The organism is Allobacillus saliphilus, assembly GCF_018138385.1.
Classification (GTDB): Bacteria; Bacillota; Bacilli; order Bacillales; family Alkalibacillaceae; genus Allobacillus; species Allobacillus saliphilus.
Map to the genome: position 1 here is coordinate 1 of NZ_JAGSIE010000023.1, position 56,842 is coordinate 56,842.

The 56,842-nt window shown below is 40.6% G+C and carries 75 protein-coding genes (1 of these 75 cut by a window edge); 64 read left to right on the plus strand and 11 right to left on the minus strand.

Annotation, left to right across the window (positions count from 1 at the left end; genetic code table 11):
* Both KC820_RS07895 and KC820_RS07900 read left to right on the plus strand, forming a co-directional pair.
* The coding region (locus tag KC820_RS07895) for a transposase (protein ID WP_212370093.1) at positions 1-459 on the plus strand (459 nt) is incomplete at its 5' end.
* A 339-nt stretch (positions 460-798) separates the two neighbouring features.
* On the plus strand, positions 799-1,350 hold the full coding sequence (locus KC820_RS07900; RefSeq protein ID WP_212370095.1) for a guanylate kinase: 552 nt from the start codon (positions 799-801) through the stop codon (positions 1,348-1,350).
* A 153-nt stretch (positions 1,351-1,503) separates the two neighbouring features.
* Here the strand turns inward: KC820_RS07900 and KC820_RS07905 are convergent, their stop codons facing one another.
* The gene (locus tag KC820_RS07905) at positions 1,504-2,517 is read right to left on the minus strand and encodes an ABC transporter permease (protein WP_212370097.1); all 1,014 of its coding nucleotides are present in this window, start codon (positions 2,515-2,517) and stop codon (positions 1,504-1,506) included.
* A 336-nt stretch (positions 2,518-2,853) separates the two neighbouring features.
* On the opposite strand from KC820_RS07905, the gene rpoE reads away from it, so the two are divergent.
* The 26 genes from rpoE to KC820_RS08025 all read left to right on the plus strand — a co-directional run bounded on the left by rpoE (position 2,854) and on the right by KC820_RS08025 (position 22,051).
* On the plus strand, positions 2,854-3,375 hold the full coding sequence (rpoE, locus tag KC820_RS07910) for a DNA-directed RNA polymerase subunit delta (protein WP_212370099.1): 522 nt from the start codon (positions 2,854-2,856) through the stop codon (positions 3,373-3,375).
* 185 nt (positions 3,376-3,560) lie between these two features.
* Entirely contained in the window at positions 3,561-5,165 is a 1,605-nt protein-coding gene (locus KC820_RS07915) for a CTP synthase (RefSeq protein ID WP_212370101.1), read from the plus strand.
* A 107-nt stretch (positions 5,166-5,272) separates the two neighbouring features.
* A complete protein-coding gene (locus KC820_RS07920; RefSeq protein ID WP_212370103.1) occupies positions 5,273-5,656 on the plus strand; it encodes a response regulator in 384 nt (127 codons plus the stop codon).
* Between the two features lie 348 nt (positions 5,657-6,004).
* Positions 6,005-6,655, plus strand: coding sequence for a fructose-6-phosphate aldolase (gene fsa / locus KC820_RS07925; RefSeq protein ID WP_144089056.1), 651 nt, complete (start codon positions 6,005-6,007; stop codon positions 6,653-6,655).
* A gap of 55 nt (positions 6,656-6,710) precedes the next feature.
* Positions 6,711-7,997, plus strand: coding sequence for a UDP-N-acetylglucosamine 1-carboxyvinyltransferase (locus KC820_RS07930; protein WP_212370105.1), 1,287 nt, complete (start codon positions 6,711-6,713; stop codon positions 7,995-7,997).
* 45 nt (positions 7,998-8,042) lie between these two features.
* Entirely contained in the window at positions 8,043-9,014 is a 972-nt protein-coding gene (gene glpX / locus KC820_RS07935) for a class II fructose-bisphosphatase (RefSeq protein WP_212370107.1), read from the plus strand.
* 79 nt (positions 9,015-9,093) lie between these two features.
* Entirely contained in the window at positions 9,094-9,267 is a 174-nt protein-coding gene (locus KC820_RS07940; RefSeq protein ID WP_212370109.1) for a hypothetical protein, read from the plus strand.
* A gap of 88 nt (positions 9,268-9,355) precedes the next feature.
* Positions 9,356-10,378, plus strand: coding sequence for a nuclease-related domain-containing protein (locus KC820_RS07945; RefSeq protein ID WP_212370111.1), 1,023 nt, complete (start codon positions 9,356-9,358; stop codon positions 10,376-10,378).
* Positions 10,379-10,751: 373 nt separating this feature from the next.
* Positions 10,752-11,135 (plus strand): GntR family transcriptional regulator, encoded by a 384-nt coding sequence (locus KC820_RS07950; protein WP_212370112.1) that lies wholly within the window; start codon positions 10,752-10,754, stop codon positions 11,133-11,135.
* Positions 11,125-11,994, plus strand: coding sequence for an ATP-binding cassette domain-containing protein (locus KC820_RS07955; RefSeq protein ID WP_212370113.1), 870 nt, complete (start codon positions 11,125-11,127; stop codon positions 11,992-11,994). The genes KC820_RS07950 and KC820_RS07955 overlap by 11 nt, the downstream gene beginning before the upstream one ends.
* Complete coding sequence (locus KC820_RS07960) at positions 11,994-12,698, plus strand: hypothetical protein (protein WP_212370114.1); 705 nt, start codon at positions 11,994-11,996, stop codon at positions 12,696-12,698. Before KC820_RS07955 ends, KC820_RS07960 begins: the two co-directional genes overlap by 1 nt.
* A gap of 223 nt (positions 12,699-12,921) precedes the next feature.
* Complete coding sequence (gene rho / locus KC820_RS07965) at positions 12,922-14,196, plus strand: transcription termination factor Rho (RefSeq protein ID WP_212370115.1); 1,275 nt, start codon at positions 12,922-12,924, stop codon at positions 14,194-14,196.
* Positions 14,197-14,327: 131 nt separating this feature from the next.
* Positions 14,328-14,573 (plus strand): type B 50S ribosomal protein L31, encoded by a 246-nt coding sequence (locus KC820_RS07970; protein WP_212370116.1) that lies wholly within the window; start codon positions 14,328-14,330, stop codon positions 14,571-14,573.
* Between the two features lie 4 nt (positions 14,574-14,577).
* Positions 14,578-14,940 carry a hypothetical protein gene (locus KC820_RS07975; protein WP_212370117.1) on the plus strand — a complete coding sequence of 121 codons (363 nt, stop codon included), beginning with the start codon at positions 14,578-14,580 and terminating at the stop codon, positions 14,938-14,940.
* 161 nt (positions 14,941-15,101) lie between these two features.
* On the plus strand, positions 15,102-15,719 hold the full coding sequence (locus tag KC820_RS07980; protein ID WP_144089072.1) for a thymidine kinase: 618 nt from the start codon (positions 15,102-15,104) through the stop codon (positions 15,717-15,719).
* Between the two features lie 102 nt (positions 15,720-15,821).
* A complete protein-coding gene (prfA, locus tag KC820_RS07985) occupies positions 15,822-16,892 on the plus strand; it encodes a peptide chain release factor 1 (RefSeq protein WP_144089046.1) in 1,071 nt (356 codons plus the stop codon).
* Between the two features lie 21 nt (positions 16,893-16,913).
* On the plus strand, positions 16,914-17,750 hold the full coding sequence (gene prmC, locus KC820_RS07990) for a peptide chain release factor N(5)-glutamine methyltransferase (protein WP_212370118.1): 837 nt from the start codon (positions 16,914-16,916) through the stop codon (positions 17,748-17,750).
* Between the two features lie 163 nt (positions 17,751-17,913).
* Positions 17,914-18,210 (plus strand): DUF2089 family protein, encoded by a 297-nt coding sequence (locus KC820_RS07995; RefSeq protein WP_212370120.1) that lies wholly within the window; start codon positions 17,914-17,916, stop codon positions 18,208-18,210.
* Positions 18,211-18,212: 2 nt separating this feature from the next.
* A complete protein-coding gene (locus tag KC820_RS08000; RefSeq protein ID WP_212370122.1) occupies positions 18,213-18,500 on the plus strand; it encodes a hypothetical protein in 288 nt (95 codons plus the stop codon).
* Between the two features lie 25 nt (positions 18,501-18,525).
* Positions 18,526-18,765, plus strand: coding sequence for a hypothetical protein (locus KC820_RS13210; RefSeq protein WP_236782575.1), 240 nt, complete (start codon positions 18,526-18,528; stop codon positions 18,763-18,765).
* Positions 18,762-19,223, plus strand: coding sequence for a hypothetical protein (locus tag KC820_RS08005; RefSeq protein WP_236782576.1), 462 nt, complete (start codon positions 18,762-18,764; stop codon positions 19,221-19,223). Before KC820_RS13210 ends, KC820_RS08005 begins: the two co-directional genes overlap by 4 nt.
* Positions 19,224-19,225: 2 nt before the next feature.
* Entirely contained in the window at positions 19,226-19,762 is a 537-nt protein-coding gene (locus tag KC820_RS13215) for an ABC transporter ATP-binding protein (RefSeq protein WP_236782577.1), read from the plus strand.
* Positions 19,763-19,849: 87 nt separating this feature from the next.
* Complete coding sequence (locus KC820_RS13220) at positions 19,850-20,137, plus strand: ATP-binding protein DrrA1-3 family domain-containing protein (protein WP_336511037.1); 288 nt, start codon at positions 19,850-19,852, stop codon at positions 20,135-20,137.
* A gap of 64 nt (positions 20,138-20,201) precedes the next feature.
* A complete protein-coding gene (locus KC820_RS08015; RefSeq protein ID WP_212370124.1) occupies positions 20,202-20,465 on the plus strand; it encodes a hypothetical protein in 264 nt (87 codons plus the stop codon).
* Positions 20,466-20,915: 450 nt separating this feature from the next.
* The gene (locus KC820_RS08020) at positions 20,916-21,173 is read left to right on the plus strand and encodes a hypothetical protein (protein WP_144161487.1); all 258 of its coding nucleotides are present in this window, start codon (positions 20,916-20,918) and stop codon (positions 21,171-21,173) included.
* 551 nt (positions 21,174-21,724) lie between these two features.
* Positions 21,725-22,051, plus strand: coding sequence for a hypothetical protein (locus tag KC820_RS08025; protein WP_212370126.1), 327 nt, complete (start codon positions 21,725-21,727; stop codon positions 22,049-22,051).
* Positions 22,052-22,247: 196 nt separating this feature from the next.
* On the opposite strand, the gene KC820_RS08030 is transcribed toward KC820_RS08025, so the two are convergent.
* Positions 22,248-22,430: a hypothetical protein gene (locus KC820_RS08030; RefSeq protein ID WP_212370128.1), complete on the minus strand. Its 183-nt coding sequence runs from the start codon at positions 22,428-22,430 to the stop codon at positions 22,248-22,250.
* A 98-nt stretch (positions 22,431-22,528) separates the two neighbouring features.
* Between KC820_RS08030 and KC820_RS08035 the strand changes: the two genes are divergently transcribed.
* The 3 genes from KC820_RS08035 to KC820_RS08045 all read left to right on the plus strand — a co-directional run bounded on the left by KC820_RS08035 (position 22,529) and on the right by KC820_RS08045 (position 23,417).
* Positions 22,529-22,855: a hypothetical protein gene (locus tag KC820_RS08035; protein ID WP_336511036.1), complete on the plus strand. Its 327-nt coding sequence runs from the start codon at positions 22,529-22,531 to the stop codon at positions 22,853-22,855.
* Positions 22,845-23,033 (plus strand): helix-turn-helix transcriptional regulator, encoded by a 189-nt coding sequence (locus KC820_RS08040; protein ID WP_144161496.1) that lies wholly within the window; start codon positions 22,845-22,847, stop codon positions 23,031-23,033. The genes KC820_RS08035 and KC820_RS08040 overlap by 11 nt, the downstream gene beginning before the upstream one ends.
* Before the next feature lie 108 nt (positions 23,034-23,141).
* The gene (locus KC820_RS08045; protein ID WP_144161498.1) at positions 23,142-23,417 is read left to right on the plus strand and encodes a hypothetical protein; all 276 of its coding nucleotides are present in this window, start codon (positions 23,142-23,144) and stop codon (positions 23,415-23,417) included.
* 113 nt (positions 23,418-23,530) lie between these two features.
* Here the strand turns inward: KC820_RS08045 and KC820_RS08050 are convergent, their stop codons facing one another.
* Positions 23,531-24,049, minus strand: a complete 519-nt coding sequence (locus KC820_RS08050) for a GNAT family N-acetyltransferase (RefSeq protein WP_212370132.1) — start codon at positions 24,047-24,049, stop codon at positions 23,531-23,533.
* On the minus strand, positions 24,033-24,593 hold the full coding sequence (locus KC820_RS08055; RefSeq protein WP_212370134.1) for a GNAT family N-acetyltransferase: 561 nt from the start codon (positions 24,591-24,593) through the stop codon (positions 24,033-24,035). The genes KC820_RS08050 and KC820_RS08055 overlap by 17 nt, the downstream gene beginning before the upstream one ends.
* Before the next feature lie 130 nt (positions 24,594-24,723).
* Between KC820_RS08055 and spoIIR the strand changes: the two genes are divergently transcribed.
* The 6 genes from spoIIR (at position 24,724) to rpiB (ending at position 28,766) form a co-directional block, all read left to right on the plus strand.
* The gene (gene spoIIR, locus KC820_RS08060; RefSeq protein ID WP_212370136.1) at positions 24,724-25,299 is read left to right on the plus strand and encodes a stage II sporulation protein R; all 576 of its coding nucleotides are present in this window, start codon (positions 24,724-24,726) and stop codon (positions 25,297-25,299) included.
* Positions 25,300-25,386: 87 nt separating this feature from the next.
* Positions 25,387-25,818 (plus strand): hypothetical protein, encoded by a 432-nt coding sequence (locus tag KC820_RS08065; RefSeq protein ID WP_212370138.1) that lies wholly within the window; start codon positions 25,387-25,389, stop codon positions 25,816-25,818.
* A gap of 59 nt (positions 25,819-25,877) precedes the next feature.
* Positions 25,878-26,900 carry an L-threonylcarbamoyladenylate synthase gene (locus tag KC820_RS08070; RefSeq protein WP_212370139.1) on the plus strand — a complete coding sequence of 341 codons (1,023 nt, stop codon included), beginning with the start codon at positions 25,878-25,880 and terminating at the stop codon, positions 26,898-26,900.
* 288 nt (positions 26,901-27,188) lie between these two features.
* Complete coding sequence (locus KC820_RS08075; RefSeq protein ID WP_236782579.1) at positions 27,189-27,743, plus strand: manganese efflux pump MntP; 555 nt, start codon at positions 27,189-27,191, stop codon at positions 27,741-27,743.
* Positions 27,744-27,869: 126 nt separating this feature from the next.
* Complete coding sequence (locus KC820_RS08080; RefSeq protein ID WP_212370140.1) at positions 27,870-28,304, plus strand: low molecular weight protein arginine phosphatase; 435 nt, start codon at positions 27,870-27,872, stop codon at positions 28,302-28,304.
* 21 nt (positions 28,305-28,325) lie between these two features.
* Complete coding sequence (gene rpiB / locus KC820_RS08085; protein WP_212370141.1) at positions 28,326-28,766, plus strand: ribose 5-phosphate isomerase B; 441 nt, start codon at positions 28,326-28,328, stop codon at positions 28,764-28,766.
* A gap of 39 nt (positions 28,767-28,805) precedes the next feature.
* On the opposite strand, the gene KC820_RS08090 is transcribed toward rpiB, so the two are convergent.
* Positions 28,806-29,315, minus strand: a complete 510-nt coding sequence (locus KC820_RS08090) for a hypothetical protein (protein ID WP_212370142.1) — start codon at positions 29,313-29,315, stop codon at positions 28,806-28,808.
* A 141-nt stretch (positions 29,316-29,456) separates the two neighbouring features.
* On the opposite strand from KC820_RS08090, the gene KC820_RS08095 reads away from it, so the two are divergent.
* A complete protein-coding gene (locus KC820_RS08095; protein WP_212370186.1) occupies positions 29,457-29,996 on the plus strand; it encodes a TIGR01440 family protein in 540 nt (179 codons plus the stop codon).
* Between the two features lie 47 nt (positions 29,997-30,043).
* Positions 30,044-31,291 carry a serine hydroxymethyltransferase gene (glyA, locus tag KC820_RS08100; RefSeq protein ID WP_212370143.1) on the plus strand — a complete coding sequence of 416 codons (1,248 nt, stop codon included), beginning with the start codon at positions 30,044-30,046 and terminating at the stop codon, positions 31,289-31,291.
* 37 nt (positions 31,292-31,328) lie between these two features.
* Here glyA and KC820_RS08105 read toward each other — a convergent pair whose 3' ends face one another.
* Positions 31,329-31,628 carry a hypothetical protein gene (locus KC820_RS08105; protein WP_212370144.1) on the minus strand — a complete coding sequence of 100 codons (300 nt, stop codon included), beginning with the start codon at positions 31,626-31,628 and terminating at the stop codon, positions 31,329-31,331.
* Positions 31,629-31,859: 231 nt separating this feature from the next.
* Between KC820_RS08105 and murB the strand changes: the two genes are divergently transcribed.
* From murB to KC820_RS08175, 14 genes are all read left to right on the plus strand, one after another.
* Positions 31,860-32,777, plus strand: a complete 918-nt coding sequence (murB, locus tag KC820_RS08110; protein WP_289037829.1) for a UDP-N-acetylmuramate dehydrogenase — start codon at positions 31,860-31,862, stop codon at positions 32,775-32,777.
* 202 nt (positions 32,778-32,979) lie between these two features.
* Entirely contained in the window at positions 32,980-33,609 is a 630-nt protein-coding gene (gene upp / locus KC820_RS08115; RefSeq protein ID WP_144089020.1) for a uracil phosphoribosyltransferase, read from the plus strand.
* 97 nt (positions 33,610-33,706) lie between these two features.
* The gene (locus KC820_RS08120; RefSeq protein ID WP_212370147.1) at positions 33,707-34,435 is read left to right on the plus strand and encodes a tubby C-terminal domain-like protein; all 729 of its coding nucleotides are present in this window, start codon (positions 33,707-33,709) and stop codon (positions 34,433-34,435) included.
* 65 nt (positions 34,436-34,500) lie between these two features.
* Entirely contained in the window at positions 34,501-36,615 is a 2,115-nt protein-coding gene (locus KC820_RS08125; protein WP_212370149.1) for a S8 family serine peptidase, read from the plus strand.
* A gap of 684 nt (positions 36,616-37,299) precedes the next feature.
* Positions 37,300-37,521 carry an AtpZ/AtpI family protein gene (locus KC820_RS08130; protein ID WP_377862700.1) on the plus strand — a complete coding sequence of 74 codons (222 nt, stop codon included), beginning with the start codon at positions 37,300-37,302 and terminating at the stop codon, positions 37,519-37,521.
* The gene (locus tag KC820_RS08135) at positions 37,514-37,903 is read left to right on the plus strand and encodes an ATP synthase subunit I (RefSeq protein WP_246065395.1); all 390 of its coding nucleotides are present in this window, start codon (positions 37,514-37,516) and stop codon (positions 37,901-37,903) included. Before KC820_RS08130 ends, KC820_RS08135 begins: the two co-directional genes overlap by 8 nt.
* A 2-nt stretch (positions 37,904-37,905) precedes the next feature.
* Positions 37,906-38,628 carry a F0F1 ATP synthase subunit A gene (gene atpB, locus KC820_RS08140; protein ID WP_144088529.1) on the plus strand — a complete coding sequence of 241 codons (723 nt, stop codon included), beginning with the start codon at positions 37,906-37,908 and terminating at the stop codon, positions 38,626-38,628.
* A gap of 46 nt (positions 38,629-38,674) precedes the next feature.
* The gene (atpE, locus tag KC820_RS08145; protein ID WP_144088528.1) at positions 38,675-38,884 is read left to right on the plus strand and encodes a F0F1 ATP synthase subunit C; all 210 of its coding nucleotides are present in this window, start codon (positions 38,675-38,677) and stop codon (positions 38,882-38,884) included.
* 158 nt (positions 38,885-39,042) lie between these two features.
* Positions 39,043-39,564, plus strand: coding sequence for a F0F1 ATP synthase subunit B (atpF, locus tag KC820_RS08150; RefSeq protein ID WP_144088527.1), 522 nt, complete (start codon positions 39,043-39,045; stop codon positions 39,562-39,564).
* Positions 39,557-40,102 (plus strand): F0F1 ATP synthase subunit delta, encoded by a 546-nt coding sequence (locus KC820_RS08155; RefSeq protein ID WP_144088526.1) that lies wholly within the window; start codon positions 39,557-39,559, stop codon positions 40,100-40,102. Before atpF ends, KC820_RS08155 begins: the two co-directional genes overlap by 8 nt.
* A gap of 17 nt (positions 40,103-40,119) precedes the next feature.
* Positions 40,120-41,634, plus strand: a complete 1,515-nt coding sequence (gene atpA / locus KC820_RS08160) for a F0F1 ATP synthase subunit alpha (protein ID WP_144088525.1) — start codon at positions 40,120-40,122, stop codon at positions 41,632-41,634.
* 118 nt (positions 41,635-41,752) lie between these two features.
* Positions 41,753-42,613 carry an ATP synthase F1 subunit gamma gene (gene atpG, locus KC820_RS08165; protein ID WP_144088524.1) on the plus strand — a complete coding sequence of 287 codons (861 nt, stop codon included), beginning with the start codon at positions 41,753-41,755 and terminating at the stop codon, positions 42,611-42,613.
* A 69-nt stretch (positions 42,614-42,682) separates the two neighbouring features.
* Positions 42,683-44,083, plus strand: coding sequence for a F0F1 ATP synthase subunit beta (gene atpD, locus KC820_RS08170; protein WP_144088523.1), 1,401 nt, complete (start codon positions 42,683-42,685; stop codon positions 44,081-44,083).
* A 72-nt stretch (positions 44,084-44,155) separates the two neighbouring features.
* On the plus strand, positions 44,156-44,560 hold the full coding sequence (locus KC820_RS08175) for a F0F1 ATP synthase subunit epsilon (RefSeq protein ID WP_144088522.1): 405 nt from the start codon (positions 44,156-44,158) through the stop codon (positions 44,558-44,560).
* A gap of 21 nt (positions 44,561-44,581) precedes the next feature.
* Here the strand turns inward: KC820_RS08175 and KC820_RS08180 are convergent, their stop codons facing one another.
* Positions 44,582-44,824, minus strand: a complete 243-nt coding sequence (locus tag KC820_RS08180; protein ID WP_212370150.1) for a hypothetical protein — start codon at positions 44,822-44,824, stop codon at positions 44,582-44,584.
* A 265-nt stretch (positions 44,825-45,089) separates the two neighbouring features.
* Between KC820_RS08180 and KC820_RS08185 the strand changes: the two genes are divergently transcribed.
* From KC820_RS08185 to KC820_RS08205, 5 genes are all read left to right on the plus strand, one after another.
* Positions 45,090-45,323, plus strand: coding sequence for a DUF1146 family protein (locus KC820_RS08185; protein ID WP_144088520.1), 234 nt, complete (start codon positions 45,090-45,092; stop codon positions 45,321-45,323).
* A 73-nt stretch (positions 45,324-45,396) separates the two neighbouring features.
* Positions 45,397-46,065 (plus strand): YwmB family TATA-box binding protein, encoded by a 669-nt coding sequence (locus KC820_RS08190; protein ID WP_212370152.1) that lies wholly within the window; start codon positions 45,397-45,399, stop codon positions 46,063-46,065.
* Positions 46,066-46,101: 36 nt separating this feature from the next.
* On the plus strand, positions 46,102-47,409 hold the full coding sequence (gene murA, locus KC820_RS08195) for a UDP-N-acetylglucosamine 1-carboxyvinyltransferase (RefSeq protein ID WP_212370154.1): 1,308 nt from the start codon (positions 46,102-46,104) through the stop codon (positions 47,407-47,409).
* 201 nt (positions 47,410-47,610) lie between these two features.
* Positions 47,611-48,585 (plus strand): stage II sporulation protein D, encoded by a 975-nt coding sequence (gene spoIID, locus KC820_RS08200; RefSeq protein ID WP_212370156.1) that lies wholly within the window; start codon positions 47,611-47,613, stop codon positions 48,583-48,585.
* Positions 48,586-48,690: 105 nt separating this feature from the next.
* The gene (locus KC820_RS08205; protein ID WP_212370158.1) at positions 48,691-49,368 is read left to right on the plus strand and encodes a M23 family metallopeptidase; all 678 of its coding nucleotides are present in this window, start codon (positions 48,691-48,693) and stop codon (positions 49,366-49,368) included.
* Positions 49,369-49,410: 42 nt separating this feature from the next.
* On the opposite strand, the gene KC820_RS08210 is transcribed toward KC820_RS08205, so the two are convergent.
* Positions 49,411-49,854 (minus strand): hypothetical protein, encoded by a 444-nt coding sequence (locus tag KC820_RS08210; protein ID WP_212370160.1) that lies wholly within the window; start codon positions 49,852-49,854, stop codon positions 49,411-49,413.
* Positions 49,855-50,049, minus strand: a complete 195-nt coding sequence (locus tag KC820_RS08215; protein ID WP_144088514.1) for a helix-turn-helix transcriptional regulator — start codon at positions 50,047-50,049, stop codon at positions 49,855-49,857.
* Between the two features lie 143 nt (positions 50,050-50,192).
* Here KC820_RS08215 and KC820_RS08220 point away from each other — a divergent pair, with 143 nt between their 5' ends.
* Complete coding sequence (locus tag KC820_RS08220; protein WP_144088513.1) at positions 50,193-50,423, plus strand: hypothetical protein; 231 nt, start codon at positions 50,193-50,195, stop codon at positions 50,421-50,423.
* Between the two features lie 9 nt (positions 50,424-50,432).
* Here KC820_RS08220 and KC820_RS08225 read toward each other — a convergent pair whose 3' ends face one another.
* Positions 50,433-50,636 (minus strand): hypothetical protein, encoded by a 204-nt coding sequence (locus tag KC820_RS08225; protein WP_212370162.1) that lies wholly within the window; start codon positions 50,634-50,636, stop codon positions 50,433-50,435.
* A 154-nt stretch (positions 50,637-50,790) separates the two neighbouring features.
* Between KC820_RS08225 and spoIIID the strand changes: the two genes are divergently transcribed.
* The 4 genes from spoIIID (at position 50,791) to KC820_RS08245 (ending at position 54,971) form a co-directional block, all read left to right on the plus strand.
* Positions 50,791-51,057, plus strand: a complete 267-nt coding sequence (gene spoIIID, locus KC820_RS08230) for a sporulation transcriptional regulator SpoIIID (protein ID WP_144088511.1) — start codon at positions 50,791-50,793, stop codon at positions 51,055-51,057.
* A 279-nt stretch (positions 51,058-51,336) separates the two neighbouring features.
* The gene (locus tag KC820_RS08235; RefSeq protein WP_212370163.1) at positions 51,337-51,729 is read left to right on the plus strand and encodes a MerR family transcriptional regulator; all 393 of its coding nucleotides are present in this window, start codon (positions 51,337-51,339) and stop codon (positions 51,727-51,729) included.
* Complete coding sequence (locus KC820_RS08240) at positions 51,726-53,249, plus strand: class I adenylate-forming enzyme family protein (protein WP_212370165.1); 1,524 nt, start codon at positions 51,726-51,728, stop codon at positions 53,247-53,249. Before KC820_RS08235 ends, KC820_RS08240 begins: the two co-directional genes overlap by 4 nt.
* Before the next feature lie 24 nt (positions 53,250-53,273).
* Positions 53,274-54,971 (plus strand): acyl-CoA dehydrogenase family protein, encoded by a 1,698-nt coding sequence (locus KC820_RS08245; protein WP_212370167.1) that lies wholly within the window; start codon positions 53,274-53,276, stop codon positions 54,969-54,971.
* 2 nt (positions 54,972-54,973) lie between these two features.
* Here the strand turns inward: KC820_RS08245 and KC820_RS08250 are convergent, their stop codons facing one another.
* Positions 54,974-55,996: a nuclease-related domain-containing protein gene (locus tag KC820_RS08250; RefSeq protein WP_212370169.1), complete on the minus strand. Its 1,023-nt coding sequence runs from the start codon at positions 55,994-55,996 to the stop codon at positions 54,974-54,976.
* 841 nt (positions 55,997-56,837) lie between these two features.
* Between KC820_RS08250 and mreB the strand changes: the two genes are divergently transcribed.
* Positions 56,838-56,842 carry the start of a rod shape-determining protein gene (gene mreB / locus KC820_RS08255; protein WP_272874473.1) on the plus strand. Its footprint extends 997 nt past the window's final position, so the window shows 5 of its 1,002 coding nt (coding positions 1-5); the start codon lies at positions 56,838-56,840; its stop codon lies beyond the right edge, outside the window.

A 56,842-nucleotide genomic window follows, 5' to 3' on the forward strand; every position in this document is an offset into this window, starting at 1 on the left:
GTACGGAACACGCTGAACAAGGTCCGACAGAAAGATCGCTCAGCGATCAGTCAAGACATGAAAGCTATCTATCAGTCGAACAGTAACGGTGAAGCTGAAAAACAGTTGGATGCCTTCTGTGAAACTTGGCAAAAGAAATATCCCAAAATCGCCAAGTCCTGGAGAGAGGACTTCAACGCTCTTACCACGTTCCTGAACTATCCTTCCTCTATCCGCCCGATGATTTACACGACAAACATCATCGAGCGCACTATGAAGGAATTCAAAAAACGTCTGAAAACGATGAACAGCCTTCCCTCAGAAGAAGCCGTGGAAAAGGTGATTTATTTGATTTCAGATGAATGCAACACTAAATGGTCCACGCGCAAACTCCGGGGCTTCAAAGAAGCAAGCCCTGAACTGCACGCCATGTTTGAGGAACGCTATGAATCTCAGACCGAAAGCGAGGAGGGAAAATAACCCTCCACCGGATTACCCTACTTTTTACACAAACTTATTGACGGTACCGAAGGCCAGCGAATTAATGTTGAAGGTCTGCGAATTAATGTTGAAGGTTCTCGAATTAATGTTGAAGGCCCGCGAATTAATGTTGAAGTCCCGCGAATTAATGTTGAAGGCTCGCGAATTAACGCTGAAGGCCAGCAGATTAACACGGAAGAAATGCAACCAAGACTGCGATTTATCGTACATGTCACCATGCATAAGGTGGTCGTAAATACGTTACCAAATAAAAATGAACATTTAAATTACATACGCACAACGTTTTCGTGTAGAATTTACTTCAAAGGAGCGATTGAAATGAAGACAATTATCGTTATCGTCGGAGGAAGCGGCTCAGGAAAAACAACGATTGCACATCGACTGGAAACGCATGGCTTCAAAAGACTGATCACGACGACCACTCGCTCAATGCGAAAGGGAGAAGTGAATCATCACGACTATCATTTTGTTTCAAAAGAGGAATTCCAAAGGCTCGATAAAGTTGAAGAAAGTGAGTATGCGGGTAATCATTATGGATTAACCATTATAGAAGTCGATACAAAGCTAACGCAGCACGATCAATTGGTGATCTGTATGGATATGAATGGTGCGAGAGCGATGCAAAGGAAGTATCCCGAATATACAAAAGTCGTATTCATTCGGTTAACGAAAGAACTGTTAGTAGAACGATTGAAACGACGGGGAAGTACGGATGAAGAGATTCAAAGCCGATTAGAAGAAGCGAAGAAAAAGAACGAATTTGGCATGCCAGAGCAAGTGGACTTAGTCATGGAAAATAAAGATTTAGATGAGAGTGTTCGATCGATTTTACAACTTACAGCGAAACAAAAAGAAAAAGCCAACCGGTGAAGGGAGGCTTTTATTGATGTTGCTATCATCAATTTGCTGACCGTTCAAATGGACGTGCTAACCGTTCAAACGAGCGCGCCAACCGCTCAAATGGACGTGCTAACCGTTCAAATGGACGCGCCAACCGTTCAAACGACTGCCACCCCAACTCATCTACGGCGCTACATTCGCCTGTTTTCTCAATTTATAACCAACTAGACGTAAATTGATCGCAATAAAAATAATTAAAATCAATCCATAGGTTGAGATTTGGATAAATTGTTCGTTGCGAATGATGATGTCACGCAAACCTTCAACGGAGTAGGAGACAGGCATAAATAAGCCGACTCGGTTCATCCATGCAACATTTTCACTAGGCAAAATACCAGAGAAGTAAAATTGCGATAGAAGAATTAAGAAAATCGAAAAGCCAAATTGGAAAAATGTCCGGGTGAATGCTGCGACTACCATACCGAGACTAACGGCGACAAGGCCGATGAGCCATACAGTTAGCAACGCCCCCCAGAAAGAACCTGCAAAATACATATCCAATTGATAAATGCTATAACTTAAAATCAACACAGATTGAATCAATGAAAGAATGCTAAACAAAAAAAAGTAAACCGTAATAAAACGTGTGCCATTCAAATGAAATTCATAGGTTTGAACCTGCCTAGAGAACAGCATGGCACTACAAATCAACGTAAAGGCAAAGGTGAAAAATGCGATTAAGCCAGGGCCAATATAATCATACCAGTTGTTTTGCGATGTACCATGTATATACAAGAAATCAAAAGCATTGTCGTCGTACATTAAATTGGCGTACATCTTATTGAGGGCTAGATTCGTGTTGTAGTTGGCGTGTGGCTTGCTCCCTTCCAACATCAAAAATCCACCTTGATTTTCGACAGTGAAAAAGGCATCCAACTGACCTGCTGATAATTTATTCAATGCTTTTGCTGTCGTAATCTGTTCAACGTTTACATCCTGCTGTAACAAAGAAGCTTGCATCCGCTCAGAAATTTCTTCGACACCGATTGTCGGCTCGTATGCTTCCTCTTGTAAGATAGTTGAACTTAAAAATAGCAATAATAATGGTGTGATCAACATAAAAATGATGATGATTGGATTTTTCCAAAATGATTGAATCACGAATCGGATTACTTCTGATAATGGCCAGCCATTCATTCGCATCATCCTTTTCCAAATAACTCTTACTCTTATTTTAGAACATTCAGTCGAAATATGTAACTCATAAGAATTATGACGAGAAAACACGAGCTTTGTTTGTCGAAAAACCAACTGCTTCATAGGTTTAGTGTAGTTGAAGATAGGCACCTTTTTTCCAATGTTTGCTTTCTTTTTATTTCAGTAGATTAATTTTTAGGATAATGTGGTAAAATGCACATATCTATATTAAAATGATAGTATTTCAAACGGAGAATCATGTTCAGTTGATTTTTCCATACGGCATGATAAAATAGGAAACCATTTGATGATTAAGGTCTTAAAGGAGTGCTGACAATGGGTTTGGAAAAGTATGCAAATGAAGATATTAGAGAAGTTTCAATGATTGAGATCGCTTATGAATATTTACAAGATGAAAATCAATCTGTTTCATTCAGTGATTTATATAATAAAATTGCCGAAGAAAAAGAAATGACTGAGGAAGACAAAAAGAAGTTCATTTCACAGTTCTATACGGACTTAAATGTTGATGGCCGTTTTATTCCAGTCGGTTCAAATGTCTGGGGATTAAAACAGTGGTATCCATTTGATAAAACAGAAGAGGATATCATCAAGCTTGAAGAAGTAGAACGACCAAAACGTAAAAAGAAAAAGCGTAAAAAATCTGATACAGATACAATTGACGATGAACCAGAAGAGGATTACTTGAAGGAAGATCTACAAGATGTAGATGCAGGATTCTCTGAAGAAGACGATGGGAATCTTTTCGGTCAAGCGGAAGAAGAAAGCGAAGATGAATTCTTCGATGAAGACGAAGAAGTGGAAGACTTCGATGAAGAGGACGAGGAAGAAAAATAATTCTTACCGACATAACCATCTTGACTTTCGCAAAATAAAACAGTAATATTCTATGTGGGCTCTTAAAAAATGTCAGCTCCCGATTCGTTCGGGAGCTTTTTTTGTTTTTATAAGCAGCTTTTCATTTCATAAAATTCATTTTTTTATTCAAAATAAATGGTAATGACAGAAAGAGAGGAACGAACATGACGAAGTATATCTTTGTAACAGGCGGGGTTGTTTCTTCGCTTGGAAAAGGAATTACAGCAGCCTCTTTAGGGCGCTTGCTGAAAAACCGAGGTTTAAATGTAACGATTCAAAAATTCGATCCGTATTTGAACGTAGATCCAGGGACAATGAGTCCATACCAGCACGGTGAAGTATTTGTCACGGAAGACGGTGCAGAAACAGACTTGGATCTCGGGCACTATGAACGATTCATCGATATTAATTTGAATAAGTACAGCAACATTACGACAGGGAAAGTTTATTCTTCCGTTATTCGGAAAGAACGCCGTGGTGAATATTTAGGGGGTACGGTACAAGTTATTCCACACATTACAAATGAAATTAAAGACCGTGTCTACAAAGCGGGCAAAGAAACGAATGCAGATGTCGTTATTACCGAAATCGGTGGTACGGTAGGAGATATCGAAAGCTTGCCGTTTCTTGAGGCGATTCGTCAGCTGAAAAGTGACCTTGGACGCGAAAACGTCATGTATATTCACTGTACACTCGTTCCTTATTTGGAGGCTGCAGGCGAATTGAAAACAAAGCCGACACAGCACTCGGTGAAAGAGTTGCGTTCACTCGGAATCCAACCAGACATTATCGTGCTTCGTACAGAAAAAGATATTAGTGAAGGCATGAAGCAAAAAATAGCTTTATTCTGTGATATTAAAGAAGAAGCGGTCATTGAAGCACACAACCAAGAAGTGCTCTATGAAGTCGCTTTGGAAATGAAAAAGCAAGGACTCGACCAGCTGACTTGTGAGCATTTCCACTTAGATTGCCCTGAAGCGGACATGACTGAATGGGAAGAGCTGATCCATCGGGTAACCAATCTTTCCAAAACCGTTACAATCGGCTTAGTCGGAAAATATGTCGCTTTACCAGATGCTTATATTTCTGTCGTTGAAGCGTTGAAACACGCTGGTTATCCTGCTGACGCAGACGTCAAAGTGAAATGGATTGATTCAGCTAAGTTAACTGCAGAAAATGCACCTGAAGAATTCAGTGACGTATCCGGAATTATCGTACCAGGTGGTTTTGGTGACCGTGGAATCGAAGGGAAAATTGAAGCAATCCGTTACGCAAGAGAAAATGATGTTCCATTCTTAGGCATATGCTTAGGCATGCAGCTGGCAACAGTTGAATTTGCTCGGAACGTACTTGGACTGAAAGATGCACATTCAGCAGAAATCGATCCAGAAACACCGTACCCAGTCATTGATTTATTGCCGGAACAAAAAAATATTGAAGATTTAGGTGGAACACTTCGCTTAGGTGTCTATGCCTGTAGACTAATGAAAGATACAAAAGCATACGAAGCATATGATGAGCAAGAAATCATTTACGAACGCCACCGCCATCGCTTTGAGTTCAACAATGAATACCGCGAGCAGATGGAAGAACAAGGTTTAATTTTTTCCGGTCAAAGTCCAGATCATCATTTAATTGAAATTGTGGAATTGAAAGATCACCCATGGTTTGTTGCATCCCAATTCCACCCAGAATTTAAATCACGCCCGACACGACCACAGCCTTTATTTAAAGAATTTGTCGGGGCATGTATGAATTTGCAGAAATAACCCAGTTAATTCCAAAAAAGAGCAAAAAATCTTATGATACGTATTGTGTTTTTCTTCCATTTCATCTAAGCTATTAGTGGATGGATGAGACGGAGAAAGGTGATGGGATGAAAAACACTACCCTTTTCATCATTGATGATGAAAAAGGCATAAGAATGATGTTAAAAGAGGTATTTGCACGATCAGGTTACAATGTTTTCACTTATTCAAATCCGTTAGACGCCAAAGTGGCGATAAACGAAAAAAAACCAGCAATCATTTTAGTCGATTACCGAATTCCTGAAATGAAAGGCGATCAATTCGCCCATGAGATTAGGGAAGAAGGTTGGAAAATCCCTGTAATTCTTATGACAGGAACGGATAAAGAAGAAATGCACAACATCGTTCGAACAGGCGAAATTGTAGAAATTGTTGAAAAGCCATTTAATATTGTAGATATCGTACAAATCGTTGAGAAAAATTTATATGATTTCGTAAATATCTCTGAATAATGGACAGATGAAGTTGCGAAGCTAATGCATAGTTTGGTATCCTATAGATAGATTGTGCATGAACAGTTTTCAGTTGATGAAATGATGTCAGATTTCAAATCTGCATCGTTGCATAACAAGTTAATTAACGCGTTGAATGACGATATTTTGTCTAAGTCCATGCAAGTAGGAGGAAATCTGCTGTGCCGTTAGTTTCCATGCTTAATTTGTTGCAAATGGATATCAATAAACCATTAATAACACACAGTAACATTGTCTCTTTAGAAGGCTAATCCATGATTGGGTTGGCCTTTTCGTCATGGAATGAGAACTTCGTAGAAAATAACTGAAATAAAGGAGATCATTCGAATGAAATTTTTTATTGATACAGCAAACATTGATGAAATTAAAGAAGCAAACGCATTAGGTGTTTTAGCAGGCGTAACAACAAACCCATCACTTGTTGCAAAAGAAAATGTTTCTTTCCACGACCGTTTGAAAGAAATTACTCAAGAAGTGACAAAAGGTTCTGTCAGTGCGGAAGTCGTATCTGAAGATGTTGACGGAATGATGAAAGAAGCAGAAGAACTCACTAAAATCGCACCGAATATTACGATTAAAGTACCGATGACACTTGAAGGGTTGAAAGCATGTAAGCAACTTACGGACAAGGGTGTCACAACTAACGTCACACTCGTATTTTCTGCGAACCAAGCATTGCTGGCGGCTCGTGCTGGCGCGACATACGTGTCTCCTTTCCTTGGCAGATTGGATGATATCGGTCAAAACGGAATGAACTTAATTGCAGAAATTGCAGAGATTTTTGACCGTCATGCAATTGACACACAAATTATCGCAGCAAGCGTCAGACATCCAATGCATGTGACAGAAGCGGCAATAAACGGCGCACACATCGCAACGATTCCATTTAATGTCATCCAACAATTGGTGAAGCACCCATTGACGGATCAAGGTATTGAGAAATTTTTAGCAGACTGGGAAAAAGCAAATCAAGCATGAATTTGTGAAGAGTCCGTATAATAAGGACTAGAATAACTTTAGAGGAGTATCACAAATGGAAAAACTACTCATCGAGGGAGGCCACGAATTAAACGGCACTGTTCGGGTCAGTGGAGCAAAAAATAGCGCTGTCGCTCTATTGCCAGCTACGATTTTAGCTGAATCCGAAGTGACGATTGAAGGCCTGCCAGATATCTCAGACATTCAAATATTGAAAGAGCTGCTTGAAGACATCGGCGGAACAGTTTCACAAACAGGTGAAGATTTGACGATCGACTCGACGAATATGATCGACATGCCATTACCAAACGGAAAAGTGAAAAAACTTCGTGCGTCATATTACTTTATGGGCGCTATGCTTGGTCGGTTCAAAAAAGCAGTCATCGGCTTGCCTGGTGGGTGTAATTTAGGACCACGTCCGATTGACCAGCACATTAAAGGTTTTGAAGCACTCGGTGCCAAAGTGACGAATGAACAAGGTGCAGTCTATCTCCGTGCAGATGAGTTAGTCGGCGCAAAGATTTACTTGGACGTTGTCAGCGTCGGTGCGACCATTAATATTATGCTTGCTGCTGTCCGGGCAAAAGGGAAAACAATTATCGAAAACGCCGCAAAAGAACCGGAAATTATTGATGTAGCTACCTTACTGAATAGTATGGGAGCAAACATCAAAGGAGCCGGTACGGATGTCATCCGCATTGAAGGAACGGATGATTTGAAGGGATGTAAGCATACCATCATTCCGGACCGTATTGAAGCTGGTACGTACACGATTATGGCCGCAGCCAAAGGTGGAGAAGTCATTATCGATAATGTCATCCCGACGCACTTGGAGTCGTTAACAGCGAAGCTACGTGAAATGGGTGTTGAAATTGAAGCGGAAGACGAGCGATTAATCGTTCGTGGCAATCGGCCGTTCAATTCGTGTGATATCAAGACACTTGTATATCCAGGCTTTCCGACGGATTTACAACAACCATTAACAACATTATTGACGCAAGCGGAAGGCACGAGCGTCGTTACCGATACAATCTACAGCGCGCGATTCAAACATATCGACGAGCTACGCCGGATGAATGCTACTATTAAGATTGAAGGAAGCTCAGCCATTATAACAGGGCCATCTCAATTAGAAGGTGCCAAAGTAAAAGCGAGCGACTTACGTGCAGGTGCGGCATTAGTGGCTGCAGGATTGCTGGCTGACGGCATTACAGAAATCGTAGGACTAGAGCATATCGAACGAGGCTACCATGACATAACGAAAAAATTAACTGATTTAGGCGCTGTCGTATGGAAAGAAGCAATGACAGAAGAAGATCAGAAATTTTATCAAAATATATAAACAAACAGACGAGGGAATCGCTACACCAAAAGGGGAGGAACCTATATGGAAAGAAGTTTATCAATGGAAATCGTTCGTGTAACGGAGGCGGCAGCTATGGCCTCTGCACGTTGGATGGGCCGAGGAGAGAAAGAAGAAGCGGACAACGCAGCAACGGAAGCAATGCGAACGGTATTTGATACAATTCCAATGAATGGACGCGTTGTTATCGGTGAAGGCGAAAGAGACGAAGCCCCGATGCTTTATATCGGTGAGGAGCTTGGAATGACAGGTGGACCGGATGTAGATATCGCGGTTGACCCAGTCGAAGGAACGAACATCGTTGCATCAGGTAGTTGGGGGGCATTTGCAGTCGTCGGGATTGCCGACCGCGGACATATGCTTCACGCTCCGGACATGTATATGGAAAAAATCGCTGTCGGTCCGGAAGCGGTCGGGAAGATCGACTTGAATTCTTCTGTCACAGACAACTTGAAGGCTGTCGCTGAAGCAAAAGGAAAAGCTGTACAAGATGTCGTCGCTTGCGTGTTGAACAGACCTCGCCACCAACATATCATTGATGAGATCCGTGAAAACGGCGGACGAATCAAATTAATTCCAGAAGGCGACGTAGCCGGAGCAATCAACACAGCGTTTGACCATACAGGTGTTGATATTCTATTCGGAACGGGCGGAGCACCAGAAGGAGTACTCGCAGCCGTCGGATTAAAATGCCTCGGCGGAGAAATCCAAGGCCGCTTGAAACCAGAAAACGACGAACAAATCGAACGATGCAAAAAAATGGGCATTGACGACCCGAACCGTGTACTCACAATGGAAGACCTCGTCTCAGGTGACGACGCCATCTTCGCAGCCACCGGCATTACAGACGGTGAACTGCTGAAAGGTGTGCAATTCAAAGGCGACCGCGCAACAACACAAACCCTAGTTATGCGCGCGCTATCAGGTACCATCCGTTTCGTTGACGGTACCCACCGCCTCAAAACAAAACCAAACCTCGTCATGACAGATGAGTAGACTTATAAAGGAAACCAACCGCTGTGGCGGTTGGTTTTTTATTATGTGTTCTTTTGAGGGAGCTAATTATTCAATTTTGGTGCTTAACGTTCAAAAAACAATGCTGACCGTTCAAAGAGTGGAGTTGACCGTTCAAAGTGTCTTCGTAACTGTTCAAAAAGCAAAGCTGACCGTTCAAAGTACGACGATAACTGTTCAAAGAACCACGCTAACCGTTCAAACAAGCACACCAGCCATAAAGTCACACAATTAATATAATAAAATAATAAAACCATGGGCTTGTCTTAATAACCTATTTAGATATACTTAAATTAAAACTACATAAAAGGAGCGATCCAATTTTGATTACAAGTCAAAAACCTCATTTAATTCCCCCGCATGTTCTTAAGTTACAAGCTTTGTATTATCGCCTTCCAAAAAATCATCCTCGCTTTCCAAACTTAGAGCAAAGAATTCGAAATGAACTTTCTGGTTTATACGGAGAATCAAGATTATATTATCCACTAAGCAAGCTACCAACCTATCATCGAACAATCCCGAACATCCGCCTTTTCCTTCATCCATCACATTTCCAAATTGATTTTTTAGTTGTAACACCAAAGTTTTTACTCATTCTGGAATCAAAATATTACAGTGACGACCTTATTTTCGATGATACGGTTCATCAAGTCATTCAGCAAAAAGATCAAAGCTACAGAGTATTCGAAGACCCCGTACTACAAGCGGAAGAGCAATCCTATCAGCTTTCTTTATGGTTAGAGAAAAATGGCTACGATGATTTGCCGATCGAGTATTTTGTAGTTATGACAAACCCACAGACTCGACTAAGAATCGAACCTAGCAATAATCATCATGCTGAAAAAGTAATCTCTCTCCAACGACTACCTTCATTATTTAGGGAACTCAACTCAAAACATGAAAAAAATTACCTCACACAAAATGAAATAAAAAACCTTACCACTACACTTATACAAAATCATCGTTCATATTTACCAAATATCTTGGAATTAAACAAAATAACACCAAATGAAATTCTAAAAGGTGTGTTTTGTATGAAGTGCGCCAATTTAGGCATGCGAATGACGAATCGATACTGGCAATGCGATACATGTGGCCATCGTGATCGCTATGCACATGAAAATACATTGAAAGATTATTTTCTATTAATTGGTGACGAGATAAACAATCAAGAATTTCGTAGCTTCGCATACTTGAATGCAAGGACAACAGCGAAAGATATGTTAAAACGTACTGCCACAAATATAAGCGGTATAAAAAGATCAACAAAATACAAGTTGTTCTACGATTACAACACAAATGAATTCGATTATTTGTCTGAATTACGTAAGTTGAGAAATTTATAATTAACGGGATCAAAAGCTTCTCGAGCGATTTGCTGAACGTTTAAAAAGAAGCATTAATCGTTCAAAGAGAACTTCTGACTGTTCAAAAAGGAGAGCTAACCGTTCAAAGAATGCATTTGACTGTTGAAAGAGGAGAGCTGACTGTTCAAAAAGCAACGCTGACCGCTCAAGCTGTCGTCACCACTTCAATCAATAACCTTTACTAACTCGCCATATGTATGCACTTTAACTTCAGTAAACAAATTCATTTAAAAAAATCAGTTGACAAACTAAAACCACCAACGTATTATGGTTATATACTCAACTATATAACCAAACAACAACAAGCAAACATAATAAATCAACAAAGCCAAACAATAAGGCGGTGAAGACAATGCGAAGAGATTTTGATGAAGGGAAGCCGATCTTTCAACAGGTGCGAGAGCGTATTGAAGACCAAATCGTTAACAATCAACTAAAAGAAGGAGATCAAGCGCCTTCAACCAATCAGCTAGTTCAGTTTTACGAGATTAACCATGTGACGGTAGCAAAGGGAGTGAATCAACTCGTCGACGAAGGAATTTTATTTAAGAAAAGAGGTGTTGGCATGTTTGTCGCGGAGGGTGCAAAGTCAAAGTTAGTGCAGAAACGTCGGGATGCCTTTATGGATAATTACGTCTCTCCGATGGTGCAAGAAGCTGAGAAATTAGCGATTGAGGAAAAAGAAATACTTTCGTTGATTCAAAAGATTAAGAGAGGTGAAGAACATGAATCATAAATTAGAAATCAAGCGAGTGTCAAAGTCATTTAAAAAGCACAAAGCATTAAACGAAATTGACTTTACCATCGAAGGAGATAAAATAGTCGGGCTAATCGGACGAAACGGTGCTGGAAAAACAACACTGCTCTCTTTAATTGCTGGTCTCAAACAAGCAGACCATGGAGAAATCATCCTGGACGGGGAGCCTGTTTTTGAAAACCAATCACGTATGCAGCAGATAATGTTCCTATCAGATTCCCAGCGTGATGAATCAATGAAAGTCCAGGAAATGCTCGAAATGGCTGAAACATTCCGTCCGAATTTCGATACAGAATATGCCGCAGAATTAATCAAAAAATTCAACTTACCAACTAAAAAAACAATGAAGCAATTATCGAAAGGAATGAGGTCGGCTCTGCAAGTCGTATTAGGCTTAGCAAGTCGAGCGCCAATCACAATATTTGATGAAGTTTACACAGGAATGGACGCACCGACGCGAAAGAAATTTTACAATGAAGTCCTTGATGAGCAAGCGGAACACCCACGCATGTTTATTCTATCAACACATCTCGTCTCGGAAATGGACTATTTGTTCGATGAGATTGTCATGATTCACGAAGGAAAATTACTGCTTCATGATAAGTACGAAGCAATGACGCTGAAAGGGCAGACAGTCATCGGTGAAGCAAACGCTGTCGATCAATTCGTTTCTGGTAAAAAAGTGCTGAACGAACAACGATTAGGTCCGACGAAATCAGTGACAATTTACGGTGAATTGAGCGAGGGAGAGCGTCAGAAAGCGAAGACGCAAGAACTTGAAATTGGCAATGTTTCGTTACAAGATTTATTTATCCATTTGACAGGAGGCGAAGCGTAATGATGAGCAATTTAGTAACGGCGCATTTACAACGGCTTTTTACCAAAGTACTTCTCATCGTGGCAGCAGTAATACTCGTGTTGCAAATCGGTATTATTGTCATAAATACAATCGTTGGAGGAGAGACTGAAGGTGCCTTCACCTCCACATTTGATACGTTTTCTGTCGTAATGATTATTTTCGGGATTATAACTGTGTATCCACATCTTAACCGACTAGCATTCCACGGAGTTACTCGTAAAAATTACTTAAAAGGAACAATCGAAGCGGCTATTAAAGCAACATTTCTTGCATTAATTATTGCACTTCTGTTTATCGGTTTAGAGTATATAGCAATTAAAGTGTTTCAACTACCTTTTGATGAAACCATCAGGTTAGGCGGTTTCGGAGATAATCTACTGATCGCTTCCATCGGCTTTTACCTTTCATTGCTTACTACTTTTTTCATCGGTTGGGCTATTGGATTAGCCTTTTATAAATTTGACTGGATTGTCGGGACAATCGCAATCATCATCTCCATGTTTTTATTCGGATTACTCGATTACTTTTGGGAAAACGAATTTGTTCAAATCACGATATACGGTATATCCTTTGATTCGTTTTGGGAATCGCATCTTATCGTATCTCTAATTGGAACGCTCGTACTGATTGTTGGTCTCCTCACGATCATCCGAAATCTAGTACGTAATATAGCATTGAACTAATCATAGTTTAAAAGCTGACTAGGAATGACTAGTCAGCTTTTTTAACATTAAATTCCAATAAAAATTCATACTCTTTCTTGCTATCTCCTCATAAAATCGATACAATGGAATAGTCTTAAATCTACCTCAAGATTTTCTCTTCCCAACTCAAGAGATCATCCCTTTATATTTCCAAAATACGTTCAAATAATAAAATAATCTAATAAAAGCGTGGTGTAATATTTTGTCAAAAACATTGACAATCGCAGAGTTAGAAACAAAAACACTGAAGGATCTCTATGCCCTTGCACGTGATTTTGGCGTTTCTTACTATGCAAAACTAAACAAGAAAGAATTGATTTTCGCAATTTTGAAAGCACAGGCTGAAAAAGACGGTAAGCTTTTCGTGGATGGAATTTTAGAAATCATCCCTACAGAAGGCTTCGGATTTTTGCGTCCAATCAACTATGCGCCGAGTCCGGAAGACATTTATATTTCCGCATCCCAAATCCGTCGTTTTGATTTGAGAAACGGAGATTTAGTTTCCGGGAAAGCACGTCCACCAAAAGAAAATGAGCGTTACTTCGGTTTACTGCACGTGGACGCCGTCAATGGTGACGACCCAGAAAGCGCGAAAGAACGAATCCATTTTCCAGGCTTAACGGCTCTTTATCCTGATCGGAAAATGAATCTGGAAACAACGAGCAATGTATTATCAACTCGTATTGTCGATATGATGTCACCAGTTGGTTTTGGTCAGCGTGGACTAATCGTTGCCCCGCCAAAAGCAGGTAAAACAACGATTTTAAAAGAAGTCGCGAATGCGATTACGAAAAATCATCCGAACTCTAAATTGATCATTCTCTTGATTGATGAGCGACCAGAAGAAGTGACGGATATCGAGCGTTCTGTCGCTGATGAGGTAGATGTCGTTAGCTCAACGTTCGATGAAGTTCCAGAAAATCACATTAAAGTGTCCGAGCTTGTGTTGGAACGTGCGATGCGTCTCGTTGAACATAAACAAGACGTCGTCATTTTGATGGACAGTATCACTCGCTTAGCGCGTGCGTACAACCTCGTCATCCCACCAAGTGGAAGAACATTGTCCGGCGGGATTGACCCAGCGTCATTCCACCGTCCAAAACGATTCTTCGGTGCGGCGAGAAATATCGAGGAAGGCGGCAGCTTGACCATTTTGGCAACGACGTTAGTCGATACAGGCTCCCGCATGGACGATGTCATTTACGAAGAATTTAAAGGAACAGGGAATATGGAGCTGCATCTCGACCGAAACCTTGCAGAGCGACGAATCTTCCCTGCCATCGATATTTTACGCTCAGGCACAAGAAAAGAAGAGCTATTATTGCCGAAAGATCAGCTTGACAAAATGTGGGCGATCCGCAAAACGATGCAAGATCAACACGGCTTCTTAGAACGCTTCATTAAGCGCATGCGCCAATCGAAAACGAATGACGAATTTTTCAAACGTATGGAAGATGAAATGCAAGGGAAAAACTAGTCCGAGTAGAGTAAAAACTTCTTGCATTATGAACATGCAGTTGATATAATCACTCTGTATGAAAAGGCAAAGCACATCGGTGTTTTGAAAAAACTCTGTTTCCACAGGATTCAGGGCAAGGAGGGTTAACCATGAAACAGGATATTCATCCGGAATACCGCAAAGTTGTATTCTTAGATACAAGCTCTGATTTCAAATTTTTGTCTGGATCTACACTAAATTCTGACGAAACAATCGAATGGGAAGACGGCAACACGTACCCATTAATTCGAGTTGAAATCAGCTCAGCTTCACATCCTTTCTACACTGGTAAGCAAAAAGCTGACAAAGTCGGTGGCCGTGTAGACCGATTCAAGAAAAAATACAATCTTAACTAATAAGATGAGAAAACAAACGCTGACCGTAATTCAGCCAATCACCTATCAAAGGGATGCGGCTGATCGCGGTCAGCTTTTTTCTTTTTATGTCGAGTGGCTAGGGTTCTTTGTTGGATGGCTGAAACATTTTATCGGGCGGCTGCACCGCTTAATCGGGCGGCTGGTACGCGTAATCGGGTGTCTGGGCCGCGTAATCGGGCGGCTGGTACGCGTAATCGGGTGTCTCGGCCTCCTGATTGGGCGTCTAGACCGTTTTATCGGGCGGCTAGCCCTAAATCTGTCAGACTCGAATAAAAAACCTTCATCTAATCAAAGCCAAGCGAATCTACTTTTATCTAAACAATGTGATGACAAAAATCAAAATTAGGAAAAACTAACCCTTTTTATTCCCCCGCGGATTCGGTAGAATGATAAGTGACCATCTGCGGGTATGATAATTCATGTCATTTTGACAAAAACCGCAAGCATTACCTACGAAAATGATTCAACAAATAAATCGAAACTACGAAAAAAGAGGTGCCTCTCATGATGTATATAATGAACCATAAAGGCTGGATGGAAGTTATTTGCGGAAGTATGTTTTCTGGAAAATCAGAAGAACTCATCCGCCGTGTGAAGCGAGCGACATATGGCAATCAAAAAATTGCTGTATTTAAACCAGCAATCGACAACCGCTATAAAGATGATTCAGTCGTCTCTCATAACGGGAATGCCATCATTGCTCATCCGATTCGACAAGCTTCAGAAATCGAAGAATACGTAACGGATGACCTGGATATCATTGGGATTGATGAGGTCCAATTCTTTGACGAAGAAATCGTTCAAGTGACTCAACGATTAGCGAATCGAGGCATTCGCGTCATTGTGGCTGGTCTTGATCAAGACTTCAGAGGAGAGCCGTTCGGTCCGATGCCACTATTAATGGCGAATAGTGAAATGGTATCAAAGTTGCATGCGATTTGCCCCGTGTGTGGATCCCCGGCAACGCGTACACAGCGTCTGATTGATGGTGAACCCGCTTCATATGACGATCCAGTAATTATGGTTGGTGCTTCTGAATCGTACGAGCCACGCTGCCGTCACCATCATGAAGTGCCAAATCACCCACATTTGTATCACGTATCAAAATCAGAAATGAATCAATAAGATAACATAGCAAGCACTGACAATCGATTAGTGCTTGCTGTTTTTGACGGTAGCCCATTACTGTAATATAATAATGAAGGAAAAAGTAGAGGTGAACAGCATATGTTCGAGAAATTGGAAAATATCGAAGATCGTTACAATCAATTGACTGAAAAACTGATGGACCCAGAAGTCATCAATGATTCCAATAAATTACGCGATTATTCAAAAGAGCAATCAGACCTGCAGCCAATCGTCGAGAAGTTTCGTCAATATAAAGAAATTCGGCAACAAATAGACGAAGCGAAAACGATGCTAGAAGAAGAGTCTGACGAAGAAGTGGTGGAAATGGCTCAAGAAGAACTGAACGAACTCGAGCCACAAATCGAACCACTGGAACAAGAGATGAAATTACTGCTCGTTCCGAAAGATCCGAATGATGATAAAAACGTTATTATGGAAATTCGTGGTGCAGCAGGCGGGGAAGAGGCAGCTTTATTTGCCGGAAACCTTTACCGTATGTACGCACGCTATGCGGAAGCCCATAATTGGAAAACTGAAATCATCGACGCGCACGAATCCGATATGGGTGGTTATAAAGAAATCATCTTCATGATTACCGGTAAAGGCGCGTATTCTCAATTGAAATACGAAAACGGTGCACACCGTGTACAACGTGTACCTGAGACCGAGTCGGGTGGACGGATTCATACGTCAACATCAACGGTCGCTGTACTTCCTGAAGCGGAGGAAGTCGAAGTGGATATTCATGAAAAAGATATTCGTGTCGACACGTTTGCTTCCAGTGGACCAGGTGGACAGAGTGTTAACACGACAATGTCAGCTGTCCGTTTGACCCACGTGCCAACGGGAACAGTCGTATCTTGTCAGGATGAAAAATCGCAGATCAAGAACAAAGAAAAAGCGATGAAAGTTCTGCGCGCTCGTGTATATGAGAAATTCCAACAAGAAGCACAAGCAGAATACGATGAAAACCGTAAGTCAGCAGTCGGTACAGGCGATCGTTCGGAACGAATCCGTACGTACAACTACCCACAAAACCGTGTGACAGACCACCGCATTAATTTGACGATCAATAAACTCGATCAAATTATGGAAGGAAAACTTTCTGAAATTATCGAAGCGTTAACGATTGAAGAACAAACATCGAAACTTGATCAAATTACGGAATAATCGATAGAAACGGTGACATACATGAAACAACCAACGATTCAAGAAGCTCGCAAATGGGCTTCTTCTTTTTTACAAACACATAATCGAGAAGAACGCGTAGCAGATCTCATGTTGTGTTATTTGTTGGATGCGACGATGAGCGGTTTATTTATGGATGCTCATGAAAAACTGGAAACGAAAACGTACGAAACATTCGTCGAGTGGATTGAATCACATGCAGCAACAGGCAAACCACTCGAACATTTCACGAATACAGCGACGTTTTATGAACGCGATTTTTACGTCGATGAAAATGTTCTTATTCCACGCCCGGAAACTGAGGAATTAGTCCAATACTTGCTCGGCAAACTCTCTGGAACAGAAACCGTTGTTGATGTTGGTACAGGAAGTGGTATCATTGCGATTTCATTAAAAAAAGAGCTGCCTGACTTACGTGTGCTTGCAACGGATTTATCGCACGAAGCCCTTCAAATCGCTCGTCGAAATGCAATGACCCATGACGCGGACATTGAGTTTCTCCAAGGAAGTTTTTTAGAACCCGTAATCGAAGCTGGTCACAACATTGACGTCGTCGTTTCCAACCCACCATACATCGCACAATCAGACCGAGACAGCTTGAGCGATACGGTCATATTCGACCCCGAAATGGCATTGTTTGCAGAAAATAACGGATTGTATGCTTATGAACAAATCATTGCACAAGCAAAGCGACTAGAGCCAAAGCAGCTCGCCTTCGAAATTGGCTATCAACAAGGTGAGGCAGTAAGCAAGTTAATTCAACAAACCTATTCTCAAGCTAGCCCGAAAATCATTCAAGACATTAATAAAAAAGACCGCATCGTTTTTGCTGAGTGTTAAAGCGAAGCCCTCACTAGTCTACTGAACTAATGAGAGGCTTCTTTTTTATGGAATAAAGTTTAACATGACATAAATAAAATTTAAATAATATTAAAAAATACTTTAACTTTATTCAAGTTAATGTTAAAGTAAAATTACACATTTGATGAGATGAGGTGATTAAATGGATATAAGAGATGTTCCAAGTTGGATCTTGTCTTTGGATCAAGAGGATGTGGAATTCATCAAAAAATTCGTCATGAATTCAGGTTCTTTAAAAGAAATCGCAAAGGTTTATGAGGTTTCTTATCCGACGGTAAGGATTAAGTTAGATCGGTTAATTGAAAAAATAAAATTAAATGATGCTGCGGAAAATGAAGAATTTATTCAGTTTATTAAAAATCTATCAATTGATGATCGAATCAATTTGGAAGAAGCAAAATTAATTATTGAAAAATATAAAAAAGAAAAGGAGAGGTAGCAATGCATTGGTCTCTAAATATTTTACTCGCGATTTTCATACTAGTTCTTCAACACTTCCTTTCAACAAGAAATAAAGCATTTTGGGGAGGCATACTACCAGTAGGCTATGTCATACTCCTGATTTACCTTCTTCTATCAGGAAAAATGGACGTCGGCTCAAGAGACTTTTGGTTCATCGCCATTTTAGGCACAACGATTTTACTGGGAGGTTGGATATCGGTTAGGGAATCTCTCGAAAAAAAGAGAAAACAAGAACTGGATAAAATGACGTCTCATGACTTGAAGTAAATAGATGACAAAAGGAGAAAGCAAAATGATTCATATATTAACAAGAGAGTTTCTTGACTCTTTTAAAAGTGTGCGGTCCATCCTAATTATATTATTTATTACATTTGTATCTTATCAATCAGCTACGTTCATTGATAGCAACCCAGGTTTGATTCAAGAAATTGTAAAAATCGGTGGTGAGGAAGGAACAGTATATACAGCTGCAATCGCTCTCATCGTATTAATACTCGGATTTCTATTTGTTTTTGCGAGTCCCATGATTTGATCAACAAGGAAATCGAATTAAAAACGATGCGTTTACTCGTGACGAAAACGTCGAGAATGCAAATCATGGTAGGTAAATCTTTAGGGACATTGTTATTTTGGGTAGCTACGATAACGATATCATTTGCAGTTATATTCATCATTTCTGGTTCGTGGTTTCTGAAAGATTATTTTCATTCTTTCGTATTTTTATTTTACATTGTTAGCTTCGTCGTTTTAGTTTCCACCGTATTTACAAAGTCAAAATTAACGATGTTCTTGGGTATTCTATTCGGTATTGCCTTACCGATTTTAGGGCTCGCTTCAGCTGTCTCGAGTAAATGGTATTTAGTCCCGTTCAAATACCTATTACCTTATAGATATTTAGAAGGTTCGATCGGATTGATGTTCGTTCCCATCATTATAGGAGTGATCTACCTACTAATATCTGTGTTCATCATGCAAAGGAAGGATTTATAGATATGAGTATAGTTGAAGTGAATCATTTAACAAAAAAGTATGGAACAACAGAAGTGTTAAAAGATATTAACTTAGAAATCTACCAAGGCGAGGTTTTTGGTTTTGTGGGTCATAATGGCGCTGGGAAATCTACTTTCATTCATACGATTACAGGTATAACGAATAAAAGCGCAGGCTCTTTTAAGATAATGGGCATTTCAGACAGCCAACTCAACCATGCCAAAAAAAGAATAGGTGTTATGCCAGACGTCTCTAATTTATATGAAAATATGAAAGGGTTAAACTTTTTACGCTACATGGGTAAGTTAGCTGGCGATAAGCGTAGCAAGCCAGAGTTGAAAACATTAATGAAAGAAGTAGGCTTAGAGGACGCCGCACAGAAAAAAATTAAGTCCTATTCCTTTGGTATGAAAAAGAAAATTTGTATAGCACAAGCGTTACTAGGAAATCCTGATTTAATTATTCTAAATGAGCCAACATCAGGAATTGATCCAGAATCAACAATTAACATACGAGACTTAGTGATAAAATTGAAGTAAGAAGGGAAAACGGTCTTTCTTACCTCACATAATTTAGATGAAATCGATAAAGTCAGTGATCGGGTCGGCATTCTCAGTGATGGTGAGATTAAAAAACTAGGCACCCCACGCCAATTAAAAGAGGGAATTGCTGCAGGCGTTACGATTTCCGTTAGAACAAAACCGATTTTGCAGAAAAATGATATTCAAAAACTGTCCGAGAAAATGAACACAGACATAATCTTTATGGAAGCTAAAAAAGATTATACGCTCCTACAGGTGCCTTCAGAAGAAGATTTGCCAGAAGTATCAAAAGAGATCATTCAATCGGATGTTCATCTGTATGAGATGAAAGTGGAGGAACGTTCATTAGAAGATGTCTTTATGAATGCTTAAGTGATCCTCGTTCGAGACGTCTTCAAAATGAAATCAAAGCCAATTTCCTTGCTGAAAAATCAGTATGGAACTTGGCTTTTTTCTTTCCGGAACGGTTATTCCTGACAAGCTCGGAAGTAAATACATGACATATCTATCCAGCCCTTCAAGTCGTCAAACGAAATCGACCACACTCTTAGTTGGCATCGCATTTCTACAAGGAAGTTTTAGAACCAGTATTCAAGATCGAAGCAATAACGTAACAAAAAAAGACTTGATTATTTTAGGAAATCTTCTTCAAAACACAGAAACTTATGATACATTAGGGCTAAGTAATTTTAAAATATAGAATTATTTTTCTTCAACAAAACGGCTATTTAACTACATAGTTTATTTATAAAAGGTGTTGACGATTGGAGAGAAAAATATGGAGGTATTTTTAGTTAGTCTTAATTCAATAATAATTATTTGTATGACGATTAGTACAATAATTAAGGCACTAAATATTGCATTAAAGAGGAAGGAAATATCAAAACAAAAATATAGACTATTAGTAGCTTCTTCCACTATGATTGGTGTTTCAATAGCCACAGCATTACCATTCATCTTTATAAAAGTGTTTGAGCGTATTACCTAAATAATAATGAAAATGTAGCAGAAAGTTAATTAGGAGGGGATGTAAGCGTGAATGCTAGCAGGCTCGACACCTCTATTGCTTCGCGCGCGGTTGTCGCGCAAGGTTTGAGTTAGAATCGGTCCAGATTATAAAATAAAATTAAATTATAGGGAGCTCATTTAGATGCAGTGGTCAGAAATAAGCTCAATATTAATTATGCTTTTGCTCTTAGGTTGGGGTATCAGTTTAATGAGTCAAAACAGTGCTCTAAAAAAAGAAAACCTTAGGCTTTTGAAGAAAACTGGAGAATATGACGATATGAAAAATGAAGCAAAAGAAATATTAAAAAGTTCAACGGAAGTAAAGACTGTGAAATCATTGAGAGAGAAATACGGTTTGTCATTGATAGATGCGAAAAAAATTGTTGACTCAGTAAAATAGTATCTATCAGCAATCGTACGCAATAAACGAATAAGATATTCCAGAATAGGGCCATTTAACGGAAAAATGCTTTGGGGAAGAGGGGTTATATAATTGGATCTTCTAGTGGAAATTTTAAGAGTTGTAGCTAGCGCCTTGCTTATTATAAGTGCTGGTTTTTATCTAAGGGATTTAGAAAAGACTAAAAAACAAAGAAAACTTACCTCACTTGAGTTAATAATGTACTTAACGATACTGTTTGCATTTATTCTTTTTGCTATCAGTTTACTAATTTCAATAGTTTCCTAGAAGAAAGTTATACATCAATTGGGCGTAGTTATGGAAGAGGCACTGGGCCTGAAGTAAAGAAATTCCATACAAATATACCAGATGAAGTTCTTGTAGCTATACATGTACAGCTTATAAATATTAAAAATTACTAATGATTAAATGTTTTAAATTTAATGATCTTTTATAGATGTGCGCAATTACTTAGTAAGGACTACGTTTCAATTGGGCCACATAGCAGAATAAAAGGGAACTAATGTTAGAACTATTTTAAGGGGGATTCGATGATTAATGCTTATTATAGGCGCATTGATAATTCCATTTTTTATATATGCTCTTATTATACATATCAAATTTTCAAGAAGCGAGAATTCCAAAAACGAAAAAGGGAAAAAATATTAGCCATATCAGCTAAATACGCACTACCTGTATTTCCTGTTGGCTGGCTTGCCTTGGAACTTTATCATCGTATTATAACGAACATACCATATGAAACGTATAGAAACGCTATATGGGTATTAGTATTGCTGTTATTTACGATCTATGGTTTTTCGATTCGCCATTATACAAGAAGACAGGTATTCGAGAATCAAGAAGTATTTGATAAGTAGTATTCTGGAAGCGGGAGCGATTCTATAATAAGAAATTGCGCCAATATCGCATATAAAGACCAGAGCCTATTAAAAAAGACCGCATCGTTTTTGCTGAGTGTTAAAGCAAAAACAATGCGGTTAATTGCTGTCTGGGGTCCATTCCATTAACTGCAAGTGATCCTCGAGGTCTTTTATTTTATGAAATCCGCTTTTCTCATAAGCTCGGACGGCCCGTCTGTTTGCTGAGTTCACCTCCAACAGCACCTTTGTGGCACCTATGCGATTTAATTCGCTCAATATCAGTCCCATTCCCTTTATCCCATAACGTTGGCTCGCCAATAAATTGATCGATTCCATAAAGCATATGGCTTTTCAGTAGGATGTCGTGTTCATCCATCTTATTTGGTTTGGATTACATAAAACGTAAAAACATTTTGACATTATAAAATGATTTTTATAAAATAAAATGGAAAGATATTTTTACATTTCAATGAGGTGATATGTTTGTTTATTGAATGGGTTGTAATATTTCTTGTAGGATTAATATTATTTTGGGTTATCGGTTGGTTGACAGGAGATAAAACATATGGAGCAAAAGATGATGAAAGGTCTGAGTTAATTAAACATAAGGCTATCGTAGGCAGTTGGACATTTATATTTGCTGTATTTATCATCAATATTATATTTGACTTCTTTAATCTTAGGACCGGTCCATTAAAATCATTCGGACAACCGGAATTATTCTATTTGATTGTTCTTATCGGTAGTTATATTGTATTTTATATAATTAATCGTCGACGGTTGAGCAGCAATGAAAAATAAAATTTTGGAATTTCGAAAACGTAAAGGATTTACGCAGGATGTATTAGCAAAGAAATGTAAGGTAACAAGACAAACAATTAACGCAATAGAAAACGACCGATATGATCCTACCTTGCAGCTTGCATTTAAGATCGCTCAAGTATTGAATGTGAAAGTTGACGATTTATTTAAACCTTAATTTTTTATTTAAGCAAATGGGCGCGATTGCTTAGCAAAATATTCTTCAATAGGTCCATTTAATTGGACAAAGGTTTATATTTTCACAGTGATATTAGGAGGGAATGTATTGACAGAGCTAATAATTATAGGGGGATTAGTAGTAATAATTTTTTTACTTATCACTACTGTTTCCAGCAAACTTAATTTCCTTGAAACTAGGATTAAAAGCCTGAAGTTTACACTGGACCAGGTCACTAGCCACGTGGATGTACCTGAACATCCAATAAATGAAAAACTGCGAGTTCTGCTTAAAGAGGGAAAAGAAGTTCAAGCTGTTAAAGAGGTAAGGCAAGCCTTTGGGCTTTCATTGTTAGAGGCAAAACAATATGTTGATGGTTTATGAGGTGCTTTGCTCCAGAAATGGGCGCGTTTTGCACTAATATCGCATATAAAGACCAGAGCCTAATAAAAAAGACCGCATCGTTTTTGCTGAGTGTTAAAGCAAAAACGATGCGGTTAATTGCTGTCTGGGGTCCATTCCATTAACAGCAAGTGATTTTCAAGATCTTTTATTTCACGAAATCCACATTTTTCATAAGCTCGAATGGCTCGTCTGTTTTCTGGATTCACTTCCAACAACACCTTTGTGGCACCTTTGCGATTTAATTCACTCAATATCATTCGAATCATTTGTGTTCCAATCCCTTTACCCCACAACGTTGGTTCGCCAATAAATTGATCGATTCCATAAAGCTTACCATTGTTCAGTAAGATGCCGTATTCATCTAGCTTTTTTGGTTGGATCTCATAATATTGGATATAACCAATTGGTTGGTCGTCGTATTCAATTATACAAGGTGTCACATAATGATTTCCTTCAATCCGTGGTCGGTATTTTTTCACTATACGTTTCCAATCAGAAGGTGGCTCCTCATAAAAAGCCAATACTTGATCGTCGTTTAACCATTTCATCATCAAACGGAGATCCTCATGCTTCATTTTTCGAATCGTTATATTCTTATGCTTCAGTAGCATTCATTTTCTCCCACTCATTCTTCAACATTCCATAAATGACATGGTCGACATACTTTCCATACAACAACTCACCCGCACGGATTTTCCCTTCCTGTTGAAATCCGAGACGCTCTGGAATCGACCGGCTTTTTTTATTTCGTTCTGCAGCTCGAATATCAACTTTATTTAGGTTCAACTGCTCAAACGCATAATCAACCAACGCTTTTGTGGCGCGTGTCATAATGCCTTTTCCTTGAAAACCTTCTCCGAGCCAATAGCCGATATAGGCGATTTTGTTTTGCCAATCCACCTCATTGTAACCAACAATGCCTGCCGCTTCTCCGTTATAGAGTATAACGGTGTTCAGCCCCTTGCTTTCCGCATACATTTTTTTCGAACCTTTTATAAAATTCCGCGTGTCACCAATTTCAGTCGTCAGATCAATCCATGGAAGCCATTCTCTTAAGTAGTCACGGCTTTGATCTGTCAATGAGAAGACCGCTTCAGCATCGCCTTCATCAATTAATTTCAATGATATTTCCTCATCCACTTCATATGTAAACATCCATTCCGCCTCCCGACCGTAATTCTTAAAAATATTGAACTTATCATAACAATTTTCACATTCGATGTATAGACCTTTGGGAAGCCGGCGAGAATGAGATTAATAGATTACGAGAAAGGGTTGAGGGGAAATGAAGCGATTTATCGTTATTACATTAATTTTATTAATTTCAGTACAACTGTTTTATCCGAAAATAGTAGCTCACGAAGGAAATGAAGAGCGTCAGGTGATTCCAGATGAAGCGATTCGCCTAAGAATATTGGCAAACTCCAATGATGAAAAAGACCAAGAGATCAAGCGAGAAGTCCGCGATGCTGTCAGTGAACAAATTACGGAATGGGTCGAAAAGTTAACGTCTGTTGAAAAAGCTCGCCAGACAATTAAAAACAATATGCCGCAATTGGAAGAGCTTGTCGGAGAAATCGTGACGGATCAATCCTATAAGCTAGACTTCGGAAACGTAGAATTTCCAGATAAAATCTATGACAATTATATTTATCCGGGTGGCACCTATGAAGCTGTCTTGATTACAATCGGAGAAGGAAAAGGCGACAATTGGTGGTGCGTGCTATTCCCACCGTTATGCTTTGTGGACTTCTCCAATGGCGCGACAGTACTCGAGCACGACGGTGAAGAAGAGGAAGAGCCTGAAGTGAAGTTCTTTTTATGGGAATGGATTAAAGGGATCTTTTCGTTCTTTGCGTAAAAGTGTCACTCTATTAAAATTCTATAAACAATCATATTTGCCATCTTTGCCTCATATTTTTTAGAAACAAACAAATGAGGTGAAGAAATGGTCAAAATAACGAAAGTCGAACATTGTTCAACACAGGAAATTGATGAATTTTTTCAAGATGAAAGACAAAAACAAGAATATTTAAAAGAAGATTGGGCGAGAAAGCATGGATTTTTCATGGAGTTCGGACAAGAGAAAATCTGTTTCTTCGTAATTGAACCAGTAGAAGGGTCCCATGCATGGTTACGACGTCTATTAATGTTTCGGACAAACACGAAAATGGCTGTTTTCCTATTAGTGTTTGACTGGATTGCGGAAGAAGCGGAGCGACAAGGATACGAATCATTGATCGTCAGCGTGAATGACCAAGTGCGCGCAGAATTACTCGAACTGATTCAGTTTAAAAAAATCTATGAAACCCCGTTGAATGAAGAACTGCCAGGAGAATGGTATGAGAAAAAATTGAAGCCCGTTTCGAAAAGCACATAATTGCAAGATGTCTATTTTCCACGCATAATAAAGGGAAGAAAAACTAAAGGATGAACGAGATGGAAGTGAATCACACCACGAAACAATGGAAAATAGATACGCCTGAAGATCATCGCTTAAACGAAGCGGCCGATTGGCTGAAAGACGGAAAGCTCGTCGCATTCCCGACAGAAACGGTTTATGGGCTTGGTGCAGATGCGCGGAATGATCAAGCAGTGAAAAATATTTTTGAGGCAAAAGGACGCCCAGCGGATAATCCGCTCATTGTACATGTTGGAGATGTAGAAGCCGTCAGTGAACTGGTGACAGAGGTACCGGAGCATGCAAAAAAATTAATGGAAACCTTTTGGCCGGGACCGCTCACCATCATTTTACCTGTCGGAAATCAATTAGCTAGCGATGTAACAGCGGGGCTAGACACGGTCGGCATTCGTATACCGGATCATGAAATCGGCCGGGCGTTACTGAAAGCAGCGAATATTCCTGTCGCGGCACCGAGCGCCAATCGTTCCGGACGACCAAGCCCGACTTCGGCCGCGCACGTCATCACAGATTTGAACGGTAGAATTGATGGCGTTGTTGACGGAGGGATTACCGGAGTCGGTGTGGAATCGACCGTTATTGACTGTTCAATGGAAACTCCAATGATCTTACGGCCGGGCGGAGTGACCCGTGAACAAATTGAAGACGTCATCGGGCCGGTTGGCGTAACCGGAAAGTTAGCAGCTAGCGAGCAACCACGATCGCCCGGTATGAAATATAAACATTACGCGCCAGATACAGCAGTTTGGCTCGTGCGTGAAGCGAGGAACATGGCGGTAATTGCTAATCAGTTGAAAGACCAAGGGAAAAAAGTAGGCTACCTTGTCAGTTTAGAACGAGCACACGAAATGAATCTAGAACAGCCATTCATTTTAGGTTCACGAGAAAACATCGACGAAATCACCCAGCAGCTCTATCAAAAATTAAGGGAAATCGATGAGCATGATTACGACGTCGTCTTAGCTGAATCTTTTTCGAAAAAAGGAATCGGTGAAGCATTAATGAATCGTTTGGAACGAGCGGCGAGCGAGATAAAATAGTTGTGAGGCACATATATTTGGTTGGAGGGCCCATATCTATCCATAGTTGGGCCCATAAATTTTGCCTTTGGTTCCATATGTGAAAGGTTAGGTAGCATATAATCTGTTCAAGGGAACATAAATTCCACCAAAGGGCACATATCCGTTTGCTACCGCTACACCAGCAAAAATCAATGGAAGTCTTTTCAAGGAAAAGGCTACAATTTACCCTAGTATCAGCCATTCAAAATTTCTTCTAAACATCAACAAACATGCATACATTGAAATAGCATGTCCGGTTGATGGGAGATGGAAATGATGATGGCTGTTTTTGATACATTCACACCCTTTGTTCTAATCGCTTTTGCGCTAGGCATGGATGCTTTTTCTGTTAGTCTTTCAATAGGTCTGATGAAGATTCGTCTGAGAATGGTTTTGTTTTTTATTTTAGTCGTGGGTTTGTTGCACATTGTGATGCCCTTAATTGGAATTACGCTCGGTGAAATCATTTCCGATCAACTCGGAGTAATTGCGAACATTATCTCCGGATGGCTACTCATTATGATCGGTGTTCAAATGATTTTGGCGACAGTTTTTGAAAAAGATATGAAAAAATACGTGAATTATTCTGGTTTGGCGGCTCTTGCGCTAACCGTGAGTTTGGATAGTTTTTCGGTTGGATTAAGTATGGGAATGGGTGGAATTTCCCAGTTTGTTGTCGTACTATTGATCGGCTTGATGAGTGTTCTATTGGCGACACTCGGGATGATTTTATCACGTAAAGGAATAAATTTATTCGGTCAGTACTCTGAAGCAATCGGTGGTTTGATTTTATTGGGGCTCGGCATTCAAATGGTTATGTAATCATTTATGCTTGGATTTGTTTAACGGATCCGAGCATTTTTTATGCTCATAATTCCAGCAAATAGCTACCGTTTTCGGGACAATGTATGGTATATTTTGAATAGACGTCAACAGGAGGGAACTGGATTGAATCGAGTGTTATTCGTTTGTACAGGGAATACGTGCCGGAGCCCAATGGCCGAGGCAATATTAAAACATAAACGTCCAGATTTGGAAGTGCAGTCTGCGGGGGTTTTTGCGGGTCACGGACAAGCAGCCAATCCAAAAGCGATTGAGGCACTACAAGAAAAAGGAATCGACTTTAATCATGCCTCTCAACCGCTTACGAAGGATTTAATCAATTGGGCAGATTTAGTTTTAACAATGACAGAAGATCATAAAGTCATGTTGATGAGCGATTATCCAAGTGACCGGGATAAAATTTTCACTTTAATAGAATATGTTCAGCCAGTTCATGAAGAAAATACAAATATCAGTATTTCTGACCCGATTGGGTTATCGATTGATACGTATATTGAAACATTGAATGAGATTGAAAAACACATCGATCGAATGGAATAGACTTTGAAGGAGGACTTCACAATGAAGGTCATCTTAGCATCAGATCATGGCGGAAAAAATTTACGCCAAGAAGTTTCAAATTTACTTGAGGAACTAGGTATCGAATTTGAAGATATCGGATGTGACTGTGAAGGGTCAGTTGATTACCCTGACTACGGCATCCCAGCGGCCGAACGTGTTGCGAAAGGCGAGTTCGACTATGGAATTGTTATTTGCGGAACGGGAATCGGTATGAGCATTTCCGCCAACAAAGTGAAGGGAGTCCGTTGCGCGTTAGTACATGATGTATTCAGCGCGAAAGCAACCCGCCAGCACAACAATGCAAACATGCTAGCTATGGGAGAGCGTGTTATTGGACCAGGACTAGCTATTGAAATAGTTAAGGCATTTTTGGAAACAGAATTTGACGGCGGTCGGCACGAAAACCGAGTCAATAAAATTAAACAATTTGAAGAACAATAAAAGCTACTGGTCGTCTGAAAAAGGCGGCCAGTTTTTAATTTAATGAGAAGGTTTTTCTGGTTTCTGTTTGAAATCGTATAGTAACTCAATGACCAAAAGGACGAGAGCACTTCCTGTAGCAATTAGTAAAGCTTGTTCGTAGCTCAATCCAACTAAAGAGGCAATGAGTCCGAAGACGAGGATTCGGACGAGCGCAAGTAGAATTTGTTGAAATAATTTGATGCTAACAAAGAAGTTAATGATTGTATCAAAAACGGTTTCGATCGTAAACAAATAAATAAAATAGCAAACCGTTAATACGATTAATTTTGACGACGATACATCGATTGATAACACGATATTTGCAACATTTAATGCACCTAATAACACGAGCGATAAGCCACCGAAAATGGCAGTGATGAGTAAGGCCAGGAGAGTAGAGACGAAACTGACCAGCCACATACTGGCTTTCTCATCTGTAGCTTCTTTCCGCTCACCTTTAAATACCATAGGAAAAATCAAACTGATGGAAATAATGAAGATAAAAATTAAAAGCACAACCAACCCCATTTTTATACACATCCTAATCAACGACTTAAATAACTAGCTTATCATAAAAAATACAAACAATTTCAAGTCCAAAAATGACTGAAAATTTGTTACACTAGTATATGGATGACTTCGATACTAGGAGGAATCAAAATGACGACCATCGAATCAGTGAAACAAGACCTTCAAACTATGATGGAAGAATGGAAGAATCAAGATTTCATTCGAGAGGAAGGCCTGTTCTTAATAGGCTGTTCAACGAGCGAAGTTATCGGCGAACAAATCGGAACAGCAGGCAGTGAGGAAGTTGCCGCAGCGATCTACGAAGCGATGAACAAATTTCAACAAGAAACGGGTGTTTCTCTAGCCTTTCAGTGCTGTGAACATTTGAACCGAGCGATTGTGCTGGAACGAAAAGTGCAACAGCGCTTACAAATTCCGGAGGTGAATGCGATACCTCAACCACAAGCTGGAGGTTCGATGGCGAGCCATGCTTATCAACAGATGGACGATCCCGTGTTAGTGGAAAATGTCCAAGCTGATTACGGTATGGATATCGGTGACACGTTGATTGGAATGCATTTGAAACCAGTCGTTGTACCACTTCGGCTAAAAACGAAGCAACTCGGCAATGCACACGTCACCCATGCATTCACTCGACCAAAACTGATTGGTGGAGAACGTGCGGTTTATCGAAAATAAGATTATTAGCCAATTGATTGGCGTTCATTAAATAAGGAGGGGTTTACATGAGTCACTTAAAAAACAAATTAAACGAAATCGATCCAGAAATGCTTGAAGCAATTAATAAAGAGAAAGGCCGCCAGCACGATAAAATTGAGCTGATTGCATCAGAAAACTTTGTCTCTGAAGCGGTAATGGAAGCAGCAGGCTCTGTATTGACCAACAAATATGCAGAAGGCTATCCTGGCCGTCGTTATTACGGTGGTTGTGAATATGTCGATATCGCTGAAAACTTAGCACGTGACCGGGCGAAAGAACTGTTCGGTGCGGATCACGCAAACGTGCAACCACACTCTGGTGCCCAAGCGAATATGGCCGTTTATTTCTCTGTATTGAAGCCAGGAGACACGATTCTTGGCATGAACTTGAATCATGGAGGCCACTTGACTCATGGAAGCCCGGTGAATTTCAGTGGAAAACTTTATAACGTTGTCGATTACGGTGTCAATGAGGACGATGAGCTCATTAACTATGAAGCATTGCGTGAGCGTGCGCGCGAAGTAAAACCAGCAATGATCGTTGCAGGCGCTTCAGCTTACCCACGTGTCATTGATTTTGAGAAATTCCGTGAGATTGCGGATGAAGTCGGTGCCTACTTACTGGTCGACATGGCGCACATCGCAGGGCTCGTTGCAGCTGGTTTGCATCCAAACCCAGTACCACATGCACATTTCGTAACAACGACGACTCACAAAACACTACGTGGGCCCCGTGGCGGTATGATTCTTTGTAAAGAAGAATTCGCGAAAAAAATCGATAGTAACGTATTCCCAGGGATGCAAGGTGGTCCATTAATGCATGTAATCGCTGCAAAGGGCGTTGCATTTAAAGAAGCATTGCAGCCAGAATTTAAAGAGTATGCAGCCGAAATTATCGACAACGCCAAGCGACTTGGCGAAGCACTCGTCAAAGAAGGCATTCGTCTCGTTTCAGGCGGAACGGACAACCACTTACTATTATTAGATTTACGTCCACTCGGCTTAACTGGAAAAGTAGCCGAAAAAGCGTTGGATGATGTCGGTATTACAACGAACAAAAATACGATTCCTTTCGATCCAGAAAGTCCATTTGTGACTAGCGGCATCCGTATCGGAACAGCAGCCGTCACGACAAGAGGCTTCGGAATTGAAGAGATGGATGAAATTGCAGCTATCATGAAACTGACATTGGACAATCTTGGTAACGAGGATAAACTAGAAGAAGCGACACGACGCGTCAAAGCGTTGACAGATCGCTTCCCAATGTATGAATAAAAAAGAAAAGCAGCGGTGATCCCGCTGCTTTTTTAGTTCATTTTGAGGAGCCGTCGAAAAAAGCGATCGAGCCGCCGAAAAACTTTGTGAAGCCGTCGGAAAATCGCGAGCAGCCGTCGAATTCAGTGCTGAACCCGTCGAAAAACCGCGTGTAGCCGTCGAAACCCGAGGTGAACACGTCGAAAAAACGTGCAAACCCGCCAATAAAACGTTCGAAGGCGCCGATAAAGCTCGAGAACCCGCCAATAAAACGTTCAAAGCCGCCAATAAAGTTCGAGAATCCGCCAATAAAATGCAAAAACTCGCCGATAACAAGCCTAAATCTGCCAAAAAACACAAACACTCACCGAATCCAACGCACCACCAAACCCAAAATATAACCCACATTCATATTTTCGCTACAAAATGCTAAACTAACAGGACAACATGTTTCTTTCAATTTTGTTACAAATCACTCATCCACGCGGTTTCATGGTAGAATAAATAGGGTTTAACAAATACTGAATAGGTGAATAAACTACAATAGAAACATACGTGAAGAGTCAGGAGAGAAATGACAGTGGTAACAATCAATGATGCGTTTATCCGTGATTTATCTGAAATCGTAAAAACGGAGAATATAAAAGTGAATGAGCCGCTCAATGCTCATACGTATACCCAAATGGGTGGAAATGCCGACGTATTCGTTACGGCAAGTCGTTATGAGGAAGTAGAGCAAGTCGTTCGTTTTGCGAATGAACATAATGTTCCGTTTACGTTAATCGGAAATGGTTCGAACATGATCATCAAAGATGGCGGGATCCGCGGTATTGTGTTGAGTTTGAAAAGACTAGATGACATCCAAGTAGAAGGCACGCGTTTAGTCGCCCAAAGTGGTGCTCGTATTATCGATGCTTCCAGAGAAGCGCTCAGCCACTCACTAAGTGGTCTTGAATTTGCTTGTGGTATTCCCGGAACGGTAGGCGGTGCGCTCTTTATGAACGCAGGTGCTTATGGCGGAGAAATTAAAGATGTCCTGACAGAAGCAGTCGTCGTCGACCGGGAAGGAAATTTAAAAACACTCGCAGCGGAAGACTTGGACCTTTCCTACCGCACGAGTAATATTCCGGATAATGGCTATATCGTCATGGAAGCTCGCTTTGATTTGAAAGAAGGTAGTTACGATGACATTAAAGCGGTCATGGACGATCTCACGTTTAAGCGTGAATCGAAGCAACCACTTGAGTACCCGTCATGCGGCAGTGTATTCAAAAGACCACCAGGCTACTTTGCCGGAAAATTGATTCAAGACAGTGATCTACAAGGTAAAGGAATCGGTGGGGCAGAAGTGTCGAAAAAACATGCTGGCTTTATCATTAATAAAGATCATGCAACAGCGACGGAGTACATTGATGTCATTCATATGGTGCAACGTACAGTGAAAGATAAATTCGGCGTAGAACTAGAGCGCGAAGTGAAAATCATTGGGGAAGACCCTGAATCATAATACAACGAGAGAGCTTGAACTAAACGAGTAGTTCGGGCTCTTTCTCTATATAATCACCAGGACAAGCTATGCATACACAGCAATTAAACAACAACAATTTGTGAGAAATTTCGCATTTTGTTTAATTTGTCGATGCATGTTGAAATATGGTCAATAGTTCGCTACAATTCAATGGATATGTGAAAAAAAGGAGCTGTTCAGATTGGGAAAACTCTATGTTTTTGATCACCCGTTAATCCAACATAAACTCACTTTCATCAGAGACAAAAATACTGGAACAAAGGCGTTCCGTGAATTGGTTGATGAAGTATCTGCATTAATGATGTTTGAGATTACTCGTGAATTACCTTTAGAAGAAATTGAAATTGAAACCCCCGTCGAAAAAGCGAAATCCAAAGTCCTCTCAGGGAAAAAGTTAGGTATTATCCCAATCCTTCGTGCCGGTTTAGGAATGGTTGATGGAATCGTTGACTTAATTCCAGCCGCAAAAATTGGCCACATCGGTCTCTACCGTGATCCTGAAACACTAAAGCCAGTTGAATACTACGTGAAATTACCATCCGATATCCATGAAAGAGAATTAATTGTAACCGATCCAATGCTTGCAACAGGTGGTTCGGCGATTGAAGCGATCGAATCGTTGAAAAAACGCGGTGCATCGCATATTCGTTTAGTGTGCTTAATTGCAGCACCAGAAGGCGTCGAAGCTGTTCAAGAAGCACATCCAGATATCGATATTTATATTGCAGGACTTGATGAAAGACTGAATGAAAAAGGTTACATCATTCCAGGTTTAGGCGATGCTGGTGACAGACTTTTTGGTACAAAATAATAGATGGTGCGGCTGATCTCTATTTCAGGGATCGGCTTTTTTTATGATATGTACCTGTGTCATAATAAGATTAATGTACGAATGATGAGTTGGAAGGATGTATGTTATTGTGGGATATTTAATCAGTCTGTTTGTAGCAGGAATGATTGGACTTTCATTAAGATTTATCATCTTAGACAATTTTGAACTTTACCAACTCGCAATCTTGCTGGTGTTTCCGGTGGTTGCGGTGCTCCTTTACTTTTTTCTGCGAAATCAAACGAGAAGAGACCAAGCATTTCAACCGTTCAACAGTGAAGGGAAATGGATGTTCCGGCTAGGAAATGCGATTACGCCAAATTGGAAACCAATTTATGCACATCAACAATGCAAAGGAAATTTCCGCAGAATTTACAGATCTCCTTGGAAAATGTTTATTGCCGATATCATGCGCTCCACCGGTCGTTGGTATTTAAACCTAGAAGCAAAGATGGAGAATGGGGACCATTTCGCTTTCGTCAATCAAGAGGAAAATAAGCTTTGGGGAAATGATCAATGGATTCTTCAAAAAAACGGGGAAGCAATTGGTCGCGTACAAACAGATCTTTCTATGAAAAATGCTAGTAAATTAAAGGGTCTGATTGAAGCAATCATAGAAGGAAAGCAATATAAATTTCAAACATATGGCGTGAGTAATACTGTGGAGTTATATGCAGATGACAGGTTAATCGGTAGGGGTTGCAGAGAAAAAGGTTATCAATTTACTTATCAGCCAACTGTTGAAGAAGCAGATCACGTTTATCTCATGTTGACCTTCATCTTAGTTACGTTTTATTTTCATACATAAGAATTTTTCTCATGTTTTTCCATTCATTGCACAAACTAACCTTCGAGCGAAACGGAGGTGAGTTGTTGCGTAAGAAATTCTGCATGACACTAATCATTGTGCTAATCTTTTTATCAAACATCGTCCAAGCAGACGAAGAACAAACATGGATCATCGAAATGGAGAACGCGCCAGAAGACCTGGAAGCAATTCTGCAAAAAAACTATCCATTCATCGAGGTCCTTCACATGTACGATACATTGCTTGAGGCAGTTGCTGTTCAAGGGAAAGAGCGCCACATCGAGCAATTATATGAAGAAGCCTTCGTCACAACGATTCACTCGGCACAAACGTATCAAGTGCCCTACGCACATACAGAAAACTCAGGCTTAGAAAAAGCAAACTACCATCCAGAGAACATTGAGCAAACAGGAAAAAATGTGAAAGTCGGTGTCATCGATACAGGTATTGACTATACGCACGCAGATTTAGAAGCGAATTACCAAGCAGGCTTTGACACCGTTGATTTTGATGAAGATCCGATGGAAACGACGGTTGAACAAGGCGTGCCGACATTGCATGGAACTCACGTTGCAGGCATTATTGCGGCGAGGGGCAAGATTACCGGTGTCGCGCCGGATGCCGAAATTTATGCGTACCGAGCACTCGGACCAGGTGGAACGGGAACAACAGCGGAAATTATTGCAGCGCTTGAAGAAGCAGTTGATGATGGCATGGACGTCGTTAATTTATCGCTCGGAAATGAAGTGAACAGCCCGGATAGCCCGATGACAGAAGCGGTCAATCGTGCGATCGAATTAGGTGTATCCGTCGTCGTGGCGAATGGAAATAGTGGCCCTGATTTATGGACGGTCGGGTCACCTGCGACGGCAGAAAAGGCGGTGTCAGTTGGAGCCTATGCGCCAATACAGCATCAGCCATATATCGAACTACCCAATTCGCATCGCATCGATTTAGCACAAGTTCCTTTGAGTGCCTCCTGGAAATTTTCGAAACGAATGCCGTTAGAGCCGGTAACAACGGTCGAGCAATTGGAAAAAAGTCTTAACGACAGAGTTATTTTGATTGAAAAAGAAAAGACGTATCTTGAAATGATGGCGGCGATTATCGAAAAAGGAGCATCAGCAGTCATTGTATATAGTGATGAAGATCCGAACTCGTGGGAGTTTGTTGAACTGCCAATTCCGGTCGCCTATATTTCAAAGGATGATGCGAAACAGCTACAATCTGCAGGTAATTGGTTTACGACAAAATATGAACAGCTAACGGACAAACTTGCAACGTTTAGTTCACGAGGACCGGTCACATCAAACTGGCAAAGCAAACCAGACATTATTGCACCGGGCGTGAACATTTTGAGTACCGTTCCAGGCGGCTATGCTGAATTGCAAGGGACGAGCATGGCGGCACCTTATATAACAGGTCTGCTTGCGCTATTAATTGAAAAAGATCCAGACGCATCACCAGAAGAGTTAAAAAACCGCTTAATTTCTCATGCCAATCCAATAGACGAACTCAATCAATCTGCCATCGACCAAGGGGCAGGAGTAGCGGATATCGCGAGAAGCGTAGAGAGAAAATACACGATAAAAGATAAAGCGATTCATTTTGGGAAAGTCGATCAAGATGATCAAACCATTCAACGCTCAATTACAATTGAAAATCATGAAGAAGATCCGATGCTCGTTAGATGGGAAATACCGAGAAAGCAACCAGGAATCCAGTGGAAGTTACCATTCACAACAGAGATTGCACCCGGCACCTCGGAAAGCTTTCCAGTTGAATTGCGTGTATCGACTGATCGATTAACGCAAGAACTTTTAGAAGGATACGTTTACGTCAGCGTTGGTGATGAACGCGTATCATTACCCTATACATTGGTGACAGAAGAAGCAGACTACCCACGAATTTCAGGCATCGAACTGGAGCCTATCCCATTTACGGAAAATAAATACAACTTATCCGTATACTTAGCCGAAGAAGTCGAGCAATTGGAAGTCGCAATTATTTCAGGAGATTTTTCTGAAACAAATTCGATTCTTGAAGAAACGAATATTAATGAAGGAAAATTTCAAGCGACCATCCAAATTGACGAAATGAGCGAGTCAAGCCAGTACCTTGTCGTCCAAGTCACTCAAGATGGAAAAACATATAGTTCAGAGGTTCAACTGAATTCTTAAATGGCGGATGAAAAAAATGATATTCCAATGACAATAAAAATAAACGGATAAGAAGCGAGATAACACGTCTGCGGGCGGTTCGACGCGTTTATCGGGCGGTTGGAACGCTTAGTCGGGCGGTTCGACGCATTCATCGGGCGGTTGGAACGCTTTGTTGGGCGGCTCGGACGCATTCATCGGGCGGCTCGGGCGCATAGTCGGGCGGTTCGACGCGTTCATCGGTCGCAGATGTCGTCGACTTGAGCCTTGCAAGGGGGGGCAAGCTAAGTGTTTTAATGTTACACCCCTCAAATAGAAAATCTGAGTGAAAAGCAAAAAAAATCATTTGTTCATAAGCGACTATAACCATCATCGACCAAGAAAATAATCATTACAAAAAACGTCCCAATTAAAAATGTGATGTTTGTCACAAAGTTGTTTTATTTTAGACCCAAAATTGATTGACTTATATTAGGGGTTATTGTATTCTAACTTAGTGTGGAATGATAAGGCTTTCAACCGAAAATCTTATCGAAAAACACACGGATTTTAGATGACGAATGTACATATGGTCGTGAGAAAAACCACGAAAAAAACAACGCAATTCACCCTGTTTTTTTCGACTAAAACCATGTGTGAATCTCCTTTTAAGAGAGTTTTTAAACATCTGCATAATAAAGACAAGCTGGACTGGCAGGTATGTCTATGAATGGAAAACCGTTTCGCGGGATTGCCATTACAACAACGATTCTAAGTTATTTGTCGGGTTCGACAATCGTCGGCATTTTTTCTGGACGCTGGCTCGATAATTATTTTGGTACGAGCCCATGGTTTCTATTGCTCGGATTGTTGGTCGGTTTAGCCGCAGGTGTCTATGGGATGATCTACCTCGTCAATCAATTAATGGGGGACAATCATCGTGAATAACTACTCATTCATGATCAATAGGCAACGAAAATGGATGCTGTATTTACTAGCCATCTCCGTGATCGGTTGGGGATTTACAGATTACCAAGTCATTTTTCAAAGCTTGATCATCGGAATTGCCGCCGGATTTTTCAATCTGTTTCTACTTCAAAAGAAGATTGATATCATGGGAGAAAAGGCAGCAAGCAATCAGACGGCAAAATCATTTGGAACACTTTCCAGATTTGCTGCAGCCGCATTGGTTGTCGTCATCATTCTACGATTTCCGGAGCATTTCCACATTATTGCAGCCGTTGTGGGTTTAATGACACCATATTTTGTCATTATGATAGATTTTATATTCAGTAGTAAAAAGACTACCAGTACGAAAAGGGGTGAATGATTTTGGATCACGGTGCACCTATATATGAGGATCTCTTTGGGATCAGTTGGCTCGATTTCAATCTGTCCAACGTCATGATGATCATCGTTACTTCCGCAATTGTATTTATTATCGCAGTAATCGGAAGTAGAAAACTCCAACGTAAACCTAGTGGGTTTCAAAACTTTATGGAATGGATTGTCGATTTCGTACGCGGGATGGTCAGCAGTACGATGGACTGGAGAACAGGGAAGCAATTCCTGCCACTCGGGCTTACATTGTTATTTTACATCTTTATAGGTAACTTACTCGGTATTATGTTTATGGTCGTGTATGACGGGGATCTTTGGTGGAAATCACCTACAGCTGACCCGAGTATTACATTGACTCTTGCCGTTATGGTAGTAGCGTTAACCCATTACTATGGCGTCAAAATCAAAGGTGGAAAAGGATATGTCAAAGATTTTTTCACGCCCGTTCCACTATTGTTTCCGCTAAAAATTATCGAAGAGTTTGCGAACACGCTAACACTCGGTATGCGTCTTTACGGAAACATTTTTGCAGGGGAAGTTCTATTGACCTTACTAATCGGTCTGATGGCTTCCGGTACACTTGGATTTGTTGGTGGAATTGTACCAACATTAGCTTGGCAAGGATTTAAACTATTCATTGCTGCCATCCAAGCATTTATCTTCGTTATGTTAACAATGGTGTATATGTCGCACAAAGTGAGCGATGACCATTAATTCATAAAAAATACTAATTTTTAATATCCAAGAGGAGGAGTTTTCAATGACAGGAGCAGTAGCAGCTGCAATTGCAGTAGGTTTAGCGGCACTAGGTGCTGGTATCGGTAACGGTTTGATCGTATCTCGTACAGTAGAGGGTATTTCTCGTCAGCCAGAATTGCGTGGTGCCCTACAAACAACAATGTTTATCGGGGTTGCGTTGGTTGAGGCGGTTCCAATTATCGCCGTTGTTATTGCCTTCATGGTAATGTAGTCGAATGAATACATCAAAATAATGGCGGAGTCTACTAAAAGCTTCGCCATTCATTTGTACGCGAAAGATTAAAGAGAGCATGTGAAAATGAGATGTTTCTTCAAACGTTGATTTCCATGTGAAGCCTTATAGAAGAATAGGCGAAAGGAGTGAAAGCCGTGCTAGACCAAGCATTAATCATTGGTGCTTCCAATGGGTTACTTTTTGGAGACATGATTATCCAGTTGCTTACGTTCATCATTCTATTGGCGTTAATTACCAAGTTCGCTTGGAAACCGTTGATGAATGTCATGCAAGAACGTGAACAACATATTGCGAGTGAAATAGATCAAGCAGAACAAAGCAACCAAGAAGCAAAACGGCTCATGAATGAAGCGAATGACGAGTTGAAAAATACCCGTCAAAACGCGCAACAAATCATTGATGACGCTAACGAAACTGCAAAAAATCAGCAAGCAGAATTAATTAAAGCCGCAAAAGAAGAGGCCGCACGTATCAAAGAAAACGCGCGTCTTGAAATTGAACAAGAGCGTGACAAAGCAATCCAAGCGCTACAAACACAAGTGGGTAGTTTATCTGTTCAGATTGCGAGCAAAGTGATTGAAAAAGAACTTTCTGAAACGGAACAAGAGAAATTGATCAACGATTACTTGGATAAAGTAGGCGAAGACAATGAGTAATTCAATTGTAGCCAAAAGATATGCGGTAGCTCTTTACGAATTAGGAAAAGAAAAAGCTTCTCTTGATTCGTTTGAAAATGAACTCAATGTACTTGCTGAAGTATATGAAAATGAACCTGCTTTCAGCACATATATGAATAATCCACGAGTTTCAACTGAGGATAAAAAGAATTTCGTTCGGAATACGTTTGAAGATTTAACGAAAGATCTGGTAAACACACTCCTACTATTAGTAGACAAAGGTCGTGTCGAGATCATTCCGGATATGGTCCATTCATTTGTTGAAATGAAAAACGAAGCAAGTGGAGTTGCAGAAGCAGATGTTTATTCCGTTCGCGAGCTTTCTCCAGAAGAGCTAGCTCAAGTTGAGAAGGTTTTTGCGAGACGATTGAATTTAAACACACTTCGAATGAACAATATCGTCGACACTTCATTGCTAGGGGGCATCCGTGTCCAAATCGGCAATAAGATTTATGACGGAACACTTGCGACACAGTTGAAACGTTTAGAGCAGAACCTTACGTCTGCAAACAAGTAAAGATAGGGGTGAAATGGATGAGCATCAAAGCTGAAGAAATCAGTGCGCTGATTAAACAGCAAATTGAAAATTATGATTCTGAGATCGAAGTAAACGATGTCGGTACCGTAATCGAAGTTGGTGACGGAATCGCTCGTGTACATGGTCTAGATGATGTAATGGCTGGAGAGCTCGTTGAATTCTCTAACGGCGTAATGGGAATGACCCAAAACCTTGAAGAGAACAACGTCGGTATCGTTATTCTTGGGCCATTTACTGAAATCCGCGAAGGTGATGAAGTTCGCCGTACCGGACGTATTATGCAAGTTCCAGTTGGAGAAGAATTATTAGGTCGTGTTGTGAATCCATTAGGTCAAGCAATCGATGGTTTAGGTACAATTGAAACATCCAAATCCCGCCCGATTGAAAGTCCGGCGCCAGGAGTTATGGATCGTAAATCAGTTGACGAACCACTACAAACTGGAATTAAAGTAATCGACTCCATGGTTCCAATTGGACGTGGACAGCGAGAGTTGATCATTGGTGACCGTCAAACAGGTAAAACGGCAATCGCGATTGACACAATCATTAACCAAAAAGAAGAAGACGTTATTTGTATCTATGTTGCGATTGGACAAAAAGAATCCACAGTAAGTGGTGTTGTTGAAACCCTTCGTCAACATGGTGCATTAGATTATACAATCGTCGTTAACGCTGGTGCATCTGACCCAGCACCACTTCTTTACCTAGCACCATATGCGGGTGTATCCATGGGTGAAGAATTTATGTACAACGGAAAACACGTATTGGTTGTCTATGATGACTTATCCAAACAGGCTTCTGCCTACCGTGAACTTTCCTTGCTACTACGTCGCCCACCAGGCCGTGAAGCATTCCCTGGAGACGTATTCTACTTGCACTCTCGCTTACTAGAGCGTGCAGCTAAATTAAGTGATGCAAAAGGTGGCGGCTCATTGACAGCTCTACCATTCGTTGAGACACAAGCCGGTGATATCGGTGCGTATATCCCAACGAACGTTATTTCCATCACAGACGGACAAATCTTCTTGCAGTCTGACCTATTCCACTCCGGTGTACGTCCTGCGATCAACCCAGGTCTATCCGTATCCCGTGTTGGTGGTTCAGCACAGATTAAAGCAATGAAGAAAGTTGCTGGTACGCTACGTCTAGATTTAGCGTCCTTCCGTGAGTTGGAATCCTTCGCACAATTCGGTTCTGACCTTGATAAAGCAACGCAAGCGAAACTGAACCGTGGTGAACGTACGGTTGAAGTCTTGAAACAAGGATTACATCAACCACAAGGTGTCGAATACCAAGTTGCAATTATTTACGCATTGGTTAATGGCTACCTGGATGATATTCCAGTGGAAGATGTACAGCGTTTCGAGGAAGGCCTACATGCTTACTTGAAACAGCATGCGCCTGAACTACTTCAATCGATCCGTGAAACGGAACAACTTCCGGACAAAGAAGAATTCAACAAAGCGATTGAAGGCTTCAAAAACACGTTCAGCGTAAGTGAACAAAAATAATTCAATGATTCATATAAACAATCTGTTTGACCGTGTCGGAAATTGACTCGTATGAATCTATTTCTGACACACCTTTTTAAAATACGAAGAAGTCTCTTAAAAAAGGTGGTGAGACGTTGTGGCATCTCTTCGTGATATAAAAAACAGAATCAATTCGACTTCCAGTACGAAAAAAATCACGAGTGCAATGGAAATGGTTTCCGCATCCAAAATGAACAAAGCTGAGCAAAATGCGAGGTCGTTCGTCCCTTACATGGAGAAAATCCAAGAGGTCGTAGCGAGTATCGCTGCTGGCAACGTGGATGTCGATCATCCAATGCTCCAATCTCGTCCGATCAAGAAGACTGGATATGTCGTCATCACATCTGACCGTGGCCTGGCAGGTCCTTATAACAGTAACGTTTTAAGAAACCTGTACCAAACAGTTCAGCAGCGTCATCGTTCGAAAGACGAATATGTGGTGATCCCGCTAGGTAAAGTGGGCACTGATTTCTGTAAACGAATGGAACTGCCGATCGCTAAAAGCATCGTCGGTTTGGATGACCAACCAGAGTTTGCGGAAATTAAAGAGATTACAAGCTATGCTGTAAATCTCTTTGAAGATGAAGAAGTAGATGAGCTGTACTTACACTATAACCACTATGTGAGTGCAATTACTCAAGAAGTGACTGAAACAAAACTTCTACCATTGACGAACATCAATGAAGAAGGAAAACAGCTCAGCACATATGAATATGAACCAGATCAAGAAGCAATCTTAAATACAATTTTACCTCAGTACGCCGAAAGCTTAATTTACGGTGCATTACTCGATGGTAAAGCAAGTGAACACGCGTCTCGTATGACCGCGATGCGCAGTGCGACGGACAACGCAGAAGAGTTAATCGACGAATTGACCCTTTCCTATAACCGTGCACGTCAAGCAGCAATCACCCAAGAGATCACCGAGATCGTCAGTGGTGCTTCTGCATTAGAATAATCGCGAACTACAAGATTCGTATGAACTGAAAAGATGTTTTCTGATTCGATTCAGTTAGGAGGGAAAAGGATGAGCAAAGGACACATCACACAGGTCATGGGACCAGTTGTTGACGTGAAGTTTGATAGTGGAGATTTACCTCAAATCTATAACGCTTTACGTGTAGCTGGAACAGACCTACGTGACGATTTAGTACTCGAAGTAGCACTTCACCTAGGTGACGACACAGTACGTACCGTAGCAATGTCTTCAACTGACGGACTCGTTCGTGGTTTAGAAGTAGAAGACACAAAAGCACCAATTTCCGTTCCAGTTGGTGAAGCAACGCTAGGACGAGTGTTTAATGTTCTTGGTGAAAATATTGATTTAGATGAAAAAATCGCTGATGACGTTAGACGTGACCCAATTCACCGTGATTCACCAGCTTTCGATACACTAGCTACAGAAACACAAATTCTGGAGACAGGTATCAAAGTTGTAGACTTGCTTGCCCCTTACGTTAAAGGTGGTAAGATCGGACTTTTCGGAGGTGCGGGTGTAGGTAAAACCGTACTAATCCAGGAGCTTATCAACAACATCGCACAAGAACACGGTGGTATTTCCGTATTCGCTGGTGTTGGTGAACGTACACGTGAAGGTAACGACCTTTACTACGAAATGAGCGACTCCGGAGTTATTAGTAAAACAGCAATGGTATTCGGTCAGATGAACGAACCACCTGGTGCACGTATGCGTGTTGCCTTGACAGGTTTGACAATGGCAGAATACTTCCGTGATGAAGAAGGACAAGACGTTCTACTCTTTATCGACAACATTTTCCGTTTTACACAAGGTGGTCTAGAGGTATCCGCCCTACTAGGTCGTATGCCATCTGCCGTTGGTTACCAGCCGACACTTGCAACGGAAATGGGTCAGCTACAGGAACGTATTACATCAACAAACAAAGGATCGATTACATCGATCCAAGCTGTATATGTACCTGCGGATGACTACACAGACCCAGCTCCAGCAACAACATTCGCTCACTTGGACGCAACAACAAACCTTGAGCGTAAATTGACAGAACAAGGGATTTACCCTGCGGTAGACCCACTTTCATCTACATCTCGTGCACTTGACCCGAACATCGTCGGTGAAGAGCACTATGATGTAGCACGTAGAGTGCAGCAAACGCTACAGCGTTACCGTGAGCTTCAAGACATCATCGCAATCCTTGGTATGGATGAATTATCAGATGATGATAAACAAACAGTAGCACGTGCGCGTCGGATCCAGTTCTTCTTATCTCAGAACTTCCACGTAGCAGAACAGTTCACAGGACAAAAAGGTTCCTATGTACCTGTTGAAGAAACAATCAAAGGATTCCAAGAAATTCTTTCCGGTAAATACGATCACTTGCCAGAGGATGCCTTCCGTTTGGTTGGCCGAATCGAAGAAGTCGTTAAGAAAGCCGAAGAAATGGAACAATAATGGGACGTTAAGCGAAAGAGGCAACTGTCGTAATTGACCTCTTCGCTTACCACTGCCCAAGGAGGGGTAAGATTGAAAACACTAAATGTGAGTGTTGTCACTCCTGACGGCCCTGTACTAGATGGCACCTATGAAATGGTAAGCTGTCGAGCGGAAGGTGGAGAACTCGGGATCTTACCAGGTCACATTCCACTCGTTGCACCATTGACCATCAGTGCAGTACGACTAAAAAGCGAGAACAATACGGAGTACGTCGCTGTTAACGGAGGGTTCGTCGAAGTACGTCCTGACCAAGTGACAATCCTTGCGCAATCTGCAGAAAAACCGAGCGACATTGACGTCGACCGTGCTCAGCAAGCAAAGGAACGCGCAGAGCAACGTCTAAACTCCAAGCGAGAAGACGACGTTGACTTTAAGCGTGCACAAATCGCCCTTCAACGTGCGATCAACCGTATTGATATTGCAAATCATCAATAATAAAAAGAGGCTGATCCCAAACTAAGAGGTTGGCCTCTTTTTTATATTTATTGATTGTTTATTAACAGTCAGCTGCGCCCTATCAACAGTTAGCGCGCGTTTATCGACAGTTGGAAGGGCCTTATCAACAGTCAGAACGCCTTTATCGATAGTCAGGTGAGCCTTATCAACAGTTAGAATGCCTTTATCGACAGTTAGCACCTGTTTATCAACAGTCAGCCGCACCGTATCAACAGTTAGAAAGCCTTTGTCGGCAATCAGCACACAAACAACAATTAAACCATGATGTGACGAATGAACGCTATAATATTACAACAAGATGAACAGAATAATACATAACTTATTACCCACAACAAACTACATAATCATTGATTTCATGGTCCACAACTAATTTCACTAAATAATTAACTTTAGGTTTGGTGTCGATATTTCCCGGGAAATGTAACATTAGCTCAAACAATAGACTTATTTTAAGCAAAGTTAATTCGGTGGGGAATAGCAGGCACATGCTTACTAAGAGGTGTCCGAGATGTTTGTACAACCAACAGTTGATGCATTAACGGGAATGATCTCCCACATTATTTTTATTATTTTAGCTTGGAAAGCTTTAGAATCAGTCAATATTCAAAGTATTTTTAAGAAGAATCGAGAAGTTGAAAGTAAATTGTTGTTTATTTTACTTTCAATTGTGATAGGTACTACAGTAAGTAATTTTTTTCTTGATTTTATTCGTTGGTCAGGTCAGTTGAGTTATTTGATCTAAAAAAGATGTCGAAGTTTAAAAGGTTTATTCTTAGTGTTTCGTGCCCACCCTTTAAGTAAGAGGGGTGGAAATAATGAGAACTTTATTTATTGGACTTTATTTAATTTCTTTTATTTTTTCGAATCACACAATCTATCAAACTACGAATCTAGATAACTTTTTGAATGACATAGAAACGTTCGATCAATATTTTAGAGAAAATGAGTTAGTGATCGATTCATTTAATTTCACCATTCGAACTGAGATAAATGAATCACAAGTCGAACGTTTAGAAAATATGTTAATACAAAAAGATTTTTCAAAAGACTCCCATAAAAACGAACTTGTACACGAAGAGTTTGATGTATCTCGTTTTGACCAACGTAAAAAAGTGAAAGTCACTTATGTTCTGACAGGGGATATCTGGAATGAACAAGTGAAAGATGAAATCAAACAAAGATTGAATGATGAAAGCTTTAAAGAATTCTTTAAAAATGGGCTTTATTACTCTTGTTATCAGTCTAAATACAGTGATAGAATGAATAGTAATTTGTTTTTTGATAGAATACGAGAAGATTTTGACATTCAAGAACAAAATATGCTTGATGAGTCAAGATTTAAAGTATTAGGTGGTAAGACCGACCTAATAAAAACGAGTCTAAATGAAAGTCAGCATTCTATTAATATTCAATTAGCGATCAGAGATGAGATAGATGGGGCAACATTGACAATCGGCACACCTATCCTTGTAATTGAATATTAAATAACATACGGAATTATCGACACGGAGGGAAATGTTGTGGAGAAAATTATTGTGACGGGAGGCAATCGACTTGAAGGGACTGTCCAAGTCGAGGGTGCCAAAAACTCAGTTTTACCTGTAATTGCAGCAAGCATCATGGCAAGTGAAGGGAAAAGTACGCTCGACCAAGTGCCGACGCTAGCTGATGTAGATACAATTAGTGAAGTTTTAAGATATATGAATGTAAATGTATTAAGAGAAGATGGCAAGCTTCATATTGATGCTTCTAACACATTAAAAACGGAAACACCATTTGAATATGTACGTAAAATGAGAGCTTCTGTACTCGTATTGGGACCTTTATTGGCCAGGTATGGTCACGCAAAGGTTGCGATGCCAGGAGGCTGTGCAATTGGCTCAAGACCAATCGATCAACATTTAAAAGGTTTTGAAGCGATGGGTGCAGATATTCATGTAGGGAATGGCTACGTGGAAGCATTCGCACCAGGAAAGTTGCAAGGCGCAAGAATATATTTAGATTTTCCAAGCGTAGGTGCTACGGAAAACATTATTATGGCAGCAGCTTTGGCAGAAGGTACTTCTGTCATTGAAAACTGTGCGAGAGAACCAGAGATCGTTGATTTAGCGAATTATATTAATCAAATGGGTGGTAAAGTAATCGGTGCAGGAACGGAAACGATTCGTATCGAAGGTGTTCCTACATTACACGGTGTGGAGCATACGATTATTCCTGACCGAATCGAAGCAGGAACTTTTATGATTGCTGCTGCATTAACAGGCGGAGACGTCGTTGTTAACGGCGCGATTCCAGGACATTTACGCTCATTGATTGCAAAAATGAAAGAAATGGGCGTTCGTATCGAAGAGTATGATGATGCTGTTCGTGTTACCGCTCGTGAAAAATTGAAGCCTGTCGATATTAAAACCTTACCGTATCCTGGCTTCCCGACTGATTTACAATCTCAGTTCATGACACTAACAATGAAAGCAGAAGGTACTAGTGTCATCACTGAAACAGTCTTCGAAAATCGCTTTATGCATGTTGAAGAGTTCAGACGGATGAACGCTACGGCGAAAATTGAAGGACGTAGTGCCATTGTTAATGGCCCAGTCGAACTGCAAGGAGCAGAAGTCGCAGCAACTGATCTACGTGCTGCTGCTGCACTCATCATTGCAGGACTAGTCGCAGAAGGACGCACAGAAGTCACTGAGCTAAAACATTTAGACCGTGGCTATGTTAACTTTGAAGAAAAACTTAGATCACTCGGCGCGACAATTGAACGTGTTACTGATGAAGTAGAAGAACCAACAACTACGACAGATAAGTTGGCAAAATCTAGCTAAATAGCTGAACTCATCATTAATATTCATATAAGCTTAAAGCCTATCTCAAATAGGAGATGGGCTTTTTCGCGTTGAACAATCTATCAATTTCAGCAAGCGTTAAATATCTTCTATAAAATTTCTATAATCATGTTCTATTAAAGGTACCTTTTACATAGAACTAGTAATAGTCAAGAGATAATCAAAGGAGGAATTTCAAAAGTGAAAAAGGTACCAATCATTCTAGTTGCCACGTTACTCTCAGTCATCCTAATTTTGCCTACTATTCTTGTCATGCCCTTTGCCGAGGCATCGACGAAAGTAAATGAACAAGAAGAAAGTGAGCCAGTCACTCAAGAAGAGACACCGAGTGAAGAGCCGATCGTTTCTGTTTTTCGCGAGGAGACTGAGCTCGTTGAAGAAGTACCGCTTGAAGAATATGTTGCGCTCGTAGTCGCATCAGAAATGCCGATGAGCTTTGAAAAGGAAGCTATTAAAGCACAAGCACTTGCTGCAAGAACATATATCGTGAAAAAGATGCTGACAGGAAGTGAAGAAGCTTATGACGTTACGGATACGGTGAATGACCAAGTATTTAAAAGTGAAGAAGAACTCCGTGAAGACTGGGGTGTCGATTTCTCTGAAAAATTCATGAAGCTCCAGCAAGCTGTAAAGGAAACAAAAGGTCAAATCATTACTTATGAAGGGACGCCGATTACGGCACAATTTTTCTCAACAAGTAATGGATATACGGAAAATGCAGAAGACTATTGGCAAAATGAAATTCCTTATTTAAAAAGTGTGTCGAGTCCGTGGGATGAAGCATCACCTGAGTTTAGTGAGCAAGAAGTCATCGCGATGAACAAAGTTGCAGCACAATTAGATATTAATGCTTCGAATAATTTAACTGTATCAAATGTGAAACGAACGCAGAGTGGACGAATTGCAGAGCTAACCATCAATGGGAAAAGTTTTAGTGGACGTGAAGTTCGCGAAGCATTAGGACTACGTTCCAATGACTTTACGATTGAAAAAAAGAACGATTATATTATTTTTAAGACGCAAGGCTATGGACATGGAGTTGGTATGAGTCAATACGGAGCGAACGGTATGGCTAGAGAAGGGAAGACATATCAAGACATCGTTAAACATTACTATCAAGGAATCGACATTCAGACACTAGAAGAAGTTATGTAAATCGAATACTGTTTAAAGCCACTCACCTCGGCAATCAGAAAAATTTTGGAAATGGATGTATATAATTCATCGGAACGGTTCAGAATGGTTGCTGAGGTGATGAAAATGAGTGATAAGGAAAGAAAATTCCTTCGTCAATCAAAATGGAAAAGGTTGACTCGTCAACGTTGGTTTTATCCAACACTCTACATTGGATTAGTCGCAGTCGTGTTAGCAGGGGTCATGATTTATCAGTTTAACGCAGCAGACGACACAGCTGAAGAAAATGCGAATGATTACAGCTGGAACGTCGAACAGAATGATCTTATCGAAAATAGCGAAGAAAATGCTGCGGAAGTAGTTGCGGAACAAGAAGATTTAGTCATGCCAGTCATGCTCGGTGACAAAACCGAAATTTTGACACAGTATTACGATGCGGATGCTGCAGAAGAAGATCAGTTGGATGCACTTATCTTTTACAATAATCAATATTACCAAAGTAAAGGTGTCGATATTACATCATCAGATGGTGAACCATTTGAAGTTATCGCGTCACTCACAGGTAAAGTAAAGAGTGTAAAAGATGATGAACTTCTCGGCAAAGTAGTTGAAATGGAGCATGATGGTGAACGAGCGACAATGTATGGAAGCCTTTCTGAAGTGTATGTCAGTGAAGGTGACGAGTTAACGCAAGGTGACCCACTCGGTCTCTCTGGTGCGAATGTCTATACCGACGAAGAGATTTCTAAAGTCCATTTCCGATTGATGGAAGAAGGTCAGCCTGTAAATCCAGGATTTAAGTAGGAATAAGGTCAGGAATGAATCCCCCAAAACTGGGGGATTTTTTCATTCGTCCATCAATTCACGATTTTTATTGAAGGATTGTTTCAAAGAGAGCCAATTGAATAAAAAGAAAAATAGCGTAGCTAATAATCCCATGATGATTGGCTCAATAATGAGAAAGCCCTCACCTTGTACCAAGAAGTTCAATCCTGTAAAAATGACTCCGAACCCTAGTGACTTCATAACAATATTTTTCCGTTCCTTTTTATAATCCGATTGCGTTGCTACCTCTGTATACTCCATGCCCGAGATGATATACCTGAAAGTTACATAGAAAACAAAAATGCCAATCGAAATTATTGGAACGAGACTTGATTCAAATGGTCCAATAATCAAAGATAGAAATTGAGCAAGGACGAGTAATACGCCACCTTCAGCAATAAATAGTAGAAGTTTTTGTCGTTTGTATTCGTCTGTCGGCAAAAATAGTGATAACCATGTCTTCATTTAGCTAACCTCCCAAAACAATTCATCCAACGTTTGACCAAGCTCTTTTGCAATGGCAATACATAACTGGAGACTTGGGTTATAATCTCCTTTTTCGATTAACCCGATTGTTTGCCTTGTTGCTCCAACACGTTTGGCTAACTGAGCTTGGGTTAAATCTTTTTTTATTCTTCCTAATTTTACACGATTTTTCATAGAATCCCCTTTAATGCTATGCAAATTATAAATTACACTATGCAATTTATATATTACATTAAACTGATAAGGAATGCAAAAATAGTTGCAAGAAATTCATAGGAGTAGGAAAATGAAGGGTAAAAGTGAAAGGGGATCGGAAAATGAATATCGCTCGAATTGTTTTAGCTGTCATTGTCGTCCTTATGGCGGGATATAGTATAATCATGCGGGAGTTTTGGTTACTGCCTTACACATTGATTGCTGTGGGGGTTCTTCAAGTGGTCAATGGAATGGTTGAAATGAAATTAGGCAGAAAAGGCTTTGGGGTTATTTCTTTTGCGACCGCTGGTTTTGTAATTGTCGTGGCAATTGTTATTTTAATTTTAGCTTAACGAAATCAATCAATCCTCGCTCATTAGTCGGTCCTTCTTTGCTTGGTTGATTGCAGCAAAGAGACCGATGCTTCCTGAAAAAAACGTCGGAATCAAGCTATACCAAAGAAAATTCCAGTTATCCGTTGTATAAGAGATAACGGTGAAAAGAATAGGAAAAAAAACTAACACAAAGATAGCTGTCCGCAAACCCCATTTTGTACTACGTTTCATAAAGCTCACCTCCGTTTTTAATTTATCATACGCTAACTAACTGAATATTTCCACACTTTTTTACCAATAGAGAAAGTATGCTCATAATCGGCCTCCTGAGTGAATAAACTGTATCAACACATCAAAGAGTTGACAACTTCAGGAGGCGAGACGTTTGCACGATCACATCAAAGAAAGAACATTAAAGATTGCGGCGCATTTATTAGACTCCAGGCAAACTGTAAGAAGAATCGCAAAAGAATTTGGTGTTTCAAAAAGCACTGTCCATAAAGATTTGACCGAAAGACTACCGAAAATTAATCCGGCATTGTACAAGGAAGTAAAAAGCGTACTCGAATATCATAAATCGATTCGACATTTGCGTGGTGGAGAAGCGACGAAACGAAAGTACACAGAAAAAGACGAGATGGAAACTGTATAAGTTCAATTTTCACACAGCCGGTTTCGACCGGTTTTTATTTTTGCATATAAAGTGATTTATGCTCCCCTATACGAATGATTTGGCTCCAAAGCACACTTATATGTTCCCCAATTTTAAATATATGGTTCCAAATGAAAGATATATACGCCGAGTTTTAGAAAATATGCTGCCTAAACAGAAATATATGGACATTTCTTTATGTAAAAAGCCTTGCGCTTTACGTTAACGTAAATGATACACTATAATCATACGAATATTCTGACAAAGGATGGTGATTAGTTGGTCAAAACGTATTCGATTGCTGAAGTAGCTGATCGGTTTGGCGTGTCTCATCGCACAATCCGTTATTACGAGGAAGTGGGCTTAATTCATCCTAAACGGACAGCGACTGGGCAACGAATATTCACCAAGAAGGAATTAACGCAGCTGCAACTGATTTTTCGCGGGAAAAAGTACGGCTTCAAACTGGACGAAATCAAGGAAATGGTTCTGTTATTTGAAGAGGATCCGACAGGGAGGGAGCAACTGAAACGAACAATTGAATACGGCGAAGAAAAGATAGCTGAAGTCACTAAGCGGTTGAACGAACTCGAGCAGCTAAAAAAAGAGATGGAAATGTTTTTGGACACGTTTCGAAATGATTTAACCAAATTAGAGGAGGAAGCAAAATGAATTTATCTACTTTATTAAAATTGCACGCCAATAAGCAGCCAGATCATGAAGCATTGGTCAGTCCAAATGAGCGGGTCAGTTACCAAGAATGGGATGAGCGCGTTAATCGTATCGCCAATGGCTTAAGGAATTTAGGCTTTAGAGAAGGGGATAAGCTCATCATTCATTTGCCGAATTTGCCTGAGTTTCTGTATTTGTATATGGCTGCCATCCGTTTGAAGGGGCTCGCGATTCCGATTAACGCGAAGCTTACCCAACCGGAAATCCAATACATTATCGACCATAGCGAGGCGGAATTTTTCGCAACTCATGAATTGCTGTTTGAAGCATCAAAAGGTCTGACAGAAGAAAATGATCTAACGTTTATTAAAACAGGAGAAGCGGCAGGTGCTTGGCATTCTGTAGATCAGTTACTGAGCGAAGAGGCGATCGTGATTGATTGCGATGCAACGGAAGATGATGAGGTCTCCATTTTATATACATCAGGAACGACAGGCAATCCAAAAGGCGTCGTCTTTACACATCGGAGCATTTTGACTGTCGCAACGATGATCAGTATTGAAATGACCATGAATGAACATAGCCGGGTTTTGCATATGATGCCGCTTAGCCATTCAGCACCACTACATTTGTTTATGGGAGCAGCGTTATATACCGGGGCAACTCACGTTTTGGCACCGACATTCACACCAGACTTATTGCTCCAAATGGTTTCTCAAGAAAAAGTGACTCATTTCTTTGGCGCACCGGTAGCGTATCTCTTGTCCGCCAAACAGCCGAATATCGATGAATTTGATCTATCATCGATGGAATATTGGGTGTACGGCGGCGCACCACTCGGCCAAAATGAAGTCAAATTCGTGAAAGAGAAATTCAAAACTGAAAATTTATGGTGTGTCTATGGACTGACAGAAGCGGGGCCGAGCGGGACATTGTTGAAAGCAGAAGAACATGCAGAGAAAGCTGGAAGCATCGGTCGCCGTGCTGCTTTGAATACGGAAATCCGGCTCGTTGATGAACAAGGTCAAGACGTAGCACAAGGAGAGCCAGGCGAAATTGTTTTGCGTGGTGAAGGTAACATGAAAGGCTACTATAAAGCACCAGAGAAAACAGCCGAAACGTTAAAAGACGGCTGGCTTTATACAGGAGATATCGCTGTGCAAGATGAAGACGGCTACTATTGGGTGATCGATCGGAAAAAAGATGTCATCATTTCAGGTGGAGTCAATATTTATCCGACAGAAGTCGAACAGGAATTGGTCCAGCACCCAAGCATTGAGGACGTGGCGATCGTTGGTGTTCCACATGCCGAATGGGGAGAAACCGCTAAAGCATTTGTGGTGTTAAATGAACCTGTCAGTGATTTAGCAAGTAGCTGTAAAGCGTTCCTTGATGGACGGGTAGCAGACTATAAAATTCCAAGACTTTACGCAGAAGTGGAAGCGCTCCCGCGGAACGCAACTGGAAAATTACTGCGGAATCAATTACGTGATTCTGCTGAAGAAATGACATCCAATTAATCAAATCAGCTAGGAGGATGAAAAATGACGGAGAAAAATTTTTACACATCAGATCCATTACTGCAAAAACTACTGAAACGGTCGTTGCCAGAGAAGTTCTTTGAATATGCCGATGAAAAGTTAACCGCATTCGGCGAAAGAGTCGCTGGAGAGATTGATGACCGTGCTGTTCATACAGACCGAGAAGGACAGCCACAACTGATCAAATACGACAAAATGGGTAATGAAATCAATGAAATTTGGGTGAATGAAGGCTACCGGGAAACCGTGAAAGAGACGTATGAAACGGGCATTGTCGGCTATGTTCATAAGGAAATTCCTGAGCTTGGCCATCAGGGGAATTATGTCTATTCGTACGCCCAAGGTTACCTACTTTCCCAAGCGGAACCAGGATTTTATTGTCCTGTGACGCTCACGATGGCGACAAGCTATTTAATCGATCATTATGCCGATGAATCGTTGCGGAAAAAATATTTACCGCATGTCATCGCAACAGGCGATACAGAGCTTTATGAAGGTGCGACGTTTTTAACGGAACGTCAAGGCGGCTCGGACGTTGGAGCAAATGAAGTGGTTGCCGAAGCGGCTGGCTCAGATGCTTACGGTGAAATTTACCACATCACCGGTGAAAAATATTTTGCCAGTAATACGGGAATGGCTGGTGTTGCGATGGTATTGGCGAGAATCCCAGGAGCCCCAGAAGGAACAAAAGGTTTGAGTTTATTTTTAGTCCCGTGGGAAGAGAATCGGTTGGAAAACCGGGCAAAAGTACGACGGTTAAAAGACAAACTCGGCGTGCGGGCAGTCCCTTCAGCAGAGGTAGAATTTGACCAAGCGAAAGGATATCTCGTCGGTGATCCGAAAAAAGGATTCAAATACATGATGGAAGCATTGAACCTTTCACGCGTATGTAATGCGATTGCATCATTAGGGATCATGCGCCGCGGTTATGTGGAAGCGAGAGACTATGCCGAAGAACGCCGAGCATTCGGTGGAAAGCTGACGGATTACCCGATGGTCCGGGAAACATTAACGAACCTCGTATCGAAATTAGAAGTGGAAATGACGGCAACCTTTGAATTGATCGAACGGTTCGACCAAGTGATGGCAAAAGGAGCAACACCTTCAGAAGAAGAGCAAGCCATGCTTCGTTTGTTGATCGCCTTATTGAAAAAAGAAACAGCCGAGCAAGCGATTCACTTCTCTCATGAATCCATTGAGATGCATGGCGGAAATGGTTATATCGAAGACTTTGTCACGCCAAGATTATTGAGGGATGCGCAAGTACTGACAGTTTGGGAAGGAACGGCCAATATTTTGGGCTTGGAAGTCGTACGATTAATGCGTAAATTCAACATTCATCAAACGTTTGTTCAAGAGATGAATGAGCGACTGGCTAATTTGAATCCGGTGGCTGTTTCATTAAAAACACCAGTTGAGCAGGCGTTACAGAAGCTGACCAGCATGCTTGAAAAGCTCATTCAACTCGATGAACAGACGCAATTAATGCACCCGAAAAAAGTCGCCGTTCAAATGACAAGAATCTTTGAGGGTGTCGTCGCACTGGAGATGGTTGAGGAAGAAGACCCTCGTTCAAAAGCGGTCACAGAAGCATTTTTACAACAAACTTTTGGTGAAGAAACGGATTTATCAGATGTGGCATTGCAGCATTATGAAGCGGTTGTGAACCATGTTGTGGAAGAAGCGGAAGTTGTGAAGTAACTTTATTGGACCAGGCTGTATCCAGCTTGGTCTTTTTCTTTGGTTGAAAGCAAGTAAGTAAAGTCACGTTCTATATTAAAATCTAGTTGATAAGAAGCCCCTTTATTTTTCCCGACCATCGGTAATTTGATTAACAAATTTCGAGCGATCTTCCTTGAATCAATTTGAAAAAACCATCTTGCCTCTCGGTTCGTAATTTGGTCATTGAATAAGAGATAGAAATCTTTCAATGCATCAATATGTGCAAATGATGATGAATGTCCGCAAGAATCACATTTCCAATAACCGTGGTAACGTTTCATAGGTGCGAAATCACATATAGGGCAGATGACACCAGGTTGAATGGCTGTTCGCGTAAGTTGATATTTCTGGAAAGGATTGGCCTGTAATGGTTTATTTTCTTGCATCATTTTTTGGCCAATGACACGGAGTTTTTGGGTAGGTAAAAGGTTCTTCGGATATTTCTGATGAAGTTGGTTGTACGTATCCGCAAGTTTATTGGCATGAATGATTCGCGGGTCAACATGTTGATCGTCTGAGCGTGTCAAATGAACGTGATTATTCACAAATACAACGAGCGATTCAACAGGAACACCAGAAATACCAAAATCAATCAGCCAATTTTGTAGAAGGAAGGCTTGGTTTTCAGCTTGGATGATGGGATCTTGGAACGACTGAACGTGGCCGTTGTTTTCCCTGGTCATCAACCCGAAACCATGGTCAAAATTCACTTTTCCTGAGAGATTTTTAACTTCAATTAGAAGAAAGAAGTTGGGATGTAAAATTAACGTATCAATCTGAAAAGTTTGCTTATGATGCAGGCGGAGGCTATGTAACATATAATTTTCCGGTTGATTAAAACGATGTAAATAATAATCGAGCGCCAACTCCCCGCGATAACCGGCATTATACAATGCCCAGTCGTTGAAGATTTTCTGATATTTTGGGTGAGTTGTTGGAAGCCTTCTTTTAATAGACGCGAGTTTCAATAAGGCAAGCGGTACTTCATGATTCTTTATTAACATGACTATCTTACTCCTTTCTTCATATTAAAATCGAACTTAAAGGAGAAGTCAAAATAGGATAAAGTGATTATCCGACAAGCTAAATAACATTATTTCAGGTTTACCGTTTTTGAATTGGTTATTAAGATGTGGAAATTCAATCTTGAATGAATTTCTCCAATAAATATTTGGTTGGATATGCGACCTTTTTCTAGTAATATGCTCCCTGACATAACTGAAATGCTCCGTTCAGAACATTTTATGTGCCGAAAGCAAAAAAATATGATCCCAAATCGAAAATATATGCACCCAAACTGAAAAAATATGAGCCAACCACACCCTCCAAACTAGGAAGCAATAAAGCGGATCAACTTTATATGATATGGTCCCTATTTGTATAAATATGATGCCCGAGATGTAGTAAATGGTCCGTTCAGAGCATTTTATGTGCCGAAAGCGAAAAAATATGGTCCCAAATCCAAAATATATGCACTCAAACTGAAAATATATGAGCCAAGCACACCCTCCAAACTAAGAAGCAAAAAGGCGGATAGACATTATATGATATGGTCCCTATATGTAGAAATATGATCCCCGAGATGAAAGAAATGGTCCGTCTTGAGCATTTTATGTGCCGAAAGCGAAAAAATATGGTCCCAAATCCAAAATATATGCACTCAAACTGAAAATATATGAGCCAACCACACCCTCCATGATAAGGGATCAACAGATATACATCGATGAGGCAGAAAACTCCGACAACCGCGCCCAAAAAGAATGTGACACCTTGAAAAAAAAGTGGTAAAATATGATGATAGAATAAATTCAAATTTTGTGCATGTGTCAGGAGGATCAATCGTTCATGTT

Coding starts and splice junctions, on each gene's coding strand:
- KC820_RS08120 (WP_212370147.1), top strand. CDS start 33,707: ATGTATGTTATTGTGGGATATTTAATCAGTCTGTTTGTAGCAGGAATG.
- KC820_RS08030 (WP_212370128.1), bottom strand. CDS start 22,430: ATGGATGAACACGACATCCTACTGAAAAGCCATATGCTTTATGGAATC.
- KC820_RS08225 (WP_212370162.1), bottom strand. CDS start 50,636: ATGAAACGTAGTACAAAATGGGGTTTGCGGACAGCTATCTTTGTGTTA.
- rpiB (WP_212370141.1), top strand. CDS start 28,326: ATGAAGGTCATCTTAGCATCAGATCATGGCGGAAAAAATTTACGCCAA.
- KC820_RS07980 (WP_144089072.1), top strand. CDS start 15,102: ATGTATATAATGAACCATAAAGGCTGGATGGAAGTTATTTGCGGAAGT.
- KC820_RS13215 (WP_236782577.1), top strand. CDS start 19,226: ATGAGTATAGTTGAAGTGAATCATTTAACAAAAAAGTATGGAACAACA.
- rpoE (WP_212370099.1), top strand. CDS start 2,854: ATGGGTTTGGAAAAGTATGCAAATGAAGATATTAGAGAAGTTTCAATG.
- KC820_RS07915 (WP_212370101.1), top strand. CDS start 3,561: ATGACGAAGTATATCTTTGTAACAGGCGGGGTTGTTTCTTCGCTTGGA.
- KC820_RS07950 (WP_212370112.1), top strand. CDS start 10,752: ATGCGAAGAGATTTTGATGAAGGGAAGCCGATCTTTCAACAGGTGCGA.
- KC820_RS08210 (WP_212370160.1), bottom strand. CDS start 49,854: ATGAAGACATGGTTATCACTATTTTTGCCGACAGACGAATACAAACGA.
- KC820_RS08245 (WP_212370167.1), top strand. CDS start 53,274: ATGACGGAGAAAAATTTTTACACATCAGATCCATTACTGCAAAAACTA.
- KC820_RS08000 (WP_212370122.1), top strand. CDS start 18,213: ATGCATTGGTCTCTAAATATTTTACTCGCGATTTTCATACTAGTTCTT.
- KC820_RS08205 (WP_212370158.1), top strand. CDS start 48,691: ATGAGTGATAAGGAAAGAAAATTCCTTCGTCAATCAAAATGGAAAAGG.
- KC820_RS07975 (WP_212370117.1), top strand. CDS start 14,578: ATGAGAAAACAAACGCTGACCGTAATTCAGCCAATCACCTATCAAAGG.
- KC820_RS07905 (WP_212370097.1), bottom strand. CDS start 2,517: ATGAATGGCTGGCCATTATCAGAAGTAATCCGATTCGTGATTCAATCA.
- KC820_RS08215 (WP_144088514.1), bottom strand. CDS start 50,049: ATGAAAAATCGTGTAAAATTAGGAAGAATAAAAAAAGATTTAACCCAA.
- KC820_RS08025 (WP_212370126.1), top strand. CDS start 21,725: ATGATTAATGCTTATTATAGGCGCATTGATAATTCCATTTTTTATATA.
- prfA (WP_144089046.1), top strand. CDS start 15,822: ATGTTCGAGAAATTGGAAAATATCGAAGATCGTTACAATCAATTGACT.
- KC820_RS07955 (WP_212370113.1), top strand. CDS start 11,125: ATGAATCATAAATTAGAAATCAAGCGAGTGTCAAAGTCATTTAAAAAG.
- KC820_RS13210 (WP_236782575.1), top strand. CDS start 18,526: ATGATTCATATATTAACAAGAGAGTTTCTTGACTCTTTTAAAAGTGTG.
- atpA (WP_144088525.1), top strand. CDS start 40,120: ATGAGCATCAAAGCTGAAGAAATCAGTGCGCTGATTAAACAGCAAATT.
- glyA (WP_212370143.1), top strand. CDS start 30,044: ATGAGTCACTTAAAAAACAAATTAAACGAAATCGATCCAGAAATGCTT.
- fsa (WP_144089056.1), top strand. CDS start 6,005: ATGAAATTTTTTATTGATACAGCAAACATTGATGAAATTAAAGAAGCA.
- atpE (WP_144088528.1), top strand. CDS start 38,675: ATGACAGGAGCAGTAGCAGCTGCAATTGCAGTAGGTTTAGCGGCACTA.
- KC820_RS07960 (WP_212370114.1), top strand. CDS start 11,994: ATGATGAGCAATTTAGTAACGGCGCATTTACAACGGCTTTTTACCAAA.
- atpD (WP_144088523.1), top strand. CDS start 42,683: ATGAGCAAAGGACACATCACACAGGTCATGGGACCAGTTGTTGACGTG.
- KC820_RS08065 (WP_212370138.1), top strand. CDS start 25,387: ATGGTCAAAATAACGAAAGTCGAACATTGTTCAACACAGGAAATTGAT.
- KC820_RS08240 (WP_212370165.1), top strand. CDS start 51,726: ATGAATTTATCTACTTTATTAAAATTGCACGCCAATAAGCAGCCAGAT.
- glpX (WP_212370107.1), top strand. CDS start 8,043: ATGGAAAGAAGTTTATCAATGGAAATCGTTCGTGTAACGGAGGCGGCA.
- KC820_RS07930 (WP_212370105.1), top strand. CDS start 6,711: ATGGAAAAACTACTCATCGAGGGAGGCCACGAATTAAACGGCACTGTT.
- KC820_RS08155 (WP_144088526.1), top strand. CDS start 39,557: ATGAGTAATTCAATTGTAGCCAAAAGATATGCGGTAGCTCTTTACGAA.
- KC820_RS08070 (WP_212370139.1), top strand. CDS start 25,878: ATGGAAGTGAATCACACCACGAAACAATGGAAAATAGATACGCCTGAA.
- KC820_RS08220 (WP_144088513.1), top strand. CDS start 50,193: ATGAATATCGCTCGAATTGTTTTAGCTGTCATTGTCGTCCTTATGGCG.
- KC820_RS07970 (WP_212370116.1), top strand. CDS start 14,328: ATGAAACAGGATATTCATCCGGAATACCGCAAAGTTGTATTCTTAGAT.
- spoIIR (WP_212370136.1), top strand. CDS start 24,724: ATGAAGCGATTTATCGTTATTACATTAATTTTATTAATTTCAGTACAA.
- KC820_RS08250 (WP_212370169.1), bottom strand. CDS start 55,996: ATGTTAATAAAGAATCATGAAGTACCGCTTGCCTTATTGAAACTCGCG.
- KC820_RS08090 (WP_212370142.1), bottom strand. CDS start 29,315: ATGGGGTTGGTTGTGCTTTTAATTTTTATCTTCATTATTTCCATCAGT.
- KC820_RS08015 (WP_212370124.1), top strand. CDS start 20,202: ATGGAACTTGGCTTTTTTCTTTCCGGAACGGTTATTCCTGACAAGCTC.
- prmC (WP_212370118.1), top strand. CDS start 16,914: ATGAAACAACCAACGATTCAAGAAGCTCGCAAATGGGCTTCTTCTTTT.
- KC820_RS08040 (WP_144161496.1), top strand. CDS start 22,845: ATGAAAAATAAAATTTTGGAATTTCGAAAACGTAAAGGATTTACGCAG.
- KC820_RS07920 (WP_212370103.1), top strand. CDS start 5,273: ATGAAAAACACTACCCTTTTCATCATTGATGATGAAAAAGGCATAAGA.
- KC820_RS08130 (WP_377862700.1), top strand. CDS start 37,300: ATGAATGGAAAACCGTTTCGCGGGATTGCCATTACAACAACGATTCTA.
- KC820_RS08190 (WP_212370152.1), top strand. CDS start 45,397: ATGAGAACTTTATTTATTGGACTTTATTTAATTTCTTTTATTTTTTCG.
- KC820_RS08050 (WP_212370132.1), bottom strand. CDS start 24,049: ATGCTACTGAAGCATAAGAATATAACGATTCGAAAAATGAAGCATGAG.
- KC820_RS08020 (WP_144161487.1), top strand. CDS start 20,916: ATGCAGTGGTCAGAAATAAGCTCAATATTAATTATGCTTTTGCTCTTA.
- KC820_RS07995 (WP_212370120.1), top strand. CDS start 17,914: ATGGATATAAGAGATGTTCCAAGTTGGATCTTGTCTTTGGATCAAGAG.
- KC820_RS08185 (WP_144088520.1), top strand. CDS start 45,090: ATGTTTGTACAACCAACAGTTGATGCATTAACGGGAATGATCTCCCAC.
- KC820_RS08075 (WP_236782579.1), top strand. CDS start 27,189: ATGGAAATGATGATGGCTGTTTTTGATACATTCACACCCTTTGTTCTA.
- KC820_RS07900 (WP_212370095.1), top strand. CDS start 799: ATGAAGACAATTATCGTTATCGTCGGAGGAAGCGGCTCAGGAAAAACA.
- KC820_RS08055 (WP_212370134.1), bottom strand. CDS start 24,593: ATGTTTACATATGAAGTGGATGAGGAAATATCATTGAAATTAATTGAT.